The sequence below is a fragment of the Streptomyces sp. NPDC051217 genome (genome assembly GCF_044455465.1).
Lineage (GTDB): Bacteria > Actinomycetota > Actinomycetes > Streptomycetales > Streptomycetaceae > Streptomyces.
The window spans coordinates 225,025-282,695 of sequence record NZ_JBITEV010000009.1 but is presented as its reverse complement, the minus strand read 5'-3'; the positions used below and the strand labels follow the sequence as shown (position 1 = coordinate 282,695).

Genomic DNA, 57,671 nt, shown 5'->3' with positions numbered 1-57,671 from the left:
GCACCTCCCCTTCGACCCGTACCGGGGCCTGCTCTACACGCCCAAGCATCTCTTCGAAGGACTGGACGAGGGCGGGTACGAGGTGACGCCGGACGCCCTCGCCTACGAGTGGTTCCAGCGGACCAAGGCGGACGGCGACATACTCAGCTCGATGCTGCGATCGGTCCACGACGACGCGATCTCGGACGCATTGGACGAACTCCTTGTCGGCGCACGGGTCGTCGGCGTGATGGGCGGCCACGCCATGGCGCGGGGCACCGACGCGTACGCGGGGGCGGCGCGCCTCGGCCGCGACCTGGCTCGTACGGGGCTGACTGTCGCGACCGGCGGCGGCCCCGGCGCCATGGAGGCCGCCAACCTCGGCGCGTACGCCGCCCCGCACCCCGACGAGATGCTGGACGAGGCTCTCGAAATCCTCGCCAAGACACCCTCGTTCAGCCCGTCGATCTCCGAGTGGGCGCGCGCCGCCTTCGAAGTACGGGGCCGGTGGCCCGGGGGCGCCGGGTCGGTCGGGATCCCCACCTGGTTCTACGGCCACGAGCCGCCGAACGCCTTCGCCGGCCACATCGCGAAGTACTTCGCCAACGCGACCCGCGAAGACGGTCTGCTCGCCCGCTGCAACGCCGGCGTCGTCTTTCTGCCCGGCGCCGCGGGCACCGTCCAGGAAGTCTTCGACAACGCGACCCCGAACTACTACGAGTCACGCGGCGAACCGACCCCCATGGTCCTGGTCGACCGCGCGCACTGGACGGAGAAGCTGCCCGCCTGGCCGCTGCTCACGTCGCTGGCGCGGGAGCGCTCGATGGAGTCCCGCATCGCGCTCGTCGACTCGGTGGCCGAGGTGCCCGAAGCCCTGGCCCGGCTCTCGGCCTGACCCGCGGGGTACGGGCGGACGACGCCTCGTCAGTCCGCCCCGTTGTCGCCTGTTGGAGACGCACGCTCCTCGGCATCGGCATCGGCATCGGCATCGGCCGAGTCCGGTTCCCTGTCGTCGTCCAGGACCACCACGTCCTCGGCCGCGAAGGAGACCCCGACCGTCGCGCCCTCGTCCGGCACCTCGCGGGGGCCACACTCCGCCTCCACCTCCGGCCCGTCGGTGGGCCGCAGCAGGACTGCGACGTGACTGCCGCGGAAGGTGCGCGCCCCGACGGTGCAGCGCAGTCCGTCCTCAGGAGGGCCGAGCCGTACCCCAGCGGGACGTACCAGCAGCGTGCGGAGGCCCTGGGGCGAGCCGGCGGGCACCGGGATCTTGCCCCAGGGCGTGTCGGCGGCGTCGCCGTGCACCGTGGCGGTCACGACGTTGTCGAATCCCAGGAAACGCGCCACGAACGCTGAGGCAGGGCGCTGCCAGACCTCCACCGGTGTGCCGCTCTGGGCGACGCGTCCGTCGCGCATCACCACGACCCGATCGGCGAGCGCGAAAGCCTCGCCCTGGTCGTGTGTGACGGCGAGAACCGTCGTACCCAACTGCGCGAACAAGCCGCGCAGTTCCACGACCAGGCGTTCGCGCAGACTCCGGTCGAGCTGGCCGAGCGGTTCGTCGAGCATGAGCAGCCGGGGGCGCGGGGCGAGCGCCCGTGCCAGTGCCACACGCTGCTGCTCGCCGCCGGACAGCGCGGCGACGGCGCGGCGCTGGGCGCCAGGCAGGCCGACGAGGTCGAGCAACTCGGCGACACGTCGCTGCTGTTGACCGCGCGGCTCGCCGCGCATGCGCAGTCCGAAGGCGACGTTGCCGCCGACGTCGCGCTGCGGGAAGAGCTGGTGATCCTGGAACATCAGTCCGACGCCCCGTCGGTGCACCGGAACCCCCACCTGGTCGGTGCCCTCCAGCAACACGCGCCCCGTATTCGGCGGTTGAAGGCCGGCGACGACGCGCAGCAAGGTGGACTTACCACTGCCGCTCGGCCCGAGGACGCAGACGATCTCGTGCGCCGCGATCTCAAGATCCACCGCATCGAGCGCCGTACGGTGCCCGAAGCGCACCGTCACGTCCTCAAGAGTGAGCAGGGCCATCAGAACTCTCCGGAACGATCGGTACGGATACGTTCGAGCACCAGCAGCGACACCGCGCACACCACCATCAGCACCGTACTCAGCGCCATCGCCTGCCCGTAGTTGAGATCACCGGGCCGCCCCAGCAGCCGCGCGACGGCCACCGGCAACGTCGGCCGGTCCGGTCGCGCGATGAAGACCGTGGCACCGAATTCACCGAGCGAGACAGCGAAGGCGAATCCGGCGGCCACCAGCACCGCCCGCCGCACCATCGGCAGATCGACCTCCCGCCACGCACGCAGCGGCGACGCCCCCAGAACGGCCGCGGCCTCGCGCAACCGCCCGTCCACGGCTCGCAGGACGGGAAGCATGATCCGTACGACGAAGGGGACCCCCACCAACGCCTGGGCGAGCGGCACCAGAATCCACGACGCCCGCAGATCCAGCGGCGGCTTGTCGAGCGTGATCAGGAACCCGAAACCGACAGTGACCGCGGAGACGCCCAGCGGGAGCATCAGCAGCGCGTCGAAGCCCCGTACGAGGCGCCCCGCTCGCCGGGTGAGCGCCGCCGCGGCCAGCCCGCCCACGACCAGGGCGATGACGGTGGCCGTGAGGGCGTAGCGCAGCGAGTTCCAGACCGCTTCCAGCGGCGGTACGAGGAATGTGCCGCCGCTCGCCTCCACCGAACGCAGCGCCCGGTAGTAGTCGAAGCCGTACCCGGCGGGGCCGTCGAGCGACCGCTCGATCAGCACGCCGAGAGGCAGCAGGATCAGAAGGAGGACGGTGCCGAGCACGCCGGCGAGCAGCGCCCACTGGCCGACTCCCCGCGGCCTGCGCACCGTCTGCGCGGGATCGACCAGTTTCAGGGTGGTCTCCCGCCTCCGTACGGTCCAGGCGTGCAGGGCCAGAATCGCGCCGACGGCGGCGAACTGCACCATCGTCAGAACGGCGGCGGTGGGCAGATCGAGCAGCTGCGCGGTCTGCCGGTAGATCTCCACCTCCAGGGTGGAGTAGGCCGGACCGCCCAGGATCTGGACGATGCCGAAGGAAGTGAAGGTGAAGAGGAACACCATCAGCGCCGCGGCGGCGACGGCGGGGCCCAGTGCGGGCAGCGTGATCCGCCACCATGCCACGAGCCGCCCGGCACCGAGCACCCGCGCGGCCTCCTCCTGACGGGGATCCAGCTGCGCCCAGAGGCCGCCCACGGTGCGGACGACCACCGCGTAGTTGAAGAACACATGCGCGAGGAGGATCGCCCACACCGTCGTGTCCGCCCGCACGCCCCACAGTTCGTCGAGCAGCCCGCCGCGCCCCAGCAGCGCGAGGAACGCCGTACCGACAACAACGGTCGGCAGGACGAACGGCACCGTCACGACGGCGCGCAGAAGCTGTTTGCCGGGGAACTCGAAGCGCGCGAAGACGTACGCACCGGGAAGCGCGATCAGCAGGGTGAGCGCGGTGGAGACCGCGGCCTGCCACGTCGTGAACCAGAGCACCTGCCCGATGTCGGGCCGGCCCAGCACGTCGCCGAACCTGCCCCAGTGCCAGGAGCCGTCCGCCTTCAGCCCCCGGCCGACGATCGCGACGACGGGGTAGGCGAAGAAGACCGCGAAGAACGCGACGGGCACGGCCATGAGGCAGAGCCGTACGGCGCTCCCCCGGCGCCGCGCGGCACGCACCGCGGCGCCGGCGTCCCGGCCCCGTCCTCGGCCCGGCCGCCGAGCTGACTTCCCGACTACCGGCCCCGTAGCCGTACGCGTGCTCCGCTCGCCCTTCCGGGCGGCGTCCGCGCCTACTTGACGACGAGTGAGGACCACGACTGGATCCACTCGTCACGGTTCTTGGCTATCTTCTCCGGGTCCATGGTCTGCGGCATATCGACGACGGCGCCGTGGTCGGTGAAGAGCGCCGGCAGCTTCGCACCGTCGACGACCGGATTCACGAACATGTTGAGCGGCATGTCCTCCTGGAAGGTCTTGCTCACCAGGAAGTCCAGCAGTGCCTTGCCGCCCCCCTCGTTCTTCGCCCCCTGGAGCAGACCGGCGAACTCGATCTGGCGGAAGCAGGTCCCCGTGGCGACGCCGGTCGGCGCCTCCTGGGGCTGCGGTTCGGCGTACAGGACCTCGACGGGCGGGCTCGACGCGTACGAGACGACGAGCGGGCGCTCCGCCTTCGCCTTCTTGCCGCCGGCCGAGCCGGAGAAGTCCTCGTTGTAGGCCTGCTCCCAGCTGTCGACGACCTGGACGCCGTTGGCCTTGAGCTGCTTCCAGTAGTCCTGCCAGCCGTCGTCCCCGTACGCGGCGACGGTACCGAGGAGGAAGCCGAGCCCCGGTGAGGACTGCCCGGCGTTCTCGACGACGAGAAGGTTCTTGTAGGCGGGCTTCGTCAGGTCGGCGAAGGACTCCGGCGGCGCCAGCTTCTTGTCCGTGAAGTACTTCTTGTCGTAGTTGACGCAGATGTCGCCGGTGTCGACAGGGGTGACACGGTGCTCGGCGTCGTCGAGCCGCACGTCGGCGCGGACCTGGTCGAGACCCTTCGCCTCGTACGGCGTGAACAGGCCGTTGTCGAGAGCGCGCGAGAGGAGCGTGTTGTCGACGCCGAAGAAGACATCGCCCTGTGGGGAACCCTTCGTGAGGATCTCCTTGTTGAGCGCCTCGCCGGCCTCGCCGCTCTTCAGCACCTTGACGGTGTAGCCCGTCTGCTCGGTGAACTCCTTCAGTACGGAGTCCGAGGCCGCGAAAGAGTCGTGGGCGACGAGCGTCACGCTCTTGGACTTCGCCCCGTCCGACGACCCGGCGTCCTCGGACCCGCCGCCGCACGCGGCGAGCGCGGAGACTCCCAGCGCCGCGGCGACGGCGCCGACCGCCATCTTCTTCGTGGTACGCAACTGAATTCCTCCTGGGGTGTCCAGGAGAAGACGCGGCCCTGCCCCGCACCGGCGGACCGGAACAGGGCAGGGCGCAACAGCATGAGTGATGACCGAACTTCCTACCCAGAATGACCTGGGCGAGGTTCAGAGGGTCTGCGATCGTGAGGCTCTTCCCGAGCCTCTGCCGCACTCTCAGCGCTGTGGCGCTCCCCTGTCGGAATATGTAATTCGTTCGAACCCCAGAGTACATGGACCTCAACGGGGCCCCTACGCCGCACTCAGCGCTCCGTCGCCGCCAGCTGACCGCATGCCCCGTCGATCTCCTGGCCGCGGGTGTCGCGCACCGTTACGGGCACCCCGTGGGACGCGACGGCCTCGACAAAGGCCTTCTCGTCCTCGGGGCGGGAGGCCGTCCACTTGGACCCGGGCGTCGGGTTGAGCGGGATCAGATTGACGTGTACCCGCTTCCCTTTGAGCAGCCGCCCCAGCAGATCGCCCCGCCACGCCTGGTCGTTGATGTCGCGGATCATGGCGTACTCGACGGAGATGCGGCGGCCCGACTTCTCCGCGTACTCCCAGGCTGCGTCGAGCACCTCCCGCACCTTCCAACGGGTGTTGACCGGCACGAGGGTGTCGCGCAGTTCATCGTCGGGCGCGTGCAGCGAGACGGCGAGGCGGCACTTGAAGCCCTCGTCGGCGAAGCGCAGCATCGCGGGCACCAGGCCCACCGTCGAAACGGTGATGCCCCGTTGCGAGAGACCGATGCCGTCCGGCTCGGGGTCGGTCAGCCGGCGGATCGCCCCGACGACGCGGCGGTAGTTGGCGAGTGGTTCGCCCATACCCATGAAGACGATGTTGGACAGCCGGGCGGGCCCGCCGGGGACCTCGCCGTCGCGCAGCGCGCGCATGCCGTCCACGATCTGGTGCACGATCTCCGCCGTGGACAGGTTGCGGTCGAGGCCCGCCTGCCCCGTCGCGCAGAACGGGCAGTTCATGCCGCAGCCCGCCTGCGAGGAGATGCACATGGTGACCCGGTCCGGGTAACGCATCAGGACGGACTCGACCAGCGTGCCGTCGTGCAGCCGCCACAGCGTCTTACGGGTGGTGTCGTCGTCGCAGGAGATATGCCGCACCACGGACATCAGGTCGGGCAGCAGCTCCGTGGCGAACTTCTGGCGCGCGGCGGCCGGGATGTCCGTCCACTCGGCGGGGTCGTTCGCGAACCGCGCGAAGTAGTGCTGCGACAACTGCTTGGCACGGAACGCCTTCTCACCGAGCGCCGCGACGGCCTCGCGACGTTCTTCCGGCGTGAGGTCGGCGAGGTGCCTCGGCGGCTTCTTGGCGCCACGGGGCGCGACGAACGTGAGCTCTCCGGGATTGGGCGGTGCCATGAGCTGTTTTCTCCTCGGTACGACGAGGCCGGTGTTCCCCGCCGGCTGCGGGAGAGACGTGGGCACACTGCCGGTGCCAGGAGACCTCATGTGACGGGCTCCGCGACCGCGGAGCGCAGTAAGGCCCGCCGTCCAGGACGGCGGGCCTTACCAGGGTAACCGGTAGGGATACGACTCAGCCCGAGCCGACGAAGACCACCAACAGCAGCCACACCACCGGGGCCGTCGGCAGAAGCGAGTCGAGGCGGTCCATGATGCCGCCGTGACCGGGCAGCAGCGTGCCCATGTCCTTGATCCCGAGGTCCCGCTTGATCATCGACTCGCCCAGGTCCCCGAGCGTGGCACTGGCGGCCACGGCGAGACCGAGCAGCAGCCCCTGCCACCAGGTGCCGTCCTCGATGAGGAACTGCATGCACAGCGCACCGGCCGCCATGGCGAACCCCACGGCGCCCAACAGGCCCTCGCGGGTCTTGCCGGGGCTGATGCGCGGCGCCAGCTTGTGGCTTCCGAAGCGCCAGCCGATCGCGTACGCACCGGTGTCGCTGACGATGGTCAGAACCAGGAACGTCAGCACGCGCTGCGCGCCGTCGTCCGCCTTGAGCATCATCGCGACGAAGGTCGCCAGGAAGGGCACGTAGAACGCCGCGAAAACGCCCGCGGTCACGTCCTTGAGATAGCCCTCGGGCGGCTCCGTCATGCGCCAGGCGAGCACGGCGAGCGCGGTGAGCGCCGTGGCGACCCAGGCGCCTTCCGCGCCCCGTACGTACCCGGCGACCACCATCGCCGCGCCACCGACCGCGAGCGGAACGAGGGGCGCCTTGATGGCCTTCTTCTCGTCGAGCCGGGAGGTCAACTCCCACAGCCCGACGACGACGGCGACCACTATGACGCCGATGAAGACGGCCTTCACGATGAAGAGGGACGCCACGATCACCGCGCCGAGTCCCACACCGACACCTATGGCCGCCCTGAGGTCACGGCCTGCCCGCTTCTTCGGCGGGGGTGGCGGAGGGGCGGACATGGGCTCCTGCGGCGTTTCGTCACGGAACAGGGGGCCGCCCGGCCGAGCAGCCCCCCGGTCGTCATCCTGGAACCCGCCGCTCGCGGGTACGTCGGGCACGATGGGCATGGGCCGAGTCTGCTGTGCGTCAAGCTCATCGTATGCGGGACCCGCCGGGGCAGCCCCCTGGTCAGGCGGTCCCCAGTAACCGGCAGTCGGCGGGGCCCCCCAGGAAGAGTCGTTCATCAGACCTCGAGCAGCTCGGCTTCCTTGTGCTTGAGCAGCTCGTCAACCTGGGCGACATACTTCGCCGTGGTGTCGTCGAGCTCTTTCTCCGCGCGGCGGCCTTCGTCCTCGCCGACCTCGCCGTCCTTGATCAGCTTGTCGATCGTCTCCTTGGCCTTGCGGCGCACGGAGCGGATCGAGATCTTGGAGTCCTCCGCCTTGGTCTTGGCGACCTTGATGTACTCCTTGCGGCGGTCCTGCGTAAGCTCGGGGAACACCACGCGGATGATGTTTCCGTCGTTGCTGGGGTTCACTCCGAGGTCGGAGTCGCGGATGGCCTGCTCGATGTTGCGCAGCGCGCTCTTGTCGAACGGGGTCACCACGGCCATGCGCGGCTCGGGCACCGAGAACGAGGCCAGCTGGTTGATCGGGGTCAGGGCACCGTAGTAGTCCGCCACGATCTTGTTGAACATCGCCGGGTGCGCACGACCGGTGCGGATCGCGGCGAAGTCCTCCTTGGCGACCAGGACGGCCTTCTCCATCTTCTCCTCTGCTTCGAGGAGGGTCTCTTCGATCACCACTTGCTCCTGCGTGTCTTGAGTGGGCCCGGTGTGCTTACCGGCGGAACCTGCGTCGCGTCTTCTTCCTGCACGGTGTCCGACCGGCAGGGCTTTGTCCATCCCCGTGCGGGGCAGCCGGAGTTCAGGCCCGGGTGCCCTGATCGCTCACGAGCGTGCCGATCTTCTCACCCTTGACGGCGCGCGCGATATTGCCCTCCGTGAGGAGTTCGAAGACAAGGATCGGCAGCGCGTTGTCGCGGCAGAGAGTGACGGCCGTGGCGTCGGCGACCTTGAGGTTGCGGGTGATCACCTCGCCGTACTCCAGCGCGTCGAACTTCACCGCGTCGGGGTTGGTCTTGGGGTCGGAGTCGTACACCCCGTCCACACCGTTCTTGCCCATCAGCAGCGCTTCGGCGTCGATCTCCAGGGCGCGTTGGGCGGCGGTGGTGTCGGTGGAGAAGTACGGCATCCCCATGCCGGCGCCGAAGATGACGACGCGGCCCTTCTCCAGGTGCCGTACGGCGCGCAGCGGGATGTACGGCTCCGCGACCTGCCCCATGGTGATGGCCGTCTGGACGCGGGAGTCGATGCCTTCCTTCTCCAGGAAGTCCTGCAGGGCGAGGCAGTTCATGACCGTACCGAGCATGCCCATGTAGTCGGAGCGGGCCCGGTCCATGCCGCGCTGCTGGAGTTCGGCGCCGCGGAAGAAGTTGCCTCCACCGATGACGATGGCGATCTGCGCCCCGTCCCGCACGACGGCGCCGATCTCGCGGGCGATGGCGTGTACGACGTCGGGGTCGACGCCGAGTCCTCCCCCACCGGCGAACGCCTCACCGGACAGTTTCAGCATGAAGCGCCCGGCTTTCTTGCCGGGGTCGCTGTTGTCGTCGGTGGACTGGGTGGCGTCCGCGCCCTTGTTCATGGGGATCTCCTCGTGCACATACGAAGAAGGCCATTGCCGATGGGTCTGTGTCCCTAGCGGCAATGGCCTCCTCGTCAGATCTGCGGCCGTCCGGCGCGTGTTCGGCCGGCGGCTGCAGTAGACCCTAGCCGGGTCCACCGTCGATCGCGTACGACTGCGCTGTCCCAGGTGCTAGACCCCGGGACGGTGTCCGGAAGGTCAGGCACCGACGCGGATGCGCGAGAAGCGCTTCAGCGTGACACCGGCCTCGTCCAGGACCTTCTTGACGGACTTCTTGTTGTCCTTGGCGAACGGCTGGTCAAGGAGGGTGACCTCCTTGAAGAAGCCGTTGACGCGACCCTCGACGATCTTGGGCAGCGCGGCCTCGGGCTTGCCCTCCTCGCGGGAGGTGGCCTCGGCGACGCGGCGCTCGTTCTCGACGACGTCGGCCGGAACCTCCTCACGGGTGAGGTACTTCGGCGCGAACGCGGCGATGTGCTGGGCGACGTCCTTGGCGACGGCGGCGACGGTCGCGGCGTCGGCGCTGCCCTTCTCCAGCTCGACCAGGACACCGACCTGCGGCGGGAGGTCGGGCATGGTGCGGTGCATGTACGTGCCGACGTAGCTGCCCTCGCCCTGGAACTGCGCGAAGCGGTCCAGGACGATCTTCTCGCCGAGGTTGGCGTTGGCCTCGTCGACGAACGCCTGGACGGTCTTGCCGGGCTCGATCTCGGAGGTGCGCAGCGCGTCGATGTCGGCGGGGCCGGTGGCGGCCACGTGCGCGGCCAGCGCGTTGGCGGCGGCCTGGAACTTGTCACCCTTGGCGACGAAGTCCGTCTCGCACTTCAGCTCCAGCAGAACACCGGAGGTGTTGTCGTCGGAGACGAGGGAGACGACAGCGCCGTTTTCCGCGCTGCGGCTCTCGCGCTTGGCGACGCCCTTCTGGCCCTTGACGCGAAGTACCTCGACGGCCTTGTCGACATCGCCGTCGGCCTCGACCAAAGCCTTCTTGCAGTCCATCATGCCGGCGCCGGTGAGCTCGCGGAGCTTCTTGACGTCAGCGGCGGTGTAGTTCGCCATGTCTGTGAATCTCTCTCGGAAGTCGAAGATCTACGGGTGGACGGCGGGGGCCGTGGCCCCCGCCGTCAGCAACCGAACCTTGAGGTCAGGCCTTGTCGCCGTCCGCGGCCGGAGCCTCGGCGGCCGGAGCCTCGGCGGCGGGGGCCTCAGCCGGAGCGGCGGCCTCCTCGGCCTGCTCGGCGTCGGCGACCTTCGCCGTCTCGGCGGAGGTCTGGACGTCGGCAGGCGCCTCGGCGGCGTCCGCGGACTTCTCGGCGTCGGCCTTCTTGTCGCCTTCGAGGAGGTCACGCTCCCACTCGGCGAGGGGCTCGCCGGCGGCCTTCTCGCCCGGCTTGGAATCGCCGGTGGCGGCGCCGGAGCGGGCGATGAGGCCCTCGGCGACGGCGTCGGCGATCACGCGGGTGAGCAGGGTGACTGAGCGGATCGCGTCGTCGTTGCCCGGGATCTTGTAGTCGACCTCGTCGGGGTCGCAGTTGGTGTCGAGGATCGCGACGACCGGGATGTGGAGCTTGCGCGCCTCACCGACGGCGATGTGCTCCTTCTTGGTGTCGACGATCCAGACGGCACTGGGCACCTTCTGCATCTCGCGGATACCACCGAGGGTCTTCTCCAGCTTGGCCTTCTCGCGGGAGAGAACCAGCAGTTCCTTCTTGGTGAGGCCGGAGGCGGCCACGTCCTCGAAGTCGATCTGCTCAAGCTCCTTCAGACGCTGAAGGCGCTTGTAGACGGTGGAGAAGTTGGTGAGCATGCCGCCCAGCCAGCGCTGGTTGACATACGGCATGCCAACGCGCGTCGCCTGCTCGGCGATGGCCTCCTGGGCCTGCTTCTTCGTACCCACGAACATGATGGAGCCGCCGTGGGCGACGGTCTCCTTGACGAACTCGTAGGCGCGGTCGATGTACGACAGCGACTGGAGCAGGTCGATGATGTAGATGCCGTTGCGCTCCGTGAAGATGAAACGCTTCATCTTCGGGTTCCAGCGACGGGTCTGGTGACCGAAGTGGACGCCGCTTTCCAGCAGCTCCCGCATCGTGACGACGGCCATGGCCGTACTCCTTGAGGTACTCGGTTGTCGCGTCCGCCGGACGGCAGACGCGCCTGACGCCCCTGAACGCTTTGCCACTACGGACCGAGAAGCGCGGACACCGGCGAAGGCCGGCGGCGGGGCGTGCGAAGTCGATCCGGTGACCCGGATCGCCACAGGAAGTGTACGGGACCCGCACAGTGCCCGGCGACGGAGTGCGAGGGTGACGAAGATATGCACAACGCGCCGGTTATCCACAGAATCCGAGCATGATCCACTTGGATCCGCGGAATACGGCAGCGTGGACCGCATGATCACTGTTCACGAGCTACTCATTCACGCCTCCGCCCGACCCTGCCGCCCTGGTCGGCGGGGGGTCATCGCCCGGTGCGTCTCCCTCGGCGTCGCCGTTCTCACCGGGGTGGTGGCCACCGTCCTGTTCGGCCCCTCGCCCGACGCGCGGGCCGCCGACCAGGAGGCGAGCACGGGCGCCGACGTCGGCGCCGCGCCGCCCGCGCCCCCTCCTGACAGCGACACCCGTGCCCCTGCCGCCGACGTCAGCGGGGTCAGCGGGGTCAGCGGCGACCGTGCCTGGCCGTTGGGGACACGGCCGACGGTTTTACGGGGGTGGGAGCCGCCCGCGACGCCGTACGGCCCCGGCCATCGCGGCGTGGACCTCGCCGCCTCCCCCGGCACTCTCGTCCGAGCCGCCGCTCCCGGCCGCGTCTCCTTCACCGGCATGGTGGCGGGCCGCGGCGTCCTCTCGATCACGCTGACCGGCACGGGACAGCCACCGCTGCGGACCACGTACGAACCGGTGACGGCCGTTGTCGCCGAAGGCGACGAAGTGAAGGCGGGCCAGGTCGTGGCCGTGCTGGGACCGGGGCCGTTCCACTGCGAGGGCGGTTGTCTGCACTGGGGTCTACTGCGGGGCGAGACCTATCTCGATCCGCTGTCCCTGCTTTCCGACGACCTGCTCGACCGAGGTCCGGCACGACTCCTGCCGGTCTTCGGGATCCCCGAGCCGGTTGCGGCACAGACGCCGACCGGATCACCGCCGCCCGACCTGCCGGACGACGCGGTGATCATGGCCGAGGAGACCGCCGCGGCGGCCGCCGACGCTCTGCACGCCGCGGCCCTGCTCGCGGCGGCCGCCTGGGTGCGGCATCGGAGTCGTACGGGAGTCAGGTACCGCGTACGCCTTGGAGCACCATGGACACCGCCGCCTCGGCGATCACCACGGGGTCCTCGGCCGCGCCCAACTCGATCCGCCGCACAGCGGCGTCCACAACACCCTGGAGCAGCATCGCGGCCAGCCTCGGCTCCTCGTGGCCCAGTTCCGAGAGGGCGTCGACGATCATCGCGATGAGTCCGCCGTGCGCCGCCCGGATCTTCTCCCGGGCGCCCGCGTCGAGTTCACTCGCGGAGATGGCGACCACCGCGCGGTGACGGCGGTCGCCCACGAGGCTCAACTGCCTGCGCACATAAGCTTCGATCTTGGTCTCGGGGGTCAGCGCCTCCGCCATCGCGAATTCGATCTCGGCGGCCCAGACGGGAAAGTCGACGGCGCAGAGTTCCTCGACGACGGCCGCGCGCGAGCGGAAGTACTCGTAGACCGATGACCTGGCGAGACCAGTGCGTTCGGCGAGGGCGGGGAAGGTCAACGCCTCCGTACCGCCTTCGGACAGGAGGGAGCGTGCGGCGTCCAGCAGGGCGCCGCGCTGCATGGTCCGGTGCTCGGCCACGGAGGCCGCTCGAATCCTGGGCACATGCCCACTGTACGGCGGAGGCCGCTCGCGCAGGTGGGGCAGGGACGATTCAGCGCCCCGCGTCGGCCAGTTTGGCGCGGAGCTGGAGCACGGACTTGGTGTGGATCTGACTGACGCGGCTCTCGGTGACGCCGAGGACGTTGCCGATCTCCGCCAGCGTGAGCCCCTCGTAGTAATAGAGGGTGACGACGGTCTTCTCCCGCTCGGGAAGGGTGTTGATGGCGCGGGCCAGCAGGCGTCGCAGCTCGCGGTCCTCGGCGACCTCGACGGGGTTGTCGGCGGCCGTGTCCTCCAGCGTGTCCATCAAGCTGAGCCTGTCGCCGCCCTCCCCGCCGACATGCAGAAGCTCTTCCAGCGCCACGACGTTGGCGAGCGACAACTGGCTGAAGACGGCGTGCAGTTCCTCCACCGCGATGCCCATCTCGGCGGCCACCTCCGCCTCCGACGGGGTACGGCGCAGCTGCGCCTCCAGGGTCGCGTACGCCCGCTCGACGGCCCTGGCCTTCTGCCGTACGGAGCGCGGGATCCAGTCCAGCGCGCGGAGTTCGTCGATCATCGCGCCGCGGATCCGTGTGATCGCGTAGGTCTCGAACTTGATCGACCGCTCGATGTCGAACTTCTCGATCGCGTCGATGAGCCCGAAGACCCCGGAGGAGACGAAGTCCGCCTGTTCGACGTTGGACGGCAGTCCCACACTCACCCGGCCGGCGACGTACTTCACCAGCGGCGAGTAGTGCAGGATCAACTGCTCACGCAGCCGCTCGTTACCCGTGGTCTTGTACGACCGCCACAAGGTGTCGAGTGCCGAGGGGGCGGAGGGTCGCACTTCGCCGCGGGCCGCGGGGGGCCCCACGGGGGACGCCGCCGCACGGTCGGACCCGGAGGTGTGCTGGGGCATTCGTCGCCTTGAGCCGTTCTGCCGTGAAGTGAGGGGAGGTATGTCTGGGCCGAATTCCTGGTGAGCGTAGCGTGACAGTCCGGTCGCGGTGCGCGAGGAGGCTGAGCCGGCGCCTGTCCGGACAGGCCCTGTCGGTCACCGCCGGGACTTCGCGATCGGGCGCCGACACCACGCGTATCGGCGCCTGTCGCGCCGCCGGGAGAACTGCGATGGTCATCTGCCTCACCTTTTCACCCGAATGCCCCAGGTCAAGGACCGGCTCGCCGCGCACCGCCGTCGCGTGTCGTGGGCGGCGTCAACTGCCAGAGGTCGCCGTGCCGTTCGACGAACCCGAGGGAGTGAAGTTCGTACAGCTTGGCGAGAGCCTCGTCGGCCGTCGTCGCGGCCTCCCTCGCGATGTCCCGCCCGCCGACGGCGCCACGCGCGGGCAGCGCGTCGAGGATCCGCCTGCCGAGGGGATCGAGGAGATCCCTGGCCAGGACGGGACCACGCCGGGCGGGTGCGAGGTCGCCCATGTGCCCCACCAGCTCGGCCACTTCGGCGGCGTCCGTGACCAGCACGCCTTCGCCGCGCAGCAGTTCGTGCACCCCGGCGGAGAGCCCACTCGTCGCCGGACCGGGCACTCCCATGGTGAACCGCCCGAGCCGCTGCGCGCTGCGGGCGGTGACCAGCGAACCGCTGCGGTACTCAGCTTCCACCACGACCGTCCCGCGGGTGAGTGCGGCGATCACGCGGTTGCGCAGGACGAACCTGCTGCGGGTCGGATGATCGCCGGGTGCCAGCTCTCCCAGGACAAGGCCTTGCGCGGCGATGCGGCGTACCAGTTCCGCGTGTCCCGGCGGATAGACCACGTCGACGCCACAGGCGAGGACGGCGACGGTTGCGCCGTCGACCGCGAGTGCGCCCCGGTGGGCGGCTCCGTCGACTCCGTACGCCGCACCTGACGTCACCACCCAGCCCCGCTCGGCCAGACCCGATGCGAGGCTCGCCGCCATGTGCGCCCCGTACGGCGTGCAGGCCCTGGCTCCCACGACGGCTACGGAACGCAGGGCCCAGAGCCTCAGGTCGGGCTTGCCGCGTACCCACAGGCCGATGGGGCGCGAGGTGCCCAGGTCGTCGAGCTGGGTCGGCCATTCCTGGTCGCCGGGGCAGACGAACCGGCCGCCGATCCTCGCGACGGCGGACAGATCCCGTTCCGGGGCTGCCGCCGCCGCGCGTGCCCGAAGGCCGCTGATTCGACGTGGACCGATCTCGCCCAAGGCTTCGACATCGGTCCCCTCGGACGAGGTGAGGAGGTGCATCAACCCTCGGGCGCCGTACTTGCGCAGCCACCGCCCGCCGTTCTCGTCGCCCGGCTCGATCACGCGTGTGAGGGCGGCCCGCGCCAGTCGCTCGTCGGCATCGGCATCGGCTCCGGCTCCGGCGGTCATGAGATCCCTCCGACCGTGGCCCCGGCGCCTCGTCCGATGCCGGTGCGCAGCTCCAGCGCCAGGCCGACGTCACGTCCGTCCGGACGGTCCCGTCCGGCGAGGTCCGCGACTGTCCATGCGACCCGCAGCACCCGGTCCAGGCCGCGCGCCGTGAGCAGGCCCCGTTCGAGGTCACGCTCGGCCGCGTCGAGCGCCCCGGGCGCGGTGACCCACCGGGTACGCAGTTCGTGACCGGGCACTTCGCTGTTGACCGTCCATGGCGTCCCCGCCAGCCGTTCCGCCGACCGCAGCCGGGCCTCCACGATCCGCCCGGCGACGACCGCCGTAGTCTCCCCTCGGCCGCCCCGGCCCATGAGATCGGCGCGGTGCACCGGCTGGACCTCCACCCGTAGGTCGACCCTGTCGAGCAGAGGACCCGACAGACGCGACTGGTAGCGGCGGATCGCCGAAGGAGGGCACTCGCACCCGGCACCGTGCAGGGTGTGCCGCCCGCAGGGGCACGGGTTGGCGGCGAGGACCATCAGGAAACGGGCGGGCAGCCGTACGACTCCGGCGCTGCGCGCGATGACCACCTGCCCCGATTCGAGGGGCTGGCGCAGCGCGTCGAGAGCCTTGCCGGAGAATTCCGGCGCCTCGTCCAGGAACAGCACGCCCTTGTGCGCGAGGGACACCGCCCCCGGCCTCGCCAGCCCGTTGCCGCCTCCGACGAGGGACTGCATGGTCGCCGAGTGGTGCGGGGCGCAGTACGGCGCCGTACGTACGAGCGGTTCGCCGGGCGGCAGGATGCCGGCGACCGAGTGCACCGCGGTGACCTCGACGGACTCCTGCCTCGCCAGCGGCGGCAGCAGTGCCGGCAGTCGCTCCGCAAGCATCGTCTTGCCCGCTCCGGGCGGGCCTTGCAGGAGCAGGTGGTGTCCGCCAGCCGCGGCGACCTCAAGAGCCGTACGCGCTCCCTGTTGTCCGGCCACATCAGCGAGGTCCGGGCAGTGCGCGTCCCGCTGCCCGAAGCCGGGGGCCAGCCCTGTGCCCACCCCGGCGCCGGGCACCATCAAACCGGCGAGCATGGGATCCGGGCGGCCTTCCTCGGTGACCGTCGGCTCGTCGGGCACCGGTTCGCCCGTCAGGACGGCGATGAGCTGGCGCAGGCTCCGTACGCCGAGGACTGAGACTCCTGGCACCAGTGACGCCTCGCCCGCTGTCTGTTCCGGCACGACCACTTGGTGGTAGCCGGCCTCGGCAGCCGCGAGGACGGCCGGAAGGATGCCTCGTACCGGACGGACCCTGCCGTCGAGCCCCAGCTCCCCGATCAGGACCAGATCGGCGATGGCGCGTGGCTCGATACGCTCGGCCGCCCCCAGCACGGACACTGCGACAGCAAGATCAAAACCGGACCCACTTTTGGGTACGGAGGCCGGGCTGAGCCCCACTGTGAGCTTCTTCTGTGGCCATTCCGCACCCGAATTCACGACGGCGGCCCTGACCCTGTCGCGGCTCTCCGAGAGGCTCTTGTCGGGAAGCCCGACCAGGGTGAAGGCCGCCACGCCCGGTTCGAGATCCGCCTGGACCTCCACCACGACGCCCTCGACGCCGACCAGCGCCACCGAACACGCACGTGCGAATCCCATCAGGCCACCCCCCGGGCGTGTTCGACCACGGGAGCGCCGCGCCTGGGCAGCACCACCCCGATCAGGTCGATACGAACGCCGCCAGAGGGCGGCCCACCGAACGCATCAAGCCAGCAGGCCGCGAGGCGCCTCAGACGGTCCACCTTCACGGGGGTCACCGCCGCCATCGGGTGCTCGAACGAGCCTCCACGGCGGGTCTTCACCTCACAGACGACCAGCACGTCCCCGTCGCGGGCCACGATGTCGATCTCGCCCGTCCTGCCGCACCGCCAGTTGCGGTCCAGCACGGTCATCCCGGCCGCCGCCAGCCGCCGAGCGGCCAGTCCTTCGCCGTACCGCCCGAGTGCCCCCGTCGCGTTCATGTCGGCACCACCTCCGGCACCGACTCTGGGACGAAAACCAGTAGCGAGTGGATCTTGGTGGACAACTCACCGATTGTGGATAACTCCGTCACCCACCAGCGCACCAGGAATCACACACGCCGCAGGAGCCACGGAAACCCCAACCACCCCAGTCCACACCCAACCACCCACACCGCCGACACCCCTCGTGCCACTCCCACCGCCCGCACCACAGGCACCACAGGCATCAGCCGCCTACAGCGGTCACCCCGTCGGCCCCGTCAGCCCCTTCAGCCGCTCGGCAGCTCCAAGTCGCTCTTGTTCAGCTCCTCGATATTCACGTCCTTGAACGTGAGCACTCTCACCTGCTTGACGAATCTCGCCGGCCGGTACATGTCCCAGACCCACGCGTCCGCCATCGAGACCTCGAAGAAGACCTCGCCCTGCACGGAGTGCACCTGCATCTCGTAGTCGTTGGTGAGATAGAAGCGTCGTTCGGTCTCGATCACGTATTTGAAAAGACCGACGACATCGCGGTACTCCCGGTAGAGCTTCAGCTCCATCTCGGTCTCGTACTTCTCGAGGTCCTCGGCGCTCATGGCATGTTCCCCTTCAGCCGTACGTCCCCCTATTGTGCTCCGGCCCCATGCGCCCCTAGACGGTTTCAGAGGCGAGAACCACCGGTGCACCCGGAGGACCCTCGTCGAGCAGCGTGCGCAGCAGCCCGGCGAGCCTGGTCGGATACACCGTCTCACGCGCCGTCGACAGTTCGGCGGAGGTCCACCACCTCAGCTCCGCGACACTGCGCCGCTCCAGCTCCGTCAACCCCTCAACGCTGGTCTCGGTCTGTGCCGTACGTGCCAGGAAGTACCACTCGTCCTGGTCCCAGCGCCGCCCGTCGAACGGGAAGGAGCAGGTACGCCGCCAGAGAACCGGCCCGAGCTCGACCTCTGTGATGCCCGTCTCCTCGGCCAGCTCGCGCAGCGCGGCCTCCTGCCGCGTCTCGTCGCCCTCCAGGCCGCCACCGGGCGTGAACCACCAGTCGTCCGTCGGGTCGCCCGGCTCGTACCCGCGCATCAGCAGAATGCGGTCGTCCGGGTCGAGCAGCACGACCCGTGAGACCTTCCGCAGCCCGTCACCGGACACCGGTCGACACCTCTCCGTCGGTCCGCCCCGTCGGCCCCGTACGCCGCGGCCTGCCCAGCCGCCGTGCGACCGGCCCATAGGCCGCGCCGCCCAGGATCAGCAGCGCCCCGAGGACCGCCGAGCCCACCACCAGCATCACCGGTCCCGGCTTCGACACCCCGCCGGGCAGCGCCGCGAAACCGTCCGGGCGCTCGATCAGGTCGCCCAGCGGCCACGCCACGGCGTCGATCCGCGCCGTCACCGTCGAACTGGGCACAGACCCCTGACCCTGGTCCTGGAGGTGCACCCGTGAGTCCAGCGACCCGCTGCGTTCGTCACCGAGGAGGAACAGTTGCCCCTTCGGGACCCTCGCCCCGAAGCCGGTGGTCGACGCGAGCCCGCCCGGCATCTTCTGGACGTACGGTTCGTCGATCGATTTCCCGTTGACGGTCAGGCGCCCCTCGGCGTCGCAGCAGGCGACCTTGTCGCCCCCGACGCCGACGACCCGCTTCACCATCGGCATGTCGCCCCACTGCGCGTCGTTGAAGACCACGACATCGCCCCGTCGCACGTCGTCGCCGGATATCCGCTGCGCGAGGACGCGGTCACCGGCCTTCACCGTGGGGTCCATCGAGTCCGTCGGCACGGTGTACGGCTGGTACTCCACCGCTCCCCAGACGAATCCGCCGAGGAAGAGCACACAGCCGGCGGCCACGGCCAGCCCCGACAGCAGACTGCCGAGGCGGCCGTGGCCGCCGTTCGTACGTCCTGTTCCGCTCATCCCAGCCGTCCCCCGTCCCGGAGAATCACCACCGCCGGATCGGCGATCTGGGACGGCACCCTACCCGGCGGTACGGCCGCCGGTCAGCCTCCGCCTGCGCCAGAACACCAACGGTACGGCGCCGGCGACACCGAGCACGGCCGGAGCCCCCGTCGCCACCGCGGACGCCGCGCCGAGGCCCGACTGGTCGAAGGTGTCGGGCACGGGCAGCGTCGACAGCCGGTTGAGCGGCCAGGCGATGACGATCGCGCGGCCGACGACCTCGTCGGTGGAGACGGTGCCGTGACCGGGCAGCTCTTGGTGGTAGCGGGAGTCGAGCGAATTCTGCCGGTGATCGCCCATCACCCAGATCCGGCCGTCGGGCACCTTGATCGGCCCGAACGGCTCGTCGTCACAGGCCGTGTTTCCAGGGAAGATGTACGACTTCTCGTCGAGCGCCTTCCCGTTGACCTGGACGCTGCCGCCCTTCTTGCACTCCACCGTGTCGCCGCCGACCGCGATGACCCTCTTGATGAGGTCCTTCTCCTCGGACGACGGCATGAGGCCGATGAAGCTGAGGAATTTCTGCGCCACGTTCGGCTCGGGGGCCTGCGTGCTGTCGAGCCAGCCGCCCGGGTCGTGGAAGACCACGACCTCGCCGCGCTCGGGCTCCGCGCCGAACCACGGCGTGAGCTTGTCCACGAGCACACGGTCACCACGCTGCAGGGTGTCCTGCATCGAGTCCGAGGGGATCGAGAACGCCTGCACCAGGAAGGTCTTGATCAGCAGTGCGAGCAGCAGCGCGATACCGATCAGCAGAGGCAGTTCCTTCCAGAACGAGCGCTGCTTCCTCACGCCCGTGGCCCCGTCATCGCCGGGGTCGTCGGGGTCGCCGTACGGCCCCTCCCCCACCTGGTCCCGCATGTCTGCGGACACGCCTGCGGATGGGGTCTCCGCGGCGGAACCGGCAGAACCGACGGAAGGCTCGGCAAGCTGCTCGGGCCTGTCCTCGGGCTCACCGTGTCCGGATCGTGCGCCGACGGCCAAATCCCCCACATCCACTCCTCACTCCGTGCAACTGCCCGCTCCGGAGACGGAGCAGGCCCACTACTCCCATAACGAGCGGGAGTTCCGCAGGGGTCGGGAGCAGGATCATTCCGTTCGGATCCTGATAGGACACACTATTCGACGGGCGGAGCGCCGTGGTCGGTGCGGCGCGCGGGTCCGGTACGGAGGCGTACGTGTCCGGCTCCTCCAGCCGCCGCCAGTGGCCCAGCGGCCAGGCGATGACGACGGCCCGTCCGACGACCCCGTCCTCCGAGACGGTCCCCCGGAACTCCTCGTCGAGATGGAAGCGCGAGTCGGCCGAGTTCGACCGGTGGTCGCCCATCACGAAGATCCGCCCCGTCGGCACCTTCACCTCGAAGTCGAGCTTCGACGGCGGGTTGCCGGGATTCAGGTACGGCTCCGTCAGCGGTACGCCGTTGACGACGACGCGCCCGTCCTGGTCGCAGCACTTCACGGTGTCGCCGCCCACGGCGACGACGCGCTTGATCAGGTCCTGCTCGTCGGCGGACGGCAGCAGTCCGATGAAGGTGAGGGCCTGCTTGACCTGCTTGATGACGACCGGGTCGTCCGGGGGCGGCGTCGTCTCCTCCTGGAGCCAGCCACCGGGGTCCTTGAACACGACGACGTCGCCGCGCTGGGGGCGGGAGCCGAACCAGGGCGTCAGCTTGTCCACCAGCACCCGGTCGTCGATCCGGATCGTCTGCTCCATGGAGCCGGAGGGGATCACGAAGGCCTGGACGAGGAAGGTCTTGAGTACGAGCGCGATCAGCAGCGCCACGGTGATCAGGAGCGGGATCTCCGTCATCGCCGAGCGGCGACGGCGCCGTTTCACCTTGCGGGCGAGCCTGCGCCGCTCGGCGCGCCCCGGCAGGGCGCGTCCTGTGGTGGGTCTGGTGCCCGTCGGCAGCCGGGTGTCGGACCGGTGGCCCCCGGGCCGTCCTCGGTTACCCATGGGCGCCGTCCGGGCCTCGTACGTCCCTGAAGGCGTCGGTGCCCTCCAGCGAGTCCCAGCGGCCCGCCGGCCAGCCGATCCAGTCCACCCGCCCGATGACCTTGTCGACGGGCACCGTGCCACCCCCGGGCTCGCCCAAGTGGTCACGTGAGTCGCGGGAGTTGCTGCGGTGGTCACCCATCACCCACAGGGTGCCGGAGGGTACGACGATGTCGAAGGGCGCGCTGGACGGCGCGTCGCCGAAGTACAGGTACCGCTCGTCGATCGCTCGGCCGTTCACCTCGACCTTGCCCCCCTCGTCGCAGCAGACCACCCGGTCGCCCCCCACGCCGATCACGCGCTTCACGAAATCGGTCTCGGCGGGCTCGGCGAGACCGAGGGCCGAGGCCGCCCCGTGCGCCAGCCCCGTGACGGGGTTCTCCCGCGCCGGCTCCTGGACGAACGACCCGGTGCCGTCGAAGACGACCACATCACCGCGCCGCGGCTCGGTACCGAAACGGTACGCCAACTTGTTGACAAGCACCCTGTCTCCGACCTGGAGACCCGGCTCCATGGAGCCGCTGGGGATCAGGAACGGCTGCACGACGAAGGCGCTGAACAGCAGGAGAGAGGCCGTACCGAGTACGCCCAGCACCGCGGCCCGGCGCCACGACACGGCCCGCAGAAATCCCGGGAGGCCCGGCATACGCACGGAGCGCGACCCCTCTTCCTCCCCTGTGGCGGGTGTGGAAGAAGGGCCGCGCTCCATCTGCTGTGGTTCGGTGTCCATCGGGCCCAGAGCTTATCCGGCCGCCCTGTGGAACCGTGCGCGAGTTCGAGCCTCGGCTCAGTTGTCGCGCTTCTCCTTGATCTTCGCAGCCTTGCCGCGCAGCTCACGGAGGTAGTAGAGCTTGGCACGACGTACGTCACCACGGCTCACGAGCTCGATCTTCTCAAAGATCGGGCTGTGCACCGGGAAGGTGCGCTCGACGCCGACGGAGAAGGAGACCTTGCGGACCGTGAAGGTCTCACGGACACCCGAGCCCTGCCGGCGGATGACGACGCCCTTGAACTGCTGGATACGGGAGCGATTGCCCTCGATGACACGTACGTGGACGTTCACGGTGTCGCCGGGGCGGAAGGCGGGGAGATCGCTGCGGAGCGACGCCGCGTCCACGGTGTCGAGCAAGTGAGCCATGATGGTCTGCTTCCTCGCTGATGCCACAGGTCATCAACGGAATGTCGAAAGGAAAGTTCGGAGCGCCGTTCGCGTCGGGCGGGCGTCGTTCCCCCTGTGGCAGGGGCGCGCACCGGACGTACGGCAGCGGCTCATTCTTCCACGGCCTCGGGCCTGCGCCAAAATCGGCCACCGGGCTCCGGTGCCCAGCCCATGATGGAGAGCATTTCGCGGTCCTTCTTGTCGAAGGCGGCGGCGTCACAACGCTCGATCATGTCGGGCCTGTTGAGGGCCGTACGGCGGAGAGCCTCGTCCCGCCGCCACCGCGCGATCTTGCTGTGGTGACCGCTGAGCAGAATGTCCGGAATTGCTCGCCCGCGCCATTCCGGAGGCTTCGTGTAGACCGGGCCTTCCAGCAGGTCGGCCATGGCTCCGGGGGCGAACGAGTCGTCACGATGGGACTCCACGTTGCCCAGGACGCCGGGCAACAGCCGTGCGACCGCCTCCATGATGACCAGTACGGCCGCCTCGCCGCCCGCCAGGACGTAGTCACCGATGGAGACCTCGTACACCGGCATCCGCGTCGCGTACTCGTCGACGACGCGGCGGTCGATCCCCTCGTACCTGGCCGGCGCGAAGAGCAGCCAGGGCCGCTCGGAGAGCCCGACGGCGAGTTCCTGGGTGAAGGGGCGGCCGCTGGGCATGGGAACGACCAGGACGGGGTGGTGCGCACCCGCCTCGTAACCGTTCGCGATCGTCTCGTCGAGGGCCTCGCCCCAGGGGTCGGTCTTCATGACCATTCCGGGGCCGCCGCCGTACGGGGTGTCGTCGACCGTGTTGTGCCGGTCGTACGTCCAGGCGCGGAGGTCGTGGACATGGACGTCGAGGCGGCCACGCGCGCGTGCCTTGCCGACGAGGGAGACGTTCAGCGGTTCGAGATACTCCGGGAAGATCGTGATCACGTCCGCCCGCAGGGTGGGGGCGTGCGTCATGACGGATCACCCTTGGCCGCACCGTCGGGGCCGGCGGCGTCACCAGCGTCGTCGGCATCGCCGTCGGTGGCGCCGGCGACGACCGCGTTGTTGTCGATGAGGCCCGGCGGCGGGTCGATCACAGCCCTCTGCTCTTCCAGATCGATCTCGGTCACGATCTCCTCGACGAAGGGGATCATGACTTCCGTGCCGTCGGGCCGCTCCACGATGAACAGGTCCTGCGACGGCAGGTGCGTGATCTCGGTGATCCGGCCGACCTCGGTACCGTCCGCCAGGACGACGTCCAGGTCCATGAGCTGGTGGTCGTAGTACTCGTCCGGGTCCTCCGGCATGTCCTGCGGGTCCACCTCGGCGATGAGCAGGGTGTTGCGCAGCGCCTCCGCGCCCGTACGGTCGCTCACCCCGGCGAAGCGCAGCAGCAGCCTGCCGCTGTGCACCCGGCCGGTCTCGATCGTCAGGGGGCCCGCGGAGGCCGGTTCGGTGTCCAGTACGGCTCCGGGGCCGAGCCGCAGCTCGGGCTCGTCCGTACGTACCTCGACGGTGACCTCGCCCTTGATGCCGTGGGCACGGCCGACCCGCGCGACTACCAACTGCACTTGCACACGTCCCTGTTCTCCAGCTTCTACGACTACTTGCGGCTTCTGCGGCGCCACGAAGACGACAAAGACCGGGGAGGGCCATGGCCCTCCCCGGCCCGTGCCGGTTCACAACTCTGTCAGCGGACCTGATCCACGTCGACGAGATCGACACGGATACCACGGCCGCCGATCGCGCCCACGACGGTGCGCAAAGCGCGTGCGGTGCGGCCGTTGCGGCCGATCACCTTACCGAGGTCGTCGGGATGGACCCGTACCTCGAGCACACGGCCACGGCGTAGGGTGCGCGAGGCGACCTGCACATCGTCCGGGTTGTCGACGATGCCCTTCACGAGGTGCTCGAGAGCCTCCTCGAGCATGCTCAGGCCTCGGTCGGCTCAGCGGCGGGCGCCGAAGCGGCGTCGGCGTCGTCCGCCTTCTTGTCGGCCTTCTTCGCCTTGGGGGTGATGGCATCACCCTTGGGCTCGTCGCCGTCCTTGGTGAGGGCCTCGAAGAGGGCACGCTTGTCGGCCTTCGGCTCCGGCTGGAGCAGCGGCGCCGGAGCGGGCAGGCCCTTGTGCGCCTGCCAGTCGCCCGTGAGCTTGAGGATCGCGAGGACCGGCTCGGTCGGCTGGGCGCCGACGGACAGCCAGTAACGCGCGCGGTCCGAGTCGACCTCGATACGCGACGGGTTCTGCACCGGGTGGTACAGGCCGATCTCCTCGATGGCCCGGCCGTCACGGCGAGTACGGGAGTCGGCGACGATGATGCGGTAGTGAGGCGAACGGATCTTGCCCAGACGCTTCAGCTTGATCTTGACTGCCACGGAAGTGGTCTCTCCTGGATCTTGACGTGGTTGGGCACATCGACATGCCGCGTGGGGTTGCGGTACTCGTGTGCCCGATGGACGCGTCAGCCGGAGGAGAGAGGGGTCCTGTGCGACTGTCGAGTACAGCTGGCCATTGTGCCACACGCCTCAGGCGCGCCGCGCCCCGCCCGACCGGAGCGGCCCGCTCCTGAACGGTGCGGCTCCGGTGCCGGCGGGCGAGCGAGGGCCGGACTCCGCGGCCGGGCAGGTGACGGAGGTGCTCAGCTCGCAGCGGCGACCACTTCCGGAATGCGGAACGGCTTGCCACAGCCGCCGCAGACGATCGGGGCCTGGGCGAGGACCGACGGGACCACGCGCACGTTGCGCCCGCAGTCGCAGACCGCCTTCACTCGAACCCCGCCGCCCGACGAGCCGTGCCGCGCGGCGGGACCGCGGAAGCTGCGCTCGGTGTCGGACGTCGTCGCGACCGTGTGCGCCGCGAGGGCGCGCTGGAGCCTTTCGATGGTGGGCCGATAGCGCCGTCTCGCCTCGGGGTTGAGCGATACCAGGGAGAAACCGCTGCTGGGATGCGGCTCCTCGGAATGGTCCAGGCCCAACTCCTCGGCGATCGCGAGGAATCGGCGGTTGTGGTAGCGGCCGGCTCGGGAGGTGTCGCGGACACCCCGGGCGGCGGCGATGCCATGGACTGCCTCGTGAAGCAGTCGCTCGAAGGAGAGCTCGGCGCCGCAGGCGGACGACGATTCTCCGATCAGGGACTCTGGCGCGGCAAGATCCGGCAGCTCGGTGTGGTGCCGCTGAATCTCGGCCCACGCCTGCGCCAGCTCTGCGGCGAGAACAGGTGGTGTCGTGCTCACGTCGTGAACAACGAGCCGGGGCCCTCCCGGGTTCCATTCCGGGGCATCCCAAATATTTTGCACGTACCCGTCAGTTGCCATTGATGCGTCCTGACGAGGGCGGGTGCGTAGATCTGCGGAGAAGGCTCGCTTCTCGCCACAAGGCGGTACGTAGTACGGGCTACGTCTGTACGTGTACGAGAAATACGTACACCCGATCGAGACACGCTCCGGGACCACCGTCCTGGCGGCCGGTCCGATGCCCTCGCCGCTCGGGCCTCCGTAACCGCACGGGGCCCACACGAACGACATTAACGGGCGCGCCACCGACCCGCGGCATCGGCCCCGGTCGGGGCAGGTCGAGCGGATTCGTCCGATACCGGCGCGGATGGTGGGGAGTTGGCCGATCCCGCCCCGGCGGCCTCACCCTTTCGGCTCAGTCTCCACGGATGCCCGCCCAGGGCCCTCGTAAGCCGTTCCGCCTTGCCCGTACGGGCTCCGTGCGCCCCCACGGTGGCCTCGCCGCAGCCACCCACGGGGCGCGGCCAGGGGCGATTCGGACCAGGCTCGCAGCGTAGGCCGACAACGTCCGGTGAGAGCGATTGTCCGTGCGCCGGGGCGCACTACCGGAGCACACAAGGATTGCCCGCGAACCACTGGACGCGGGCACAGATGCGGAGTTCCCTGGCATACGGGGGACGAAGGCGCGCACGTACACGGGGGCTGTCAATCAGGGCACCAGGACCTCTCGCCGGATTGGGGCGCTATCCATGACTCGTACGCTCGTCCAGCAGCACCAACAGCAGGTGCATGCCGCCTCGGCAAACCCTTCCAAGGAGGGTTGCGGGCGCGCCCGCGACTGGGCCGAAATCCAGGAACGCATGCTGGTGCCTCTCTACGAGGCGGTGTACGAGCGTCTGGAAGTCGGCCCCGGCACACGGCTGCTGGGCCTCGGCTGCGGCTCGGGGCTGGCGCTGCTGATCGCCACCGCCCGGGGCGCCGAAGTCACCGGTGTGGACGCCGACCAGGAACGTGTCGCGCTGGCCCGTGAGCGGCTCGTCCCCGACGAGCGCCCCGTGGCGGCGTACGCGAACTCGTCCGCGGCGTCCGGGGGGACCGGAGCGCCGGGAAGGTCCGTGACCGGCCCGTCGAGGAAGTACGGCGGCCGGAGCCGGGCGCGCGTGCTGACGGGCGGCGCGACCGCCGTCATGGAGGCGGAGCGCCCTGTCTACGACGTGATCACGGCGTTCCAGCCCATCGGTGTCGCCGGCGATGATTCGGACGGGCTCGGACCCGCCCTGGCGGAGGCGCTGCCCATGGCGGGCCGCGGCACCCCCGTGGTGCTCGCCGGCTGGGGCCCGCCGGAGCGCTGCGCGACGTCCGGCGTCCTGCGGGTCGCGGGGCGGCTGACGGAACGGCTGCGCAAGGGAGGCGGCTACCGTCCACCGCTCAGGGACGACCTGGAGAACGTGGCGGCGCGGGCGGGGCTGAAGCCCGACGGTTCGGGGCGCGTGTCCTGCCCGTTCGGCTACGCGGGGATGGAGAGCGCGCTGCGCGGGCTGCTGTCGACGGGTGTGTTCGACGCGGCGGTGCGGGCGACGGATCAGTCTCAGGTGGAGAAGGAGATAACGGAGGCGCTCCACCCGCATGTACGGCGCGACGGCACCGTGTGGATGCCGAACGTCTTCCGTTACCTGATCGCGCGCACGCCCTGACCCGTACCGCGCACTGAGGACGCGACGGGCTTGAGTACGCCGCGCCGCCGCCGCTGAAACGCGGCAGCGGCGCGGCCGAGTGCAAGCAGTCCCGCGCGGCGGCCTCCGTAGAAAGCGGGCAATCACCCACGGAAGACCTTCTTAGGACACCCTTGTCAGTATCCAGAATCCTGGTTACTGTCCCTTCTGTGACCGGCTTCGACGAACGCTTCCTGACCCGCAACGGCCTCGCCGCCCAGCAGCTCGCCGCCCTGCTGATCAACCATGAGCCGGACACCCGCCTGCCCCGTGTCCGCGACTTCGCCGAAGAGCTGGGCGTCGGCAACGGCACCGTCCAGGCCGCGCTTCAGCTTCTGGAGACGGCGGGCGCGATCCGTACGATCGCGCGCGGTCACCTCGGTACGTTCCTCGTCGATTCCGACCGCTCGGTCCTCTGGCGGCTCTCGGGGCTCGGCACGCTCCTGGCGGCGATGCCGCTGCCGTACTCGCACCGTTACGAGGGTCTGGCCACCGGACTGCGCGCGGCGTTCGAGCAGGCCGGGGCACCCTTCGCGATCACATTCATGCGCGGCGCCGGGGCCCGTACCACCGCTCTGATCGAAGGCAAGGTCGACCTGGTGGTCCTCTCGCGCTTCGCCGCCGACCGGCTGATCGAGGAGCGCCCCGTCGAACTGGTCGCGGACCTCGGACCCGCGACCTACGTCGGGGCGCACGGGCTGCTGCTGCGGCACGGCGCGAACCTGGAGACCGAAGGACTGCGCGTGGCAGTCGACCACGCCTCCGAGGACCAGCGGATGCTGGCGGAGCGCGTCTTCGCCGGACGCTCCGACATCCGGTGGGTCGAGGCGTCGTACATGCAGCTGCGCGACCTGTTCGCGCACGACCACGTCGACGCGACGCTGTGGAATCTCGACGAGGTACAGGACCGGCTCGGCGCCGGCGTGCACGTGCTGCCGCTGGGCGACGAGGTGACCCGCGATCTGTCGCTGCGCAACTCGAGCGCCGCGATCATCGGCAGGACCGAGGGGGCGAAGGCGCTCGGCGCCGTTCGCGACTCCCTCGACCTGTCCGTCATCACCGACTGCCAGGCCGAGGTGCTGCGGGGTGAGCGCGCCCCGTCGTACTGACCGCCCCGCCCGCCCCGCCCGCCCCGACGGTGCGGGCGGGGCCCCCACCGGCACCACACCGGGAGAAAAAGAGGAAGCCGGACCTCTGCTCAAAATCCAAAATCCTGGTTACTGTCGTATCGAAGGAGAAGGGACCCACCATGGACGACCAGCTCGCTCTGCGCATCCAGCTGTTCCGCGAGGGCGGCCAAGTCAGGCCCGAGGCCGCCGCGTTCGTGACGACCGAGCTGGCCGCCCTGGCCGCCGAGGGCCGCACTGTGACCGAAGAGACAGCCGGCACACTCACGAGCCATCTCATGATGGCTCTTACCAGGCTGCTCGACGGCGAGTCGATCGAGGAATTCCCCACCGACTCCGAGATCACCGCAGAGCTCGCCGGACACCCGGACGCGGTGGCACGGGCGCGCGCCGTCTCCGCGCGCGCGGCCTCGGAACTCGGCGCCCCCCTTCCCGACTCCGAAATCAACTTTCTCGGACTGCATCTCGCCCTGCTCGACCAGAACTCGCCCCCACGCCACGAGACATGAGAAGGAACCAGCCATGACGAAGATCCTCACCGGTGGCGTCGGCAAGGCCGAGGTCACGGACACCGTCAAGAAGCTCGGCCTCGACGGCATCGAGATCGTGGCCTCCAACGACATGGACGCCGCGATGAAGCTCCGCGGCGGCCAGGCCGACTACTACCTCGGAACCTGCCACACCGGCGCCGGCGCCTCCCTCGGCGTACTCGTCGGCCTGCTCGGCAAACCCACCTGCCACACCTTCGGCCGCTCCGTCCCCACGCAGGACGAGGTGAACGCCCTGCTGGCGGAAGGCAAGAAGGTCTTCGGCTTCGCCATCGACCAGATCGACGTGATCGCCCCGCTCATGGCCCGTGCCATCGCCGCGCGCGGCTGACGGCCCCGTACGAACCCGCAAGGGCTCGACAGACCTCGTAAGACCCCGCGCCGGGTCAGTCCCCCGCCGGGCACTGAGGAGTGAAATCCCGTGAACAGCGTCCTCGCAGCGAGTTCGACGAACCTCGACTTCTCGCTGGCACAGCAACTGACGGTGATAGCGCTGTGTGCGCTGACCGCGTTCATCTCCCACATGGCACTGGCCGTCTTCAACGACGGTGTGCGGCCCTTCATGCTCGACTTCATACAGGGGCGGTCCACGCGCAACGCCACCACCGCCGTGTCCTTCGGTCTCTCCGCCGGCTTCATCTTCGGTCTCGGCGCCCCGATGGCGCTGTCCACCGGCGTGCTCAACCCGTGGCTGGTCTTCCTGCCCACCGACATCCTGGGCATCCTGTCGCCCAAGAAGTGGATCGCGCCGCTGCTCGGCGGCGCGTGGGGCGCCGTGGTCGTGTTCGGTCTCAACGGGGCCAACAGCCTCGCGCACGACCTCCCCGTCGACTTCCTGACCGCGCTCCAGCAGATGTCGACGCCGATCCTGTTCCTGTTCACGCTCTTTCCGGTGCTCGCCATCACCAAGCAGTTCGGGCGGCTACGGGGCGGGATAGCCGCAGTCGTGGAGCTGGCGCTCGTCGTGATGACGATGAAGGTCTGGCCCGACGTCTTCCCCGGCTCAATCGCGATGGCCGTCGGCGTACTGACGCTCATCGGCTTCGCGATCAACAAGGACCTGACACAGCGGAAGTTGGAGCGGGCGGAGGCCGCGAAGGCGGTGGCGGCGGGCGAGTCGCTCCCGGCTGAGAAAGCGGAGAAGGACGGGGGCAAGAACGGGGCGGCGGACGACGCGGACGATCCGATGGCCTCGCTCTTCAGCGCGAGCGCACTGCGGCTGCGCCGCTACCTGCCACTGTTCATGCTGCTCGGGGCGGGCGTCTGTGTGCTGGCCCAGGCGCATGTGTTCGGCGGCGGCGAGGCGACGAGCTTCCTCATCGCCAAGGGCGACTATTCAGAGGCCGCCCAGGTTGACTTCTACCGGGCGTTCGGCTTCGTACCGCTGATCGCGACGACCGCGCTCGCCTCCGGCGCGTACGGCATCGCGGGCTTCACCTTCGTCTACCCCATCGGCTACCTGATGCCGAACCCCTTCCTCGCCGCTGTCGTCGGCGCGGCGGTCTTCGCGATCGAGGTGCTGGCGCTCTCGGCCATCGGCAGGGTGCTCGGGAAGCTGCCGAGCGTGCGTGACTCCTCCGAGCACCTGCGCAGCGCGATCGGCGACGCGCTGGGGCTCGCGATCCTCTTCGGTTCGCTGATGGCCGCCAACGTCATGGGAGGGGGCCTCGGCATCCTCATCGTCGGCGGGCTGTACCTGCTCAACGAGTCGATGGGCCGCCCCGTGGTGCGGATGGCGGCGGCGCCCGCCGCGGTCATCGTCGGCGGCGTGCTGCTGAACATCCTCTACTGGCTGGATCTGTTCACGCCGATCAAGGGATAGGTGGACACCTCCCGGACTCGCCGCGGCGAACACGCACGACACAGGAAGGCCCTCGCACCATGCAGCACCCCCACACCGGCGTCGTACGGCCCCGCCGGCTGCGCACCGTCGGCGGACCGTTGCCCGCCTCCGCCGTACGCGGCCCCGTACTCGCCCACGAACACCTGGTGCTCGATCTCGACCGCGCCGGGGAGGGCGCGGCGGTTCTCGACTCGGACCAGCACGGGCCCGCCGTCGTCACGGAACTGGCGGCCCTGCGCGAGGAGTACGGCCTCGGCCTGGTCGTCGAGCTGACGTGCCGCGGCATGGGCCGCGATCCTGGGGCCCTCGCCCGGATCTCCGCGGCGACGGGAGTGCCGGTGGTGGCCGCCACGGGCTGGTACTACGAGCCGTTCCACCCGGCGGAGCTCGACGGGGCGAGCGTCGAGGAGCTGACCGCGACCCTCGTAGGGGAGATCGACGACGGTTTCGGCGACACCGGAGTCCGCCCCGGCGTAATCGGCGAGATCGGCAGCCACGGCGACTCTCCGACCGAGCCGGAGACCCGCGCCCTGCTGGCTTCGGCGCACGCCGCGGTCGCCACGGGCCTGTCGGTCGCCACCCATGCGCAGCTGGGCCGTGGCGGGCTCGCCCAGTTGGAGCTGCTCACCGGTGCGGGGCTCGCCCCACACCGGATCTCGCTGGGCCACCAGGACCTGCTCGACGCCCCGACGGTGCACCGTGAGCTGGCGGCCGGCGGGGCCTACGTCGCCTTCGACACCGTCGGCAAGGAGAGCTACCAGAGCGACACGGTGCGGCTGCGCCTCCTGCTTGCACTGCTGGAGGCCGGCCACGCCGACCGCGTACTGCTCAGCTGCGACATCTCTCGGCACGCCTATCTCCGCTCGGAGGGCGGTCAGGGGTACGGACATCTCTTCCGGTCCTTCCTCCCCCGGGTGCGCGCGGCCGGTGTGGACGAGGACCTGATCGATCTGATGACACGGCGCAATCCGCTCCGGTTCCTGACCGGTGCGGACACGAAGGAGAACTGAGATGTCCGTACAACTGCCGCGGACCTTCCCCCTGGCGACAATCCCGCTGGACGGCGCGGTCCGCATGCAGTTCCGGCTGCTGGAGTGCACCGCCGCCCATTTCGAGGGTCAGCAGCTCTTCGAGGCGGACGCGGGCGTGGTGCCGGACCTGGGACGGCCCCGTACCACCGCGCGGGTCGAGGCGGTGCTGGCCGACTTCTTCGGCGCCGAGGACGCCGCACTGGTGCAGGGCGCGGGCACGGGTGCCATCCGCGCCGCGCTGCAGGGCGCCGTCGGCCCAGGTGACCCGCTGCTGATCCACCGGGCGCCGGTCTACCGCACGACCGCGGTGACGCTGCGCGGGCTCGGAGTCCGCACCGTCGAGGCGGACTTCAACGACGGCGCGGCGCTGCGCCGGGCGCTGGACTCGGATGAGTTCGGCTGGGCGTACGTCCAGCACAGCCGGCAGCGGCTCGCCGACTCGTACGACGCGGGGGACGTCCTCGCGGCCTGCCGCGCCGCGGGGGTGCGCACGATCGTGGACGACAACTACGCGGTCATGCGGGCCCCGTTGGCCGGCGTGGAGCTGGGCGCGGATGCCTCGTGCTTCTCACTCTTCAAGCTGCATGGGCCCGAGGGGGTCGGCGCCGTCGTCGGGGCGGCCGACCTCGTGGAGCGCGTACGCGCCGACAACTACTCGGGCGGCGGCCAGGTGCAGGGCCACCAGGCGCTCGACGCGCTGCGCGCCCTCACCCACGTCCCCGTCATGTGGGCCGTCCAGTCGCAGGTCGGCGCCGAGATCGCCGACCGGCTCGCCGCCGGTGAGGTGCCCGGTGTGGCGGAGGTACGGATCGCCAACGCGCAGGACCACTGTCTGCTCGTACGCCTGGACCGCCCCGTCGCACGCGAACTGCCCGCCGCGGCGGCGCGCCACGGCGCCGCGCCGTACCCCGTAGGCTCCAACTCCCGCTACGAGATCGCCCCGCTCTTCTACCGGCTGTCCAGCTCGTCCCTCGACGACGCTCCGGAGCTCGCCGACCGGACCGTGCGGATCAATCCCATGCGGGCCGGCGCCGATCTGGTGATCGAGATCCTCCGCCGTTCGCTGCACGACCTGAAGGACTGACCGTGTTCCTGGACGCCGTCCTGGCCCGCAACCCCGAACTCCTCGACGCGGCGGTCTCACTGCACCGCTCCGGCGCCGTACCGCCCGACACATACGTGATCGACGCCGACACCGTGGAGGCCAACGCCGCACTTCTCGCCGGTGAGGCCGAACGGCTCAGCCTGTCGCTCTGGTTCGTGGTCAAGCAGATTGGCCGAAATCCGGCGCTGATCGGGGCCATCGCCCGGCACATCCCCCGGTTCGCGGCGATCGATCCGTACGAGGCGCGGCTGCTGCACGGCACAGGGGCACGGGCCGGCAACCTGGGCCATCTCGTACAGATCCCGCCCCGTCTGCTGCCCGAGATGCTCGGCTGGCGGCCGGAGGCGGTAACCGTGTTCGACCTGGCCAACGCCCGCGCAGTCTCGGACGCCGCCCGGCAGCTCGGCTTCGTCCAGGACGTACTCGTACGCCTGGAAGGCACCGACAAGGTCTATCCGGGGCAGGAGGGCGGCGTGCCGCTCGCCGGGCTTGACGACTTCGCAGCGGCGGCCGAGGCGCTCCCGGGCATCAGGATCGCGGGCGTGACCGCGTTCCCCTGTGTGCTGTGCGATCCGCTGACCGGCGCACCGACCCCCACGGAAAACTTCCAACTCGCGATCACGGCGCGCGAGTTGCTGGCCGCGCGCGGGCACGAGGAGCTGAAGCTCAGCGCTCCGAGCGCCACATCCATGGCCACGCTGCCCCTCCTCGCCGAGCTGGGTGCCACCCACGGCGAGCCGGGGCACGCCCTCACGGGGACGACCCCGCTGCACGCGGTCGACCACCAGCAGCCCGAGCGTCCCGCCTACGTGTACGTCAGCGAGGTCGCCCACACCCTCGCCGACGGACGGCCCGCCATTCACGGCGGCGGCTTCTACCCGCGCGCACGCATCCACGACGCCCTGCTGCCGCGTACCGGGCTGCGTCTGCCCGTACAGGACGCGCCTGCGGAGAACATCGACTACTACCGGCTGCTCCAACCCCCCAACCACGCCGCGGACGTTGAGGTCGGGGACACCGCCGTACTCGCCTTCCGTACCCAGATCTTCGTCACCCGCTCGACCGTCGCGGTCGTCGCCGGGCTCTCCACCGGAGAACCCCGGCTGACCGGCCTGTACGACGCTCAGGGCCGGGCCCGGTAAGGAGCCAGGAGCCATGAGCACGACCGTGATCGTCGTCATCGACGGGTTCGGTGTCGGCGCGATGCCGGACGCGGGAACACTGCGGCCTGGCGATCTCACCGCCGACACCTGCGGGCATGTCCTCGACCACTGCCGCACGGCGCTGGGCCGGCCGCTCCGGCTGCCCGCGCTCGGGGAGCTGGGGCTCGGCCTCGTCCATCCGCATCCGGATCTCGCCCGCCGGACCGGCCGCCCCGTCGCCGCGGGCCGGGCCGCCCTCGGCTACCCCGGGGCCGACACCTTCGCCGGACACCAGACCATGATGGGCGCGGACTTCAGCCACGTAACGGTGGCCACGCTGGCCGGGCATCTCGACGAGGTGAGCGGCGCGCTGAAGGCGGCGGGACACCTTGTCGAGCCCCTGCGGGGGCAGCCGTTGCTCCTCGTCGACGGCGCCGTACTGGTCCACGACAACCTGGAGGCCGACCCCGGCATCAACTGGAACGCCTCCGGACGTCTGGACTACCTGTCCTTCGACGACATCCTCGCCATCGCTCGTACGGTGCGGGCGGTCGCGCCGGTCGCCCGCGTCATCGCCGTCGGGGGACACGCGGACGGGCCGCTCGCCACGTACGTACGAGACGGTGACGGCGGCACCGTCGGGCTGGACACGCCGGCCACCGGCTTCTACCGCAACGGCGGGCTCCAGGTGCGGCATCTGGGCGTGGATCTCGACCACACCCGACAATTGCCCGACCTCGCCGCCCGCGCGGGAATCCCGGTCACGCTCGTCGGCAAGGCGGCGGACATACTGGCGTGCGAAGCCGCCGTACGGCGCCCCGCCGTCGCGACGGGGGAAGTGCTGGAACACACGCTGGCGGCGGTACGGGGCGGCCAGGGCGGCCTCGTGGTCGCGAACGTCCAGGAGACCGATCTCGCGGGCCACCAGCAGGACACGGGGCGCTACGGGAGCGTCCTGGAGCAGGTCGACGCGGGGCTCTCCGAGCTGACGGGGCTGCTCACCGGGCCCGGCGACCGACTGATCGTCACGGCCGACCACGGCAACGACCCGACGATCGGCCACGCGTATCACACGCGCGAGTACGTCCCCGTCCTGATCCACCGCCCGGACGCCGCGGGAATCGAAATCCTCCCGGACGCCGCCACATTGGCGGACGTCGGGGCGACGGCCGCGGCGGCCCTCGGCCTGGACGCGGGCGCCCTCGCAACGGGGGCGACGCTGCTCGGCGGGCCGTCCGGCCACGGGGCGGAGCCGCACTAGATACGGCGCCGTCGCGGCGTGCCGACAACTCCGCACCGGCGGCGGCCCGGGCGCCGCCGCCTCCCCCACCCGAAGTCGGGCCTCAGCCCATGAACTTCTTGAACTCGTCGGGCAGTTCGAAGTTCTTGTCCGCCTCCGCCGCCGGCAGGCCGAACGCGCCACCCGCCTGCGCCGCCTCCTCGCGCCGCGCCGCGGCGGCCTGCTCCTCGGCCTTGCGCTTCATCGGATTGCCGGAGCGCCGCTTGCCCTTGGCCTGCTTCTGCTGCTTCTTCTGCCGGCCGGGCCCACCGCCCGAACCCGGAGCGCCCGGCATTCCCGGCATCCCGCCGCCCTGCGCCATCTTCGACATCATCTTGCGGGCCTCGAAGAACCGCTCCACCAGGTTCTTCACGGCGCTGACCTCGACGCCGGAACCCTTGGCGATACGCGCCCGGCGTGAGCCGTTGATGATGGTCGGCTCGTGCCGTTCGGCCGGCGTCATGGACTTGATGATCGCAGCCGTACGGTCGACGTCCCGCTCGTCGATGCTGCTGATCTGGTCCTTCATCTGCCCCATGCCGGGCAGCATCCCGAGCAGCTTCGAGATGGAGCCCATCTTCCGGACCTGTTCCATCTGCGCCAGGAAGTCGTCGAGCGTGAACTCCTTGGGCCCCTTCGCCAGCTTCTGGGCCATCTTCTCGGCCTCAGCCTGGCTGAAGGTCTGCTCGGCCTTCTCGATGAGGCTGAGCATGTCGCCCATGTCGAGGATGCGGGACGCCATGCGGTCCGGGTGGAACGCGTCGAACTCGTCAAGCTTCTCGCCGTTGGAGGCGAACATGATCTGCTTGCCGGTGACGTGCGCGATGGAGAGCGCGGCACCGCCGCGGGCGTCGCCGTCGAGCTTGGACAGCACGACGCCGTCGAAGCCGACGCCGTCGCGGAAGGCTTCGGCGGTGTTGACCGCGTCCTGGCCGATCATGGCGTCGACGACGAACAGGACCTCGTCGGGGCTGACGGCGTCGCGGATGTCGGCGGCCTGCCGCATCAGCTCCTCGTCGATGCCGAGCCGGCCGGCGGTGTCGACGATGACGACGTCGTGGACCCTGTCCTTGGCGTACTTGATCGAGTCCTCGGCGACCTTGACCGGGTCACCCACGCCGTTGCCGGGCTCGGGTGCGTACACCGCGACGCCCGCGCGTTCGGCGACGACGGCGAGCTGGTTGACGGCGTTGGGGCGCTGGAGGTCACAGGCGACCAGCAGCGGCGAGTGGCCCTGACCCTTGAGCCAGAGGCCCAGCTTGCCCGCGAGGGTCGTCTTGCCCGCACCCTGGAGGCCCGCGAGCATGATCACGGTCGGCGGCTGCTTGGCGAAGCGCAGGCGCCGCGTCTCGCCGCCGAGGATGCCCACGAGCTCCTCGTTGACGATCTTGATGATCTGCTGGCTGGGGTTGAGCGCCCGCGAGACCTCTTCGCCGCGTGACCGCTCCTTGACCTTGGCGGTGAAGTCACGGACCACGGGGAGCGCGACATCCGCTTCGAGCAGCGCGATGCGGATCTCGCGTGCGGTGGCGTCGATGTCCGCCTCGGACAGCCGCCCCTTGCCGCGGAGGGTTTTGAAAGTCGCTGAGAGGCGATCGGAGAGGGTATCGAACACGGCGCTCGTAGGTCCTCAGGGGTCGGGGGAAGTGTGGATTGCTCTCCAGGGTATCCGGCCGGGCCGGCATGGCGGGCCCTGCCCGTTGTGAAGGCTCGTACGGGCCCTCCGCCGCGGCGTCGCGCCGCCCCGTACGAAGACGGTCCGCCGCCCCGTCCCGCGCCGCTCCGAGACCCGCGCGTCAGCCGCGCAGGGCCTCCTCCACCATCTTCGCGGCCGTCGTCGCCTCCCCGTCCGTCAGGTCGGTCCCGTCCGCGCGCGTGACGTAGACGGTGTCCACCGCGTTCGCGCCCAGCGTGGACACGTGTGCGCTGCGGACCCGTACCGCCGCCTCCTCCAGCGCCCGCCCGATCCGGTGCAGCAGCCCCGGGGCGTCCTGCGCGCGCACTTCGATGACGGTGGCGAGCTCCGAGCTGTCCGGCACCACCGTCACACGGGGCGGCGGAGCCTGGGTGCCGCGCCGCCGGGGATGGGCGGCCTCGCGCTCCGCCAGCCGGGACTGGATGTCGAGCGAACCGTCCAGGGCGCGTACGAGGTCGGCGCGCAGCCGCGTCGCCTGGGGCAGGGAGCCGTACGCCGCAGCGACACGCCAGGTCAGCAGCAGGACGTCGGAGGCGTCACCGAGCGCCGTGGGCGGTTCGACGATGCGCAGATCGGCCGCCCGCACGGTGAGACGGTGCAGTGCGAGGACACCGGCCGCGGCCGGCAGGACGCCGGGGCGGTCGGGGAGGGCGATGAGCAGTTCGACGCCGACCGGCTCCGGTTCGTCGTCCTCCTGAGGAGGCTCCGGCTGGGCGTGGAGGGAAAGGACGGGGCCGCCGGTGCGCAGCGCCTCGACGGCGAGGCGTTCCTGCTCCGCGCTGGTCACCACGGCGCGAGGTGCGGCGGGCGCCCTGCCGGCGAGAGCGGCGGCCACGCGTCCGACAAGGTCCGTGACGAGCGATCCACGCCACGCGGACCAGGCGGCGGGCCCGGTCGCGAGCGCGTCGGCCTCGGTGAGCGCGTGGAGCAGTTCGAGGGTGGACAGCGAGTCGACCTTCTCGGCGACGGAGCTGACGGTGGCCGGGTCGTCCAGGTCGCGCCGCGTCGCCGTCTCGACGAGCAGCAGATGGTGGCGTACGAGTGCGGCGACGACGTCCGCGTCGGCGCGGTCGAAGCCGATCCGCAGCGCGACGGTGCGCGCGACGGGCTCACCGGCCTCGGAGTGGTCACCCGGTAGCCCCTTGCCGATGTCGTGCAGCAGGGCGGCGACCAGGAGCAGGTCGGGGCGGCTCACGCGCCGGGTCAGCGCGGATGCCTCGACCGCGGTCTCGACAAGGTGGCGGTCCACGGTCCAGGTGTGGACGGCGTTGCGCTGGGGCCGGCAGCGGACGCGCTCCCATTCGGGGATGAGGCGGGTGATAAGCCCCTCGGCCTCGAACGCTTCCCAGACGGGGATGGTCGGCTCCCCCGCCCCGAGCAACGTGACGAACTCCTCGCGCGCCGCCGCGGGCCACGGGGCGGGCAGCGGCAGCGCGGCGGCGAGCCGCCGGACGACGTAGGGGGAGATCGGCAGCCCGGCCTGGGCGGCGGCAGCGGCGGCGCGCAGTGGCAGTACGGCGTCGCGCTCCACGCGCGCCGTTCTGGCGAGCACGGCCTCGCCGTCCTGCTCCACCACGCCTTCGGCGAGCGGCGTGCGCTCCGGGGCCGGCCTGCTGCCGCCGAGGAGGGAACGGAGCCGGGGGCGGCCGGCGCGGGAGCGCAGGACGCGGTTGACCTCGCGCCAGGTGACGTCGGAGGCGTACGACACGGTGCGGGCGGCCTCGTAGACCTGCCGCAGGAGTTCGTCGGCGTCGCCGGTGCCCAGCTCCGCGGCGACGCCGTCCTGCTCCTGGAGCGCGAGCCGGTCGGTGGCCCGGCCGGTCGTCAGGTGCAGGGCGTCGCGTACGTCGAGGAGCGCACGTCGGGCCTCGGCGAGGCCCTCCCGGGGGGCGTCGGCGAGCCAGGACGCGGCGACGGCGCGCAGCGCGGTGGCGTCCCTGAGCCCGCCCCGTGCCTCCTTGATGTCGGGTTCGAGAAGGAACTGCAACTCGCCTTGGCGCTCGGCGCGTTCGCGGCAGAGTTCGTCGAGTTCGGGGAGGCGTTTGGGGGCCTGGTTGCGCCAGTCGGCGAGTACGGCGGTGCGCAGGGCGGCGGTCGGTGCCGGGTCGCCGACGATATGACGGGCGTCGAGTAGCCCGAGCTGCACCTTGAGGTCCTGGCCGGCGGTCTTGCGGGCCTCGGCCGTCGTACGTACGGAGTGGTCGAGGGCGAGGCCCAGGTCCCACACCGGGTACCAGACACGGTCCGCGAGCGCGGCGATGGCCGCGGCGTCGGAGCTTCCGTCGTGCAGGAGGAGAAGGTCGAGGTCGCTACGGGGGGACAGTTCGCCCCGTCCGTAGCCGCCGACGGCGACGAGGGACGCTCCCTGGACCCCGACCGCGCGGGCCGCGGCGGTGAACAGGGCGTGCAGCCAGTCGTCCGTGAGCCGTGCCAGGGCAGCACGGCGCGGCGGCCCGGACGGCGTCTTCTCGTGGAGAAGGCGCAGTCGGGCCGCCGCGTAGCCGCTGGGTCCGGGGTCGGGTTGTCCGGTCGTCTCGTCTGGGGTGGTCACCCGGCAGGTCCCGTCTTTCAGCGGGCGTCCCGCGTGCGGGACGCCCGGTTTCGCTGCGCGCGTCCGTATCTCCGAGCGCGCTCGGTTCACAACTCGCGCGACGTTGTCACGAGTTGGGCGCCGGCCCCGCGCCCCGTCCCCGGAGCGCCGACGGCACCGGGCGCACTCCTCAATGGAGTGCGCCCGGCGCCGGCGCGTGCCCGCTCACCGAGCACGCGCCGTCATCGGACCGGATCCGGTGTCAGAGTGCGTCCGGGCCGCGTTCCCCCGTACGTACCCGGACCGCAGTGTCCACCGGCACACTCCACACCTTGCCATCGCCGATCTTGCCTGTCCTGGCAGCCTTCACGACGACCTCGATGAGCTGCTCGGCGTCACCGTCCTCGACCAGCACCTCGATGCGGATCTTCGGTACGAGATCGACGGTGTACTCCGCGCCCCGGTAGACCTCGGTGTGGCCGCGCTGCCGGCCGTAACCGCTGGCTTCCGTGACCGTCAGCCCATGGACGCCGAAGGCCTGGAGGGCCTCCTTGATCTCGTCCAGTCGGTGTGGCTTGACGACTGCGGTGATGAGCTTCATACGTCCACCTTCTTGTTCCGCGCCGCGGCGCCGAGGTCCTTGTCCGTAGCGGCCGCACTGCTTCGGCCTGAGGGTGAGCCTCCCACCGCGCTGAAGTCATAGGCGGATTCCGCGTGGAATGCCATGTCCACACCGCTGGTCTCGTCGTCCTCGGAGGCCCGGAAGCCGATGGTGACATCGACGATCTTGGCAAGGATCCAGGAGGCGACGAAGGAGTAGCCCATCACCGAGAAGGCACCGATCGCCTGCTTGCCGAGCTGCGAGGCACCGCCGACACCGTCGATGGCGAGGACGCCGACGAGCAGGGTGCCGATGACGCCGCCGACGAGGTGGACGCCGACCACGTCGAGCGAGTCGTCGTAACCCAGCTTGTACTTGAGGCTAACGGCCCACGAGCAGGCCGCTCCGGCGACGACGCCGATGAGCAGCGCGCCGAACGGGTTGACGTGCGCGCCGGACGGGGTGATCGCCACGAGACCGGCGATGGCTCCTGAGGCCGCGCCGAGTGTGGTGAACGCGCCGTGCCTGATGCGCTCGTAGATGAGCCAGCCGAGCATGGCGGCGCCGGTGGCGATCTGCGTGTTGAAGGCCATCATGGCGGCCGTGCCGTTGGCGGCGAGGGCGGAGCCGGCGTTGAAGCCGAACCAGCCGAACCACAGCAGCGCGGCGCCGAGGACCACCAGCGGCAGGCTGTGCGGCCTCATCGGGTCCTTCTTGAACCCGATGCGCTTGCCGACGACAAGGACCGCGGCGAGTGCTCCGATACCGGCGTTGATGTGGACCGCCGTACCACCGGCGAAGTCGATCACTTCCAGCTTGAAGAGCCAGCCGTCGGCCTGCCAGACCCAGTGCGCGACCGGGAAGTAGACGACGGTGACCCACAGGGCGATGAACAGGGCCCAGGCGGTGAATTTGACGCGGTCGGCGAGGGCGCCGCTCATGAGCGCCGGGGTGAGTACGGCGAACATCAGCTGGAACAGGGCGAAGGCATAGACGGGGATTCCCTCGTTGCCGCCCGTGAGTGTCTCGGCGTTGATGCCCTTCAGACCGATGTGGTCGAAGTTGCCGAGCAGTCCTCCACCGATGTCGTCACCGAAGGTGAGCGAGTACCCGTAGAGCACCCACAGCAAGCTGACGATGCCGAGCGAGATGAAGGACATGATGAGCATGTTCAGGGCGCTTTTCACCCGGACCATGCCGCCGTAGAAGAAGGCCAGGCCGGGCGTCATCAACATGACGAGCGCGGCACTGATCAATACGAATGCGGTATCTGCGCCATTCAAGGCCGGCGTCTCCTCGTGGGTGGGAAATACGGCCCGGTGCGGATGCTCTTACTTCTCTGGGCCGACTGGTGGTGAGGAGATTGACGTGGGGTGATTTCGGTCGATGCCGCCCGATGTTTCACGTCAGTGACGAAGTCGACCGGAGTGTTACGCCTGGATGAACTGCCGTGTCGTGAGGTGCGGTGATGCCAGAATCCGGCCGCGGCGCTCACCCATGTGACGTGGCGTGGGGAAGCCGTGTCGGCTGTACGGGCGAGTGCCGCGGCCGGAGGCGCGGGGTACGTGGGGGAACGGGGGGATCTGGGGGGGGATGAGTCCAGGGGCTGCCGCGGCGCTCTCCACGGGGTGCTCAGACCGCTTCAGCGGCCTCCGGGAGTTCCTCCGTGAGCTGCTCGGTGAGCTGGTTGATTTCGGAGAGTTCCCCGAAATCGCGGGTGGCCGTGGACACCGTTTTGCGCAGTCGTGTGTTGACTCGCTCGGAGCGAACCTTCTTGGCGATGCCGAGCGCCTCCTTGATAAGAGGGGTCGACCGCTCGGGCTCCCTCTTGAGAAGGTGGACGGTGGCCATCCCGACGAGGTTCAGCGCGTACGACCGCTGATGCTCCTCGTCCTTCTCGAAGAGCTGCACGGCGCGCTCCATGACGGGCTGAGCGAGCGAGGCGTACGTCGGGCTGCGCCCGGCCACGTAGGCGAGGTCCCGGTAGGAGTGCGCGTTCTCACCGTTGAGCTCAGCCTCGGAGAAGAACCGGATCCAGTCGGGTTCCGGCTCGCCGTCGTCGCCCGCGTCGGCGAAGGTGTTCTCCGCCATCCGCACCGCGCGCTTGCACTTGCCCGGCTGCCCCATGTTGGCGTAGGCCCGCGCCTCCATCGCGTACAGCATGGACTGCGTACGGGCCGTGGCGCAGTCCCTGCTGCCGTACTGGGCGAGATGGATGAGCTCCAACGCGTCGTCGGGGCGGCCGACATGGATCATCTGGCGGCTCATCGAGGAGAGGATGTACGACCCGAGGGCCTTGTCCCCCGCCTCCTTGGCGGCGTGCAGGGCGAGCACGAAGTACTTCTGGGCGTTGGGCTGGAGGCCGACGTCGTAGCTCATCCAGCCGGCCAGCTCGGACAGTTCGGCCGCGCACCTGAAGAGCCGCCGCGCGGTGACGTCGGACTGCGGCTCCTGAAGAAGATCCGTCACCTCGTGGAGCTGGCCTACGACCGCCTTGCGGCGCAGACCGCCGCCGCACTGCGCGTCCCACTGACGGAACATCGCCGTGGTGGACTCCAGCAGGTCCAACTCCGGCGTGGAGAGCCGGGAGTGGCGACGCCCCGCCGGAGGGCCCGCGTGGTCCTGGTCGGCCGGCGAGGTGGGCACCAGCCACCGTTGCATCGGCTCGATGAGGGCGGGACCGGCGGCGAGCGCGAGCGACGTCCCCAGAAAGCCGCGCCGGGCCAGCATCAGGTCACTGCGCGAGAACTCACTGATCAGGGAGATGGTCTGGGGCGCCGCCCAGGGCAGATCGACGCCGGACACCGAGGGCGACTGGTGGGCGGAGCGCAGTCCGAGGTCCTCGACCGCGACAACGGCGCCGAATCGCTCGGAGAACAACTCCGAGAGAATGCGCGGGATGGGCTCCCGAGGCTGTTCGCCGTCGAGCCAGCGGCGCACCCGCGAGGTATCGGTGCTGATGTGGTGCGCGCCCATCTGACGGGCCCTGCGGTTGACTTGGCGCGCGAGTTCGCCCTTGGACCAGCCGCTGCGCCTGAACCACGAACTCAACTGCTCGTTCGGGCGCTTGCCGGTAGCCGTACCGTCTGCGCCGCTGCCGCCCACTGGAACGCCCCCATCCGCTGAAGCACTGTCGCGCGAACTTCTACCAGAATGCCGTCAGTTACGGTCGTCTGTCCGGAGATCTCGCCCCTTCGAACAGGAAACCGAGTTGCCCGCGGCAATACCACGAACGTATGACTTCTCACCGTTCGTGTACTCAAAGTAATCCTACGATCACCCCTCCCGCGAGGGTCCTTCCGTAAACGCCACCATTCGCCACCCCTTCGAATGAACTCGCCCTCGGCCGGGCGCGATTCACTTGACGGGCGACGATCAGGAACCGGCGGAGCGTTGCACGCGGGGGCGTACGGAGCCGGACGCACCACCCCGGATGTCACTCCGCGCCGCCGGTGCGAGGCCGAACGACAAGATGCCGACGGAGGGTCACAACACGACTCCGCGTCGTAACTACCGGCGAGTTCGACCCGTTGGAGGGGGCATGGGCTTCACGATCGGCGGAATCCGGGAGATGCGGTCCGGTTCACGGCGCCGCGGACGCACCACCGAGTGCACCACGGTGGCCGAGTACACAGGACTCTGGGGCTGGGACGTCGTCCCCGGCGCGCGCGCCGCGGCGGGCCGCTGCTCCTGCGGCGCCGACGGATGCCGCGCCCCTGGCGCGCATCCGCTCGACCCGGCACTGGAGGTCCCCGCGGGCGCGACGCTGGACGATGCCGCCAGGGCCTGGTCCGAGACGCCCGGGGCGGCCGTCCTGCTGCCCGTGGGGCGCACCTTCGACATCATCGACGTCGCCGAACAGGCGGGCCACCGCGCCCTGGTCAGGCTGGAGCGGATGGGGCTGCCGCTGGGCCCCGTCGCCGCCACCCCCACGGGGCGGGCGCACTTCTTCGTCGCACCGGGCGCCGCAGCCGAACTGCCCGAGCTGCTCTACCGGATGGGCTGGGACGACGCCGGTCTCGATCTGCGCTGTCTGGGCGCGGGCGACCATGTCACGGCCCCGCCGTCCGACCTCGGCGGCCTCGGGCCCGTCCGCTGGCTCCGGGCACCGGTCCTGGACACGGCGGCGGACCCGCCGCAGGCGCGGCTGCTGCTCGGGACCCTGGCGTATGTCTGCCACCGCTCGCCCGTCTGCGACTGAGCCGCCCGCCGCTCTCCGGCGACGGCGCCGTCGGGCACCGTCGCCGGCCCCGCCCCGTCGCCTCCGTACGAAGGGCCCCACCGCATGCGCACGCGGAAGGGCCCTTTCTTCGTACGCTGCGCACGGTGCCCCGTACGCGCCTCGTATGGCGGGGTGCCCCGTACGCGCCTCGTACGGCGCTCCTGCGGCGCTCGTACTGCGCCTGTCAGCCGTCGATCAGCGCGTCGACGAACGCCTCGGGCTCGAACGGCGCCAGGTCGTCCGGACCCTCACCCAGCCCGATCAGCTTGACCGGCACGCCCAGCTCACGCTGGACCGCGATCACGATGCCGCCCTTGGCGGTGCCGTCCAGCTTGGTCAGCACGATGCCGGTGATGTTCACGACCTCGGCGAACACCCGCGCCTGTACGAGGCCGTTCTGCCCCGTCGTCGCGTCCAGGACCAGCAGCACCTCGTCCAGCGGACCGTGCTTCTCCACGACACGCTTGACCTTGCCGAGCTCGTCCATGAGCCCGGTCTTGGTGTGCAGCCGCCCCGCCGTGTCGATCAGGACGACGTCCGCCCCCTCGGCGATGCCCTCCTTGACCGCGTCGAAGGCGATCGACGCCGGGTCGCCGCCCTCGGGGCCGCGCACCGTACGCGCGCCCACGCGCTCGCCCCACGTCTGGAGCTGATCGGCGGCGGCGGCGCGGAAGGTGTCGGCGGCGCCGAGCACGACCGACCTGCCGTCGGCCACCAGGACCCGCGCCAGCTTGCCCGTCGTCGTGGTCTTGCCGGTGCCGTTGACGCCGACGACCAATACGACACCCGGGGTGTCCAGACCGCTCTCGGTCTTCACGGCGCGGTCGAAGTCCGTACGGAGGAGGGCGAGCAGTTCCTCGCGCAGCAGCGACCGCAGTTCGTCGGGCGTACGCGTACCGAGCACCCTGACCCGCTCGCGCAGCCGCTCCACCAGTTCATGCGTGGGTGCGACGCCGACGTCGGCGGTGAGCAGCGTGTCCTCGATCTCCTCCCACGTCTCCTCGTCGAGGTGCTCGCGCGAGAGCAGCGTGAGCAGCCCCTTGCCGAGGGTGTTCTGCGAGCGGGCGAGCCGGGCCCGCAGTCTGACCAGACGGCCCGCGGACGGTTCCGGGACCTCGATCGCCACGGGCGGGGCGGCCACGACGGGGTCCTCGACGGCCGGCGGCGTCGCGGTCGCCTCGGGAAGGCCCACCTCCTCGATGGTGCGGCGGGGTTCCTCCCGCAGCGGCCCCGCCTCGTCGCCGACGTGCGGCTCGGCGGGCGGGGTCGTGATGGTCGGCGTGCTCGGCGGTGCCTTGGGCGGCAGCTGCTTCTTCCTGCGGCTGGTGACCACGAACCCGCTGATCACGCCGACGACGACCAGGGCGATGACTACGGCAAGAATGACGATGTCCACCACGTCATCTTCGCAGGCGGCGGCCGCCTCGGGGCGGTGGGGAGATCCCGGGCCCCGACGGAACGCGCGATCCCTGGAACGGGGCTGGTCAGCCCATCTCCTCCAGCACCTTGCCCTTGGTCTCGGGAACCCACTTCAGGACGAAGAAGGTCGAGAGCAGGGCGAAGGCCGAATAGATCACGTACGCGCCCGAGAGATCCCAGTCGGACAGGGTCGGGAACGAGGCGGTGACGGCCCAGTTGGCGATCCACTGCGCCGACGCGGCCACGCCCAGCGCCGCGGCCCGGATCCTGCCGGGGAACATCTCGCCCAGCAGCACCCAGACGACGACGCCCCACGACAGCGCGAAGAAGAGCACGAAGGAGTGGGCGGCGGCGAGCGCCACGGTGCCCTGGGCGTTGGGGATGGAGATGTCGCTGCCACTGCCCGTCTTGTACGAGAACGCCCAGGAGGCCAGCCCCAGTGACAGCGTCATGCCGACGGAGCCGATGAGCAGCAGCGGCCGGCGGCCGATCCGGTCGACGAAGATCATCGCGATGACGGTACCGATGATGTTGACGATCGACGAGGTGAAGGAGTAGAAGAACGAGCTGGTGGGGTCGATACCGACGGACTGCCACAGCGACGCGCTGTAGTAGAAGATCACGTTGATGCCGACGAGCTGCTGGAGCGCGGAGAGGCCGATGCCGATCCAGACGACCGGCAGGAAACCCACCCTGCCGAGCAGGTCCTTGAACGTCGGCTTGTGCTCCTTACGGAGGTTGAGCTCGATCTCCCGGACCCGCGCGTCCAGGTCGACGCTCCTGTCCTCGACCTCGGCGAGCACCTCCTTGGCCGCTTCGTTCCTGCCGACGGAGATCAGGAAACGGGGCGACTCGGGGATCGCGAAGGAGAGCACCCCGTAGAGGATCGCCGGGACGACCATCACGCCGAGCATCCACTGCCAGGCTTCCAGGCCGCCGATCTCGCCGCGCTGGTCACCGTCGGCGATGTTAAGGATGCCGTAGTTCACCAGCTGCGAGACGGCGATGCCGAGGACGATCGCGGCCTGCTGGAACGAGGTGAGCCGGCCGCGGTACGCGGGCGGCGAGACCTCCGCGATGTAGGCGGGGCCGATGACGGAGGCCATACCGATGGCGAACCCGCCGATGACCCGCCACATGGCGAGGTCCCAGAGCGCGAACGGCAGCGCCGAGCCGACGGCGCTGACGGTGAACACCACGGACGAGATCTGCATGCAGCGGATACGGCCGATCCGGTCGGCGATCCGGCCCGCCGTCGCGGCGCCGATGGCGGAGCCGATCAGTGCGGCGGCGATCACCTGGGCCAGTTCACCGGAGCCGATGTCGTAGCGATCCCTGATGGCCTGGACGGCGCCGTTGATGACGGAGCTGTCGTAACCGAACAGGAAGCCGCCCATGGCGGCGGACGCCGTGATGAAGACGACATGGCCGAAGTTCTCCGGAAGGGGCGGTTTGCCCCCGGGCCGCGGCGACTGCGCTGGACTCGTCACATGGGCTCCTGTTACCGCCCGGGACAGGCGCGCCGGGCAAGGGTTGGAAAGCCCTTCCAGTGGGGCACAGCTCCGCCCCGCCCACCACCTGCCCTGGGCCGTTCAGCTCAGTCGGCGGTGACCGTTCAGCGCAGCCGCTGGCTGATCACCTTGGAAACGCCGTCACCCTGCATGGAGACGCCGTACAGCGCGTCGGCGACCTCCATCGTGCGCTTCTGATGGGTGATCACAATCAGCTGCGAGCTCTCCTGGAGCTCCTGCATGATCCGGATCAGCCGCTGGAGGTTGGTGTCGTCCAGCGCGGCCTCGACCTCGTCCATCACATAGAACGGGCTCGGCCTCGCCTTGAAGATCGACACCAGCAGCGCCACCGCGGTCAGCGACCGCTCGCCGCCCGACAGCAGGGAGAGCCGCTTGACCTTCTTGCCGGGCGGCCGGGCCTCGACGTCCACACCACTGGTGAGCATGTTGTCGGGATCCGTGAGGATGAGGCGCCCCTCTCCCCCGGGGAAGAGCCGCGAGAAGACTCCCTCGAACTGCAGGGCCGTGTCCCGGTACGCCTCCGTGAAGACCTGTTCGACCCGCTCGTCGACCTCCTTGACGACCTGGAGCAGATCGGCGCGGGTCTTCTTGAGGTCTTCGAGCTGCTCGGAGAGGAACTTGTGCCGCTCCTCCAGCGCCGCGAACTCCTCCAGGGCGAGCGGGTTCACCTTCCCGAGTTGCTGATACGCCCTTTCGGCCGACCGGAGCCGCTTCTCCTGCTCGCCCCGTACGTACGGCCGGGGCTGGTTGCGCGGGTCCTCGGGGTCCTCCGGCAGCTCCTCGCCCTCGGCGGGCAGGGACGGCGGTACGAGCTGGTCCGGGCCGTACTCGGCGATCAGGCCGGCCGGCTCGACGCCCAGCTCTTCCAGGGCCTTCGCCTCCAACTGCTCGATCCTCATCCGCTTCTCGGCGCCCAGGACCTCGCCCCGGTGCACCGAGTCGGTGAGCTTGTCGAGTTCGTTCTTGAGATCGCGCCCCTGATTCCGCTCCGCGACCAGTTCCTGTTCCCGGCCTGCCTTCGCCGCCTCGGCCGCCGTGCGTTCCTCGTCGGCGCGTACGACCGACACCTCGACGTGCGCCAGCAGTTGCCTGGCGCCGGAGGCGACGGCGCCGGCGACGGCCGCCTCGTGGCGCAGTCTGGCCCGCCGCTGTTCCGCGCGGGCCCGCGCCTCGCGCTCGGCGCGGGCGCCCCGGTCGAGCGATTCCGCGCGGCCGGCGAGTCCCTTGACGCGCTCCTCGTGGGTACGGACCTGGAGCCGCGCCTCCATCTCGGTCTGCCGGGCGTTGGCCCCGTCGGCGGCGAGCCGGTCCCGTACGGAGGTGTCCGGCTCCTCCTCTGCTGGTGCCTCCTCGGCGACGAGCAGGCGCTCCGCCAGCACCTCCGCCTCCTCCGCGGCCCGGTCCAGGGCGTCCTGGGCCTTGGCGGCCGCGGCCGAGGACCGCTCGGCCTCGCCCGCGGCGCCCCGGGCCTGGCCGGCGAGCCGCCCCAACCGGCCGGACACGGCGGACTTCTCCCGGTCGGCGGCCCGCCGCCGCTCCCCCAACTCCTCGATGAGTGCCGCGCATTCGGTACGGCGGCCGGTCGCCCGGCGCTGCGCGTCGGCCAACTCCTCGCACCGTACGGCCAAATCGGCCAGCTCGGCGGCCGCCTCGTCGACGGATGCCTGCACCTCCAGCAGGCTGGGCGCCCCGGCGGAGCCGCCGTGCGCGAAGTGCGCGCCGAGGAGGTCGCCCTCCGCCGTGACGGCGGTCAGTGCGGGGTGGGCGACGACAAGGTCCTCGGCCTCCTCCAGGGTGCCGACGACGACCATGTCCTGGACGAGCCGTCGTACGGCGTTCATGAGGGCGTCGGGGCCCCGTACGAGGTCGACGACGCGCTGGACGGCCAGGTCGGTGATGGTGGCGGCGGCGTGCACGGGCCGGGACCGGGCGGCCCCGTCGGCGCCGCTGCCGGTGGCGCCGGTGACGGCCGGGACGTCGCGCGCCCCGTCCGCCCGGCCGGGAACGGCTCCGGACGAGGCGGGAGCGTCGCCGTCGTGGCCCGGTCCCGCGTCCGCCCCACCCCCCGGGGCGGTACCGGCGTCGCCACCGTCGCCACCGTCGCCGCCCCGGGTGCTCGCGGCGCCCTGTCCGGGCAGGCCCGGCACCGTACCGGAGCCGATTGCGTCGGCCGGGGCCCCGTCGCCGGATCCACCCCGCTCCGTGGCCTGCCCCGGAACGGCGGCCGACCGCGCGGGCGGTTCGCCGCCCAGTAGCAGGGAGGCCCGCCCCGCGTCCTCTTTACGGAGGAGGCGAATGGCGTCGGCCGCCGTGGCCGCGTCGCTCACCGCGATCGCGTCGGCCGCCGCCCCGAGTGCCGCGGCCACCGGGACCTCGAAGCCCGGGGTGACGGTGAGCAGTTCGGCGGCGGGACCCAGCAGGCCGGCGAGGCGGTCACGCGCGCCCAGTAGGGCGCCGCTGCCGTCCTTGCGGCGCAGCCCGAGGGCGAGCGCGTCGTGGCGGGCGGAGAGGGCGGCGCGTTCGCGTTCGGCGGCCGTGGCCGCCTCGCGCGCCGCCGTCAGCGCGCCCTCCGCGTCGGCCAGCGCCCGCTTCGCCTCGTCGTGCCGCTCGCCGAGTTCGTGGTCGTCGGCGTCCAGGCCGTCGACCTCGGCCTTGAGTTGCTCGTACTCCTCCTGCGCGGCGACGGCGCGCTCCTGTGCCCCGTCGCGGGCCTCGGCGAGCCGGCCGATCTCGGCCTGCGCCGACGCGGCGCGGCTGCGCGCGGCGTTCACCTGCCCGTTCAAGCGGGCGAGTCCCTCGCGCCGGTCGGCGATCGCACGCGCCACGTCCTTGAGACGGCGCTCCTCCGCCACCAGCTCACGCTCAAGGTCGGAACGGTGCGCGACGGTGTCCTCCAGCGCCCGCTCGGCGGCTTCGAGCGCGGCCTCCAGCTCCGCCTCCTGCTCGCGGATGCGGGCGGCCTCCCGCTCCATGTCCTCCGGATCCCGCCCGCGCCGCTCGTCCTCCGGCGCGGCGGTGGCGCTCTTCACGCGGGCGTCGGCCAGCGAGATCGTGCCCCGTACCCGCTCGGCCAGCTGAGAGAGCTCGTACCAGGTCTGCTGCGCGCGCTGGAGTCTCGGCGCCAGCCGCCGTACCTCCTCCTCCAGCTCCGTCTCGCGTGCCAGCGCGTTCCTGAGCCGGAGTTCCGCCTCCTCCTTGCGCTGCTTGAGCGCGGCCTCGTCGGCAACCTCCGTACGGAGGGCGTCGCGCAGCTTCACGAGGTCGTCGGCGAGCAGACGCAACCGGGCGTCCCGCAGGTCCGCCTGGATGACGGCGGCACGCCGTGCCACCGCCGCCTGTCGCCCCAACGGCTTGAGCTGTCGCCGCAGTTCGTCGGTCAGGTCCTGCACACGCGCGAGGTTGGCCTGCATCGCGTCCAGCTTCCGCAGCGCCTTCTCCTTGCGCTTACGGTGCTTCAGAACCCCCGCGGCCTCTTCGATGAATGCCCTGCGCCCCATCGGATCGGCGTGCAGGACGGAATCGAGTTGTCCCTGGCCGACGATGACATGCATCTCGCGGCCGATACCGGAGTCCGAAAGCAGTTCCTGGATGTCGAGCAGCCGGCAGGTGTCGCCGTTGAGCTGGTATTCGCTGCCGCCGTTGCGGAACATGATCCGCGTAATGGTGACTTCGGCGTAGTCGATGGGCAGCGCACCGTCCGAATTGTCGATGGTCAGGGAGACCTCGGCGCGCCCGAGCGGCGGCCTGCCGGTCGTCCCGGCGAAGATCACGTCCTCCATCTTGCCGCCGCGCAGCGACTTGGCTCCCTGCTCCCCCATGACCCAGGAAAGGGCGTCCACGACATTGGACTTGCCCGAGCCGTTCGGACCCACGACGCACGTGATGCCGGGCTCGAACCGCAGCGTCGTGGCGGAGGCGAAGGATTTGAACCCACGCAGGGTCATGGCCTTGAGGTGCACGCCGCCGGACTCTACCTGCCTCACATCACCGAACGCGGTTTCACCGCTGAATGAGCAGGGCACATCAGACGTGAGAAGAACCGGTTACGGGGCGGGGGGAAAGAAAGAAGGGACGCCGAAGCGTCCCTTGCATGTTCTTGCGAGAGGGTTTCTCACCTGACCCCGACGGGGGCTGCTGTCAGGTGAGCGCCGGCTCCGCCTGGGGTACATCGATGTCGATGCCGTCGAACGGCGAATCGCCATGGTGCTGTGCGGCGGCAGCGCTCAGCGCGTCATTCTCGGACTGGATCCGTACGAGCTCGGATTCGAGGTCCTGGACGCGCTGCTGAAGCCGTCGCATCTCGGCGAGGAGTCGCGGGTCAGAACCGCCGACGTAACCGAGAAGCGCCTTTGCCATGATGGATGGGCCTCCACACTGAGTGACCGACCGAAGCGGTGTGGGTCGTGAGGGATTTCCGCACCCGCGCTGCTGGCAGAGGTTCTTCCGCACTGTGTTTCTCACTGCCAAACAGCCAAGGTGCGCGGGGCTTCCAGAGTCTCACCAAAAAGTTTGACGGTCAACACGATCACAGCCCGTCATCGCCGGACGGCCCAGGGGCGAGCGTCCGCACACGGTGCGACGCCGCCTCTCCTGCGGCCCCGGAAGGCGTGGAGATCATTGTTAACGCGGCAGCTTGGCACGGGACCCCGCTTCTTGGCAACCATCAGTGAATTCCTGCCGAAAGCATGTGCCGGAGGCATACGGGCAGGCCGGACCCCTCCTCGGCGAGCGGTATCCCGACGTACCTCGCCCCGTTCAAGATCGACGGGGAATGATCGAGAGCGTTCGCGCGCTCTCGGGGCGTCGCGCCGCCGGTCATGATCACCGGATGGCGAAGGTGTCGTATCCGCCGCGCGGTGTGCCCCAAATCTCAGTGACTCCGTCAACACGGCCGGGCGTGTCGTCGGAACGCAGCCACTCCAGCAAACGGTGGCAATTATCACGCGAGCCCTCGGCGACGATCTGCACCCTGCCGTCGTCCAGATTCAGGGCGAAGCCCCTCAGGTCCCCGATCTCCAGAGCGTTTGCCCTGGTGAACCAGCGGAAGCCAACTCCCTGCACTCGACCGCGCACCCAAACGGTGATCCGTACATCTTCGTTCATGCGTGCAAGCTAATGGGCGAATACCTCGGTGAGCACTTCGCACCCACCCCGCTTGGCGTACAGTCCCGTCGCAATGAGGGTCACCCGAATGGGTGAAACGCATTGTCGTTACGAGCGGTGCGGGAGCAATCACGCGCACCTGAGTACATCGAGGAAGGCGCAGCAGATGGGACGCCATAGTCGCTCGGCCGGCGCACCCGCCGCTGAGGACCACGCGGCCGGTGCCGCGGGTCGGCACCGGGGCACGGGCCGAGGCCGGAAGAGGGGAATCGGTGCCCCCGTACGCACCGGACTGCTCGGTGCCTCCGCCGCGATGGCCATGGGCGCCGTAGCCGTGGCATCCGGGCTGCTGCCCGGCGGGGAGCAGTACACCGTCGGCGGTGGCGGTCTCCCGGGCGAGCAGGTCCGCACCGCGGGCGCGCCCGAGCTCCAGCAGCAGGGCGGCTCGACCGCCGAGCCGACCGACGGGGCCTCCACGTCGCCGAGCACCGGCGACGACGGGGCGAAGGAGCCGTCGAAGTCCGCCTCGACGACGCCGGACAAGCCGCCCGCCTCCGCGAGCCCGTCGGAGCCCGCGAAGACGTCGCAGACGCCCGAGAGCGATCCCACACGGAGCCGGAGCGAGAAGGCGAGCACCAAGCCGTCCAGCAGCGCGCCGGCCCCGGAGAAGACCAAGGACCAGGTCACCACGCCGCCGCAGAAGCCTCGGCCGTCCACCACCTCCGCCCCGTCCAGCGCCGAGGCGGAGGTCCTCGCGCTGGTCAACGAGGAGCGGGCGAAGGTCGGCTGTCAGCCGCTGCGCGCCGACAACGCCCTGAACCGTCTCGCCGATGCGTTCAGCAAGGACATGGCGAAACGCGGCTTCTTCGACCACACCGACCCCGATGGCGACACGCCCTGGGACCGCGCCGACCAGGCCGGCATAACGAACCTGGGCGGCGAGAACATCGCCCGGGGCCAAGCCGACGCCCAGGCGGTGATGGCGTCCTGGATGGCCAGTGAGGGCCACCGCGAGAACATCCTGAACTGCGACTACAAGACCATCGGCATCGGCGCGCACTTCGCCGACGGCGGCCCGTGGTGGACACAGGACTTCGGCTTCTGAGCCACCGGCGGCCGCATCCGCGCCCCCCGTGCACGCGCACGAATGGCTGAGGCCCGCGACAGTACGACGTCGCGGGCCTCAGCCATGTCACCGGACCGCGCGCCTGTACGGGGACGGTCCCTCGGGGCGGCGTTACGGCGCGAGGCGGGGCGGGCGGGTGCGGGGCGGACGTTGGCAGCGGGGGCAGAAGTAGCTCGACCGGTTCATCCAGGGGCGGCGGCGGATCAGGGTGCCGCAGCGGCGGCACGGTTCGCCCTCGCGGCCGTACACGTCCAGCGACCGGTCGAAGTAGCCCGACTCCCCGTTCACGTTGACGTAGAGGCTGTCGAAGCTGGTGCCACCGTCCGCGAGCGCGGCGATCAGCACGTCCCGTACATGGCCGAGCAGTTCGACCGCGCGGGGACGGGGCAGCGAGGCCGTCGGCCGGTCGTAGTGGAGCTTGGCGCGCCACAGCGCCTCGTCCGCGTAGATGTTGCCGACGCCGCTGATGAGGGACTGGTCGAGCAGCGCGCGCTTGATCGTCGTACGGCGCAGCCGCAGCGCGGCGTAGAAGGCGGCGCCGTCGAACTCCGGGTCGAGGGGATCGCGTGCGATGTGGGCGATGACGTCGGGCAGGCCGTCGGGGGTGTTGTCGTGCAACGAGAGTCCGCCGAAGGTGCGCTGGTCGACGAAGCGGAGCTCGGTGCCGAGGTCGTCCTCGAAGCGGATCCGGATCCGCAGGTGCTTCTCGTCCGGTGCGGACTCCGGCTGGACGAGGAGCTGACCGCTCATACCGAGGTGCCCCAGGATCGAGGAGTCCGTGTCGGCGAGCGGTAGCCAGAGGTACTTGCCACGGCGGCGGGCGACACCGAGACGGTGCCCCTTGAGGCGGGCGGCGAAGTCCTCACCGCCGGCCACGTGGCGCCGTACGGCGCGGGGGTGCAGCGCCTGTGTGTCGGCCACCGTCCTTCCCGCGACCCAGCGTTCGAGTCCGCGCCGTACGACTTCGACCTCGGGCAGCTCGGGCACGATGCTCCTTCAGGGGGACGGTGGGGGCGGTGAGTCCGGCGGCTCCGGGATCAACTGGCCGAACACGGGGCGGGAGTTGGGAACGCCGGCAAAGACGCGGACGGAAAGACGGGGCGGGCACGAGCTGCGCCCCTCGTGCCGTATCGACACAAGGGGCGCACCGGGAAGGGAACGTAACAGCTCGGCCCAGGATCAGGGTTTGGCCGCGTCCGCGGACTCCGAAGCCGTCGCCGAAGAGGTGTCGGCGGCCTCTTCAGAAACGACGTCGACATCTGCCTCCGCCGCAGTCTCGACGGCCACCTTCGCCGCCGCCCGTTCGTCCGCGTCGGCCCGGATGGACCGCCACGCGGTCTCCGCGGCCTGCTGTTCCGCTTCCTTCTTGCTGCGGCCGGTGCCGGTGCCGTACGAGACACCACCGACGCGGGCGGCAGCGGTGAAGGTCTTCTCGTGGTCCGGGCCGGTCTCCGTGACGAGATACTCGGGTACGCCGAGACTCTCCGCCGCGGTCAGTTCCTGCAGACTGGTCTTCCAGTCCAGACCGGCACCGAGGTTCGAGGACTTCTCGATGAGCGGGTCGAAGAGCCGGTGCACCAGCTCGGACGCCGCGTCGAGGCCCTGATCGAGATAGACCGCGCCGATCACCGCTTCAAGGGTGTCGGCGAGGATGGACGCCTTGTCCCTGCCTCCCGTGCCCTCTTCACCACGGCCGAGCCGGATGAAGGAGCCGAGTTCGAGGCCGCGCCCCACTTGCGCCAGCGCACGCGAATTGACCACCGCGGCCCGCAACTTGGCCAGTTGGCCTTCGGGCAGGTCGGGGTGGATGCGGTACAGCGTGTCGGTGACCACCAGTCCGAGCACCGAATCCCCGAGGAATTCGAGCCGTTCGTTGGTGGGCAGACCGCCGTTCTCGTACGCGAACGAGCGATGGGTCAGCGCACGTACCAGAAGGGCGGACTCCAGCTGATAGCCGAGCCGCCCTTCCAGAAGCGTGTGGGACGAGGCCGTGCTGACGTTGTCTGCCTTTTTGGCACTGGACAGTTCAGACATCGAGCCTCTCACCAGCCGCTCAGACCTCGAGGACCTGGCGCTTGTTATAGGTGCCGCAACTCGGGCACGCGATGTGCTGGAGCTTCGGCTCCTGGCAACGCTCACACGAAACCAGGGTGGGGACCGCAGCCTTCCACTGCGACCGGCGGTGGCGCGTGTTGCTGCGCGACATCTTCCGCTTCGGAACAGCCACGGCTACTTCTCCTGCTTCTCGTCGGCGCCCGGGTCGGCGCCGTCCATGTTGTCCTTCCCGCCGTCCTTGATGGTTTCGGCGAGTCCTTGCAGTGACGCCCACCGGATGTCGACGGCGTCGTGGTGGTGGTCCGGGTTCTCGTCCAGCCTGATTCCGCATTCGGAGCACAGGCCGGCACAGGTCTCCCGGCACACCGGCTGCATCGGCAGTGCGAGCACCACCGCATCACGCAGCACAGGTTCGAGGTCGAGCAGTCCGTCCTCGATGAAGAACCTGTCCTCGTCGTCCTCGGCGTCGTCGGCCGGTTCCGCCTGCTTGCTGCGGCCCCGGTCGTCGGCGTCAGGGTACGAGAACATCTCCTGGAAGTCCGCTGCCACATCCTGGCGCACCGGCTCCAGACACCTTACGCACTCCCCCTCGGCCGTCGCACGGGCGGTGCCCGTGACGAGCACCCCCTCCATGACCGACTCCAGTCGCATCCTGAGCTCGACCGGCGCGCCTTCCGGCACTCCGATGACGCCGTCGATGCCGAAGTCCTTGGGCGCCGCCGCGGAGCGGGTCAGCCGCTTGAGCGCGCCGGGACGCCGACCCAGCTCGTGTGTGTCGAACACGAGGGGGTTGCGGTGGTCGAGGCGGGCGTTCAGGGCTGTTCCTGCTTTCGAGTCGTGGGGTGGGCCGCCAGGTCGCTTGACGAGGGGGCGGCCGGATCGCGGACATCACGCGACCGAAGAGCCAGGATACTTGACGGGCCGCCGTAGGCCCAATCCGGTCGTACGCGGACCCCGGGGGCGTACGGGGCACCGCGCGGTCTCAGCGGCCCTGCTCGTACCGGCGCAGCTGCTCCATGTCGATCATGCTCGTGTCGAACAGGCTGGTCTCGTCGAGGGCGCCCTGGGGGTCCTGCGGCTGGTGCTGGGCCTGCTGCTGGGGCTGGGCCTGCGGCTGGTGCTGGGCCTGCTGCTGGGGCTGCTGCTGCGCCTGGGCGTCGGGGTGCTGCTGCCAGCCCTGCGCCGCCTGGTCGTAGTTCTGCCCGTAGCCCTGGCTGTAGTTCGGGTCGTAGCCCGCGGGGTCGTAGACCGGCTGCTGGGCCTGCTGGTACGCGTACGGGTCCTGCTGCTGGTAGGCGTACGCGTCCTGCTGCTGGTAGCCGCCGTAGGCCGGGTCCGCGTACTGCTGCGGGGCGGCGGCGGGGTCGGCGTACTGCTGTGCGGCCTGCGCCTGCGCCGGAACCGGGATCTGGACCGGCTGCTCCGGGATCTGGTGCGAGGGCCCCGGCTCCATCGGCTGGTGCGCGGGCGCTCCGGCCCTCTGGAGCGACTGCCCCGGCACCTCGGCGAGACCGGACAGATAGTCCGCGTCGCTGGTGTGCCCCTGGCGCCCCGCCGCGTCCTGCTCCGCCATGTGCAGGCCCAGGTCGTCGCTGGCGACCCGGCCGTGCAGCTTCTGCCGGCCCCGGCCGACCGCGTCGAGGGTCTTGGAGAGCACGGCCTCGAAGGCGCCGAGCTTGGCGTCGACGTAGTCGTCCGCGCGGCGGATCAGGGTGTCGGGGTCGGCGCTGTACTCCGGGGCGTCCTCGTCGGCGTACCCCTCCGCGTCCAGCCCCGGGCCGCGGCCGAGCAGCTTCTCGCGGCCACGGTCCACGGAGCCGATGGTCTTGTTGAGCACGACCTCGAAGTTCGCGAGCTTGGAGTCCACGTAGTCGTCGGCCTCGGCGCGGATCTCCTCCGCGTCCCGGCGGGCATCGGCGAGGATGCGGTCCGCCTCTTCCTGGGCGGTGCGGGCGATCACGGTCTCGGAGATCAGCGTGGACCGCTCCGCGTGCGCCGCCTGGACGATGCGCTCCGCGTCCTGGCGGGCCTGCTCGGAGAGCTGCTCATGGCCGCCGAGCAGTTCCTGGGCCTGCGCGAGCGAGCCGGGCAGGGCCTCCCGTACCTCGTCGAGCAGCGCGAGCAGTTCGCCGCGGTTGACCACGCAGGAGGCCGACATGGGCATGGAACGGGCGTTCCCCACCG

At 70.3% G+C, this 57,671-nt stretch carries 53 protein-coding genes, 1 pseudogene and 1 riboswitch (2 of these 55 only partly in view); of the genes and pseudogenes, 13 read left to right on the top strand and 41 right to left on the bottom strand.

All coding sequences use genetic code 11. The features are described from left to right. Positions 1–874 carry the 3' portion of an LOG family protein gene (locus ACIBBB_RS21910; RefSeq protein ID WP_398984389.1) on the top strand. Its footprint begins 305 nt before the window's first position, so the window shows 874 of its 1,179 coding nt (coding positions 306–1,179); its start codon lies beyond the left edge, outside the window; its stop codon occupies positions 872–874. A gap of 29 nt (positions 875–903) precedes the next feature. Here the strand turns inward: ACIBBB_RS21910 and ACIBBB_RS21905 are convergent, their stop codons facing one another. The 9 genes from ACIBBB_RS21905 to rpsB all read right to left on the bottom strand — a co-directional run bounded on the left by ACIBBB_RS21905 (position 904) and on the right by rpsB (position 11,063). Next, the gene (locus ACIBBB_RS21905; RefSeq protein ID WP_398984387.1) at positions 904–2,013 is read right to left on the bottom strand and encodes an ABC transporter ATP-binding protein; all 1,110 of its coding nucleotides are present in this window, start codon (positions 2,011–2,013) and stop codon (positions 904–906) included. Beyond that, complete coding sequence (locus tag ACIBBB_RS21900; RefSeq protein ID WP_398984385.1) at positions 2,013–3,626, bottom strand: ABC transporter permease; 1,614 nt, start codon at positions 3,624–3,626, stop codon at positions 2,013–2,015. Before ACIBBB_RS21900 ends, ACIBBB_RS21905 begins: the two co-directional genes overlap by 1 nt. A gap of 158 nt (positions 3,627–3,784) precedes the next feature. After that, on the bottom strand, positions 3,785–4,879 hold the full coding sequence (locus ACIBBB_RS21895) for a thiamine ABC transporter substrate binding subunit (protein WP_398984383.1): 1,095 nt from the start codon (positions 4,877–4,879) through the stop codon (positions 3,785–3,787). A gap of 80 nt (positions 4,880–4,959) precedes the next feature. Beyond that, positions 4,960–5,084, bottom strand: a riboswitch (TPP riboswitch). A gap of 55 nt (positions 5,085–5,139) precedes the next feature. Then, complete coding sequence (gene rlmN, locus ACIBBB_RS21890) at positions 5,140–6,252, bottom strand: 23S rRNA (adenine(2503)-C(2))-methyltransferase RlmN (protein ID WP_398984381.1); 1,113 nt, start codon at positions 6,250–6,252, stop codon at positions 5,140–5,142. 175 nt (positions 6,253–6,427) lie between these two features. Then, positions 6,428–7,498 carry a phosphatidate cytidylyltransferase gene (locus ACIBBB_RS21885; protein WP_398984380.1) on the bottom strand — a complete coding sequence of 357 codons (1,071 nt, stop codon included), beginning with the start codon at positions 7,496–7,498 and terminating at the stop codon, positions 6,428–6,430. After that, complete coding sequence (gene frr / locus ACIBBB_RS21880; protein ID WP_078074826.1) at positions 7,498–8,055, bottom strand: ribosome recycling factor; 558 nt, start codon at positions 8,053–8,055, stop codon at positions 7,498–7,500. Before frr ends, ACIBBB_RS21885 begins: the two co-directional genes overlap by 1 nt. 124 nt (positions 8,056–8,179) lie before the next feature. Continuing rightward, positions 8,180–8,959 (bottom strand): UMP kinase, encoded by a 780-nt coding sequence (gene pyrH / locus ACIBBB_RS21875; RefSeq protein ID WP_384322963.1) that lies wholly within the window; start codon positions 8,957–8,959, stop codon positions 8,180–8,182. A gap of 198 nt (positions 8,960–9,157) precedes the next feature. Continuing rightward, a complete protein-coding gene (gene tsf, locus ACIBBB_RS21870; protein WP_398984377.1) occupies positions 9,158–10,018 on the bottom strand; it encodes a translation elongation factor Ts in 861 nt (286 codons plus the stop codon). Between the two features lie 85 nt (positions 10,019–10,103). Next, the gene (gene rpsB, locus ACIBBB_RS21865; RefSeq protein WP_398984375.1) at positions 10,104–11,063 is read right to left on the bottom strand and encodes a 30S ribosomal protein S2; all 960 of its coding nucleotides are present in this window, start codon (positions 11,061–11,063) and stop codon (positions 10,104–10,106) included. 289 nt (positions 11,064–11,352) lie between these two features. On the opposite strand from rpsB, the pseudogene ACIBBB_RS21860 reads away from it, so the two are divergent. Continuing rightward, a pseudogene (locus ACIBBB_RS21860) lies at positions 11,353–12,081 on the top strand (peptidoglycan DD-metalloendopeptidase family protein); the annotation flags it as partial. Between the two features lie 145 nt (positions 12,082–12,226). Here the strand turns inward: ACIBBB_RS21860 and ACIBBB_RS21855 are convergent. From ACIBBB_RS21855 to ACIBBB_RS21775, 17 genes are all read right to left on the bottom strand, one after another. Beyond that, positions 12,227–12,787, bottom strand: a complete 561-nt coding sequence (locus ACIBBB_RS21855; RefSeq protein WP_398984464.1) for a TetR/AcrR family transcriptional regulator — start codon at positions 12,785–12,787, stop codon at positions 12,227–12,229. A 73-nt stretch (positions 12,788–12,860) separates the two neighbouring features. Continuing rightward, positions 12,861–13,709 (bottom strand): RNA polymerase sigma factor WhiG, encoded by an 849-nt coding sequence (whiG, locus tag ACIBBB_RS21850; protein WP_329380928.1) that lies wholly within the window; start codon positions 13,707–13,709, stop codon positions 12,861–12,863. 248 nt (positions 13,710–13,957) lie between these two features. Continuing rightward, a complete protein-coding gene (gene dprA, locus ACIBBB_RS21845) occupies positions 13,958–15,139 on the bottom strand; it encodes a DNA-processing protein DprA (protein WP_398984372.1) in 1,182 nt (393 codons plus the stop codon). Further along, a complete protein-coding gene (locus tag ACIBBB_RS21840; RefSeq protein WP_398984370.1) occupies positions 15,136–16,764 on the bottom strand; it encodes a YifB family Mg chelatase-like AAA ATPase in 1,629 nt (542 codons plus the stop codon). The genes dprA and ACIBBB_RS21840 overlap by 4 nt, the downstream gene beginning before the upstream one ends. Beyond that, positions 16,764–17,126 carry a YraN family protein gene (locus tag ACIBBB_RS21835; RefSeq protein ID WP_398984368.1) on the bottom strand — a complete coding sequence of 121 codons (363 nt, stop codon included), beginning with the start codon at positions 17,124–17,126 and terminating at the stop codon, positions 16,764–16,766. Before ACIBBB_RS21835 ends, ACIBBB_RS21840 begins: the two co-directional genes overlap by 1 nt. A 269-nt stretch (positions 17,127–17,395) precedes the next feature. Beyond that, positions 17,396–17,704, bottom strand: a complete 309-nt coding sequence (locus ACIBBB_RS21830) for a DUF2469 domain-containing protein (RefSeq protein ID WP_003993268.1) — start codon at positions 17,702–17,704, stop codon at positions 17,396–17,398. Between the two features lie 55 nt (positions 17,705–17,759). After that, a complete protein-coding gene (locus ACIBBB_RS21825) occupies positions 17,760–18,251 on the bottom strand; it encodes an NUDIX hydrolase (protein WP_398984366.1) in 492 nt (163 codons plus the stop codon). Then, entirely contained in the window at positions 18,241–19,011 is a 771-nt protein-coding gene (gene lepB, locus ACIBBB_RS21820) for a signal peptidase I (protein ID WP_398984364.1), read from the bottom strand. The genes ACIBBB_RS21825 and lepB (ACIBBB_RS21820) overlap by 11 nt, the downstream gene beginning before the upstream one ends. Positions 19,012–19,071: 60 nt before the next feature. Continuing rightward, positions 19,072–20,037: a signal peptidase I gene (gene lepB, locus ACIBBB_RS21815; protein WP_398984462.1), complete on the bottom strand. Its 966-nt coding sequence runs from the start codon at positions 20,035–20,037 to the stop codon at positions 19,072–19,074. Continuing rightward, a complete protein-coding gene (gene lepB, locus ACIBBB_RS21810) occupies positions 20,006–21,010 on the bottom strand; it encodes a signal peptidase I (protein ID WP_398984362.1) in 1,005 nt (334 codons plus the stop codon). Before lepB (ACIBBB_RS21810) ends, lepB (ACIBBB_RS21815) begins: the two co-directional genes overlap by 32 nt. After that, positions 21,003–21,779, bottom strand: a complete 777-nt coding sequence (lepB, locus tag ACIBBB_RS21805; RefSeq protein WP_398984360.1) for a signal peptidase I — start codon at positions 21,777–21,779, stop codon at positions 21,003–21,005. The genes lepB (ACIBBB_RS21810) and lepB (ACIBBB_RS21805) overlap by 8 nt, the downstream gene beginning before the upstream one ends. A gap of 57 nt (positions 21,780–21,836) precedes the next feature. Beyond that, entirely contained in the window at positions 21,837–22,187 is a 351-nt protein-coding gene (rplS, locus tag ACIBBB_RS21800; protein ID WP_023538359.1) for a 50S ribosomal protein L19, read from the bottom strand. 131 nt (positions 22,188–22,318) lie between these two features. Further along, positions 22,319–23,140, bottom strand: coding sequence for a tRNA (guanosine(37)-N1)-methyltransferase TrmD (trmD, locus tag ACIBBB_RS21795; protein ID WP_398984460.1), 822 nt, complete (start codon positions 23,138–23,140; stop codon positions 22,319–22,321). Between the two features lie 14 nt (positions 23,141–23,154). Beyond that, a complete protein-coding gene (rimM, locus tag ACIBBB_RS21790) occupies positions 23,155–23,754 on the bottom strand; it encodes a ribosome maturation factor RimM (RefSeq protein WP_398984357.1) in 600 nt (199 codons plus the stop codon). Between the two features lie 119 nt (positions 23,755–23,873). After that, a complete protein-coding gene (locus ACIBBB_RS21785) occupies positions 23,874–24,113 on the bottom strand; it encodes an RNA-binding protein (protein WP_003980229.1) in 240 nt (79 codons plus the stop codon). 2 nt (positions 24,114–24,115) lie between these two features. Next, on the bottom strand, positions 24,116–24,559 hold the full coding sequence (rpsP, locus tag ACIBBB_RS21780; protein ID WP_398984355.1) for a 30S ribosomal protein S16: 444 nt from the start codon (positions 24,557–24,559) through the stop codon (positions 24,116–24,118). A 263-nt stretch (positions 24,560–24,822) separates the two neighbouring features. Further along, complete coding sequence (locus ACIBBB_RS21775) at positions 24,823–25,416, bottom strand: hypothetical protein (protein ID WP_147878267.1); 594 nt, start codon at positions 25,414–25,416, stop codon at positions 24,823–24,825. A 749-nt stretch (positions 25,417–26,165) separates the two neighbouring features. Here ACIBBB_RS21775 and ACIBBB_RS21770 point away from each other — a divergent pair. The 9 genes from ACIBBB_RS21770 (at position 26,166) to ACIBBB_RS21730 (ending at position 35,185) form a co-directional block, all read left to right on the top strand. Continuing rightward, the gene (locus tag ACIBBB_RS21770) at positions 26,166–27,110 is read left to right on the top strand and encodes a methyltransferase domain-containing protein (RefSeq protein WP_398984353.1); all 945 of its coding nucleotides are present in this window, start codon (positions 26,166–26,168) and stop codon (positions 27,108–27,110) included. 188 nt (positions 27,111–27,298) lie between these two features. Next, positions 27,299–28,237, top strand: a complete 939-nt coding sequence (gene yhfZ, locus ACIBBB_RS21765) for a GntR family transcriptional regulator YhfZ (protein ID WP_398984351.1) — start codon at positions 27,299–27,301, stop codon at positions 28,235–28,237. A 140-nt stretch (positions 28,238–28,377) separates the two neighbouring features. After that, positions 28,378–28,764, top strand: coding sequence for a transcriptional antiterminator (locus tag ACIBBB_RS21760; RefSeq protein WP_398984350.1), 387 nt, complete (start codon positions 28,378–28,380; stop codon positions 28,762–28,764). Positions 28,765–28,777: 13 nt separating this feature from the next. Beyond that, positions 28,778–29,134: a DUF2620 domain-containing protein gene (locus tag ACIBBB_RS21755; protein WP_398984348.1), complete on the top strand. Its 357-nt coding sequence runs from the start codon at positions 28,778–28,780 to the stop codon at positions 29,132–29,134. Positions 29,135–29,224: 90 nt separating this feature from the next. Beyond that, on the top strand, positions 29,225–30,625 hold the full coding sequence (locus ACIBBB_RS21750; RefSeq protein WP_398984346.1) for a YhfT family protein: 1,401 nt from the start codon (positions 29,225–29,227) through the stop codon (positions 30,623–30,625). A gap of 59 nt (positions 30,626–30,684) precedes the next feature. Further along, positions 30,685–31,656: a phosphotriesterase gene (locus ACIBBB_RS21745; protein ID WP_398984344.1), complete on the top strand. Its 972-nt coding sequence runs from the start codon at positions 30,685–30,687 to the stop codon at positions 31,654–31,656. 1 nt (position 31,657) lies between these two features. Next, positions 31,658–32,761 (top strand): aminotransferase class V-fold PLP-dependent enzyme, encoded by a 1,104-nt coding sequence (locus tag ACIBBB_RS21740; protein WP_398984342.1) that lies wholly within the window; start codon positions 31,658–31,660, stop codon positions 32,759–32,761. Between the two features lie 2 nt (positions 32,762–32,763). Further along, on the top strand, positions 32,764–33,924 hold the full coding sequence (locus tag ACIBBB_RS21735) for an alanine racemase (protein ID WP_398984340.1): 1,161 nt from the start codon (positions 32,764–32,766) through the stop codon (positions 33,922–33,924). 13 nt (positions 33,925–33,937) lie between these two features. Further along, positions 33,938–35,185 (top strand): phosphopentomutase, encoded by a 1,248-nt coding sequence (locus ACIBBB_RS21730; protein WP_398984338.1) that lies wholly within the window; start codon positions 33,938–33,940, stop codon positions 35,183–35,185. An 82-nt stretch (positions 35,186–35,267) separates the two neighbouring features. Here the strand turns inward: ACIBBB_RS21730 and ffh are convergent, their stop codons facing one another. From ffh to ACIBBB_RS21705, 5 genes are all read right to left on the bottom strand, one after another. Further along, the gene (gene ffh, locus ACIBBB_RS21725; protein ID WP_398984336.1) at positions 35,268–36,818 is read right to left on the bottom strand and encodes a signal recognition particle protein; all 1,551 of its coding nucleotides are present in this window, start codon (positions 36,816–36,818) and stop codon (positions 35,268–35,270) included. A 181-nt stretch (positions 36,819–36,999) separates the two neighbouring features. Then, entirely contained in the window at positions 37,000–39,450 is a 2,451-nt protein-coding gene (locus tag ACIBBB_RS21720) for a [protein-PII] uridylyltransferase (RefSeq protein WP_398984334.1), read from the bottom strand. A gap of 241 nt (positions 39,451–39,691) precedes the next feature. Next, the gene (locus tag ACIBBB_RS21715) at positions 39,692–40,030 is read right to left on the bottom strand and encodes a P-II family nitrogen regulator (protein WP_189105224.1); all 339 of its coding nucleotides are present in this window, start codon (positions 40,028–40,030) and stop codon (positions 39,692–39,694) included. Beyond that, positions 40,027–41,313, bottom strand: coding sequence for an ammonium transporter (locus ACIBBB_RS21710; protein ID WP_398984331.1), 1,287 nt, complete (start codon positions 41,311–41,313; stop codon positions 40,027–40,029). Before ACIBBB_RS21710 ends, ACIBBB_RS21715 begins: the two co-directional genes overlap by 4 nt. Before the next feature lie 349 nt (positions 41,314–41,662). Continuing rightward, positions 41,663–43,135, bottom strand: coding sequence for a hypothetical protein (locus ACIBBB_RS21705; RefSeq protein ID WP_398984329.1), 1,473 nt, complete (start codon positions 43,133–43,135; stop codon positions 41,663–41,665). 436 nt (positions 43,136–43,571) lie between these two features. On the opposite strand from ACIBBB_RS21705, the gene ACIBBB_RS21700 reads away from it, so the two are divergent. Next, entirely contained in the window at positions 43,572–44,231 is a 660-nt protein-coding gene (locus ACIBBB_RS21700) for a bifunctional DNA primase/polymerase (protein WP_398984327.1), read from the top strand. Positions 44,232–44,436: 205 nt separating this feature from the next. Here ACIBBB_RS21700 and ftsY read toward each other — a convergent pair whose 3' ends face one another. From ftsY to ACIBBB_RS21675, 5 genes are all read right to left on the bottom strand, one after another. Beyond that, entirely contained in the window at positions 44,437–45,648 is a 1,212-nt protein-coding gene (gene ftsY / locus ACIBBB_RS21695; RefSeq protein WP_398984325.1) for a signal recognition particle-docking protein FtsY, read from the bottom strand. Between the two features lie 88 nt (positions 45,649–45,736). Next, a complete protein-coding gene (locus tag ACIBBB_RS21690; protein ID WP_398984323.1) occupies positions 45,737–47,161 on the bottom strand; it encodes a sugar porter family MFS transporter in 1,425 nt (474 codons plus the stop codon). A gap of 125 nt (positions 47,162–47,286) precedes the next feature. Next, positions 47,287–51,162: an AAA family ATPase gene (locus ACIBBB_RS21685; protein ID WP_398984321.1), complete on the bottom strand. Its 3,876-nt coding sequence runs from the start codon at positions 51,160–51,162 to the stop codon at positions 47,287–47,289. A gap of 178 nt (positions 51,163–51,340) precedes the next feature. Continuing rightward, positions 51,341–51,559, bottom strand: coding sequence for a hypothetical protein (locus ACIBBB_RS21680; protein ID WP_189105231.1), 219 nt, complete (start codon positions 51,557–51,559; stop codon positions 51,341–51,343). 465 nt (positions 51,560–52,024) lie between these two features. Continuing rightward, positions 52,025–52,306, bottom strand: a complete 282-nt coding sequence (locus tag ACIBBB_RS21675) for an acylphosphatase (protein ID WP_398984319.1) — start codon at positions 52,304–52,306, stop codon at positions 52,025–52,027. A 166-nt stretch (positions 52,307–52,472) separates the two neighbouring features. On the opposite strand from ACIBBB_RS21675, the gene ACIBBB_RS21670 reads away from it, so the two are divergent. Next, complete coding sequence (locus tag ACIBBB_RS21670) at positions 52,473–53,411, top strand: CAP domain-containing protein (RefSeq protein WP_398984317.1); 939 nt, start codon at positions 52,473–52,475, stop codon at positions 53,409–53,411. Between the two features lie 132 nt (positions 53,412–53,543). Here the strand turns inward: ACIBBB_RS21670 and mutM are convergent, their stop codons facing one another. The 5 genes from mutM to ACIBBB_RS21645 all read right to left on the bottom strand — a co-directional run. Continuing rightward, the gene (gene mutM, locus ACIBBB_RS21665) at positions 53,544–54,419 is read right to left on the bottom strand and encodes a bifunctional DNA-formamidopyrimidine glycosylase/DNA-(apurinic or apyrimidinic site) lyase (RefSeq protein WP_398984315.1); all 876 of its coding nucleotides are present in this window, start codon (positions 54,417–54,419) and stop codon (positions 53,544–53,546) included. A gap of 192 nt (positions 54,420–54,611) precedes the next feature. Then, entirely contained in the window at positions 54,612–55,466 is an 855-nt protein-coding gene (gene rnc / locus ACIBBB_RS21660; protein WP_398984313.1) for a ribonuclease III, read from the bottom strand. A gap of 19 nt (positions 55,467–55,485) precedes the next feature. After that, entirely contained in the window at positions 55,486–55,659 is a 174-nt protein-coding gene (rpmF, locus tag ACIBBB_RS21655) for a 50S ribosomal protein L32 (RefSeq protein WP_003965982.1), read from the bottom strand. Between the two features lie 2 nt (positions 55,660–55,661). After that, positions 55,662–56,270, bottom strand: coding sequence for a YceD family protein (locus ACIBBB_RS21650; protein ID WP_398984311.1), 609 nt, complete (start codon positions 56,268–56,270; stop codon positions 55,662–55,664). Positions 56,271–56,469: 199 nt separating this feature from the next. After that, positions 56,470–57,671 carry the 3' portion of a cell division initiation protein gene (locus ACIBBB_RS21645; protein ID WP_398984309.1) on the bottom strand. Its footprint extends 37 nt past the window's final position, so the window shows 1,202 of its 1,239 coding nt (coding positions 38–1,239); its start codon lies beyond the right edge, outside the window; it ends in the stop codon at positions 56,470–56,472.

Bases quoted from the DNA above. Each gene is read 5' to 3' on its own strand.
- ACIBBB_RS21905 (WP_398984387.1), bottom strand. From the start codon at position 2,013: ATGGCCCTGCTCACTCTTGAGGACGTGACGGTGCGCTTCGGGCACCGT.
- ACIBBB_RS21900 (WP_398984385.1), bottom strand. From the start codon at position 3,626: ATGGCCGTGCCCGTCGCGTTCTTCGCGGTCTTCTTCGCCTACCCCGTC.
- rlmN (WP_398984381.1), bottom strand. From the start codon at position 6,252: ATGGCACCGCCCAATCCCGGAGAGCTCACGTTCGTCGCGCCCCGTGGC.
- ACIBBB_RS21885 (WP_398984380.1), bottom strand. From the start codon at position 7,498: ATGAACGACTCTTCCTGGGGGGCCCCGCCGACTGCCGGTTACTGGGGA.
- pyrH (WP_384322963.1), bottom strand. From the start codon at position 8,959: ATGAACAAGGGCGCGGACGCCACCCAGTCCACCGACGACAACAGCGAC.
- tsf (WP_398984377.1), bottom strand. From the start codon at position 10,018: ATGGCGAACTACACCGCCGCTGACGTCAAGAAGCTCCGCGAGCTCACC.
- rpsB (WP_398984375.1), bottom strand. From the start codon at position 11,063: ATGGCCGTCGTCACGATGCGGGAGCTGCTGGAAAGCGGCGTCCACTTC.
- whiG (WP_329380928.1), bottom strand. From the start codon at position 13,709: ATGCCCCAGCACACCTCCGGGTCCGACCGTGCGGCGGCGTCCCCCGTG.
- dprA (WP_398984372.1), bottom strand. From the start codon at position 15,139: ATGACCGCCGGAGCCGGAGCCGATGCCGATGCCGACGAGCGACTGGCG.
- ACIBBB_RS21840 (WP_398984370.1), bottom strand. From the start codon at position 16,764: ATGGGATTCGCACGTGCGTGTTCGGTGGCGCTGGTCGGCGTCGAGGGC.
- ACIBBB_RS21835 (WP_398984368.1), bottom strand. From the start codon at position 17,126: ATGAACGCGACGGGGGCACTCGGGCGGTACGGCGAAGGACTGGCCGCT.
- ACIBBB_RS21830 (WP_003993268.1), bottom strand. From the start codon at position 17,704: ATGAGCGCCGAGGACCTCGAGAAGTACGAGACCGAGATGGAGCTGAAG.
- lepB (WP_398984364.1), bottom strand. From the start codon at position 19,011: ATGAGCGGAACAGGACGTACGAACGGCGGCCACGGCCGCCTCGGCAGT.
- lepB (WP_398984362.1), bottom strand. From the start codon at position 21,010: ATGGGTAACCGAGGACGGCCCGGGGGCCACCGGTCCGACACCCGGCTG.
- lepB (WP_398984360.1), bottom strand. From the start codon at position 21,779: ATGGACACCGAACCACAGCAGATGGAGCGCGGCCCTTCTTCCACACCC.
- rplS (WP_023538359.1), bottom strand. From the start codon at position 22,187: ATGGCTCACTTGCTCGACACCGTGGACGCGGCGTCGCTCCGCAGCGAT.
- ACIBBB_RS21785 (WP_003980229.1), bottom strand. From the start codon at position 24,113: ATGCTCGAGGAGGCTCTCGAGCACCTCGTGAAGGGCATCGTCGACAAC.
- ACIBBB_RS21770 (WP_398984353.1), top strand. From the start codon at position 26,166: ATGACTCGTACGCTCGTCCAGCAGCACCAACAGCAGGTGCATGCCGCC.
- ACIBBB_RS21760 (WP_398984350.1), top strand. From the start codon at position 28,378: ATGGACGACCAGCTCGCTCTGCGCATCCAGCTGTTCCGCGAGGGCGGC.
- ACIBBB_RS21755 (WP_398984348.1), top strand. From the start codon at position 28,778: ATGACGAAGATCCTCACCGGTGGCGTCGGCAAGGCCGAGGTCACGGAC.
- ACIBBB_RS21745 (WP_398984344.1), top strand. From the start codon at position 30,685: ATGCAGCACCCCCACACCGGCGTCGTACGGCCCCGCCGGCTGCGCACC.
- ACIBBB_RS21740 (WP_398984342.1), top strand. From the start codon at position 31,658: ATGTCCGTACAACTGCCGCGGACCTTCCCCCTGGCGACAATCCCGCTG.
- ACIBBB_RS21730 (WP_398984338.1), top strand. From the start codon at position 33,938: ATGAGCACGACCGTGATCGTCGTCATCGACGGGTTCGGTGTCGGCGCG.
- ACIBBB_RS21715 (WP_189105224.1), bottom strand. From the start codon at position 40,030: ATGAAGCTCATCACCGCAGTCGTCAAGCCACACCGACTGGACGAGATC.
- ACIBBB_RS21700 (WP_398984327.1), top strand. From the start codon at position 43,572: ATGGGCTTCACGATCGGCGGAATCCGGGAGATGCGGTCCGGTTCACGG.
- ACIBBB_RS21680 (WP_189105231.1), bottom strand. From the start codon at position 51,559: ATGGCAAAGGCGCTTCTCGGTTACGTCGGCGGTTCTGACCCGCGACTC.
- ACIBBB_RS21675 (WP_398984319.1), bottom strand. From the start codon at position 52,306: ATGAACGAAGATGTACGGATCACCGTTTGGGTGCGCGGTCGAGTGCAG.
- ACIBBB_RS21670 (WP_398984317.1), top strand. From the start codon at position 52,473: ATGGGACGCCATAGTCGCTCGGCCGGCGCACCCGCCGCTGAGGACCAC.
- rnc (WP_398984313.1), bottom strand. From the start codon at position 55,466: ATGTCTGAACTGTCCAGTGCCAAAAAGGCAGACAACGTCAGCACGGCC.